This is a genomic window from Pseudomonas sp. GL-R-26, from assembly GCF_019947365.1.
Taxonomy (GTDB): domain Bacteria; phylum Pseudomonadota; class Gammaproteobacteria; order Pseudomonadales; family Pseudomonadaceae; genus Aquipseudomonas.
On the sequence record NZ_JAGYGI010000023.1, the window covers coordinates 57,341 to 98,384 of the forward strand.

At 60.0% G+C, this 41,044-nt stretch carries 36 protein-coding genes and 3 pseudogenes (1 of these 39 only partly in view); 23 read left to right on the forward strand and 16 right to left on the reverse strand.

Features of this window, described 5'->3' with window-relative positions; all coding sequences use genetic code 11:
* From KGA96_RS29955 to gap, 8 genes and pseudogenes are all read right to left on the reverse strand, one after another.
* Positions 1–212: pseudogene (locus KGA96_RS29955) on the reverse strand (chemotaxis protein); its annotated part reaches 1,021 nt to the left of the window's first position; the annotation flags it as partial.
* Positions 213–412: 200 nt separating this feature from the next.
* Positions 413–802 (reverse strand): YbaN family protein, encoded by a 390-nt coding sequence (locus KGA96_RS21875; protein WP_046042240.1) that lies wholly within the window; start codon positions 800–802, stop codon positions 413–415.
* Between the two features lie 161 nt (positions 803–963).
* The gene (locus tag KGA96_RS21880) at positions 964–1,572 is read right to left on the reverse strand and encodes a biliverdin-producing heme oxygenase (protein WP_223514930.1); all 609 of its coding nucleotides are present in this window, start codon (positions 1,570–1,572) and stop codon (positions 964–966) included.
* A gap of 114 nt (positions 1,573–1,686) precedes the next feature.
* Entirely contained in the window at positions 1,687–4,254 is a 2,568-nt protein-coding gene (locus KGA96_RS21885; RefSeq protein WP_223514933.1) for a TonB-dependent receptor, read from the reverse strand.
* 122 nt (positions 4,255–4,376) lie between these two features.
* Positions 4,377–5,342, reverse strand: a complete 966-nt coding sequence (locus tag KGA96_RS21890; RefSeq protein ID WP_046042243.1) for a FecR family protein — start codon at positions 5,340–5,342, stop codon at positions 4,377–4,379.
* Positions 5,343–5,462: 120 nt separating this feature from the next.
* On the reverse strand, positions 5,463–5,981 hold the full coding sequence (locus tag KGA96_RS21895) for an RNA polymerase sigma factor (protein ID WP_046042244.1): 519 nt from the start codon (positions 5,979–5,981) through the stop codon (positions 5,463–5,465).
* 77 nt (positions 5,982–6,058) lie between these two features.
* A complete protein-coding gene (locus KGA96_RS21900; RefSeq protein ID WP_223514935.1) occupies positions 6,059–6,523 on the reverse strand; it encodes a methylglyoxal synthase in 465 nt (154 codons plus the stop codon).
* 17 nt (positions 6,524–6,540) lie between these two features.
* Positions 6,541–7,542, reverse strand: a complete 1,002-nt coding sequence (gap, locus tag KGA96_RS21905) for a type I glyceraldehyde-3-phosphate dehydrogenase (RefSeq protein ID WP_046042246.1) — start codon at positions 7,540–7,542, stop codon at positions 6,541–6,543.
* Between the two features lie 220 nt (positions 7,543–7,762).
* Here gap and edd point away from each other — a divergent pair, with 220 nt between their 5' ends.
* The 11 genes from edd (at position 7,763) to KGA96_RS21960 (ending at position 21,449) form a co-directional block, all read left to right on the forward strand.
* Positions 7,763–9,589: a phosphogluconate dehydratase gene (gene edd, locus KGA96_RS21910; RefSeq protein ID WP_046042247.1), complete on the forward strand. Its 1,827-nt coding sequence runs from the start codon at positions 7,763–7,765 to the stop codon at positions 9,587–9,589.
* The gene (locus KGA96_RS21915) at positions 9,586–10,545 is read left to right on the forward strand and encodes a glucokinase (protein WP_223465486.1); all 960 of its coding nucleotides are present in this window, start codon (positions 9,586–9,588) and stop codon (positions 10,543–10,545) included. The genes edd and KGA96_RS21915 overlap by 4 nt, the downstream gene beginning before the upstream one ends.
* A gap of 177 nt (positions 10,546–10,722) precedes the next feature.
* Positions 10,723–11,454: a response regulator gene (locus KGA96_RS21920; RefSeq protein ID WP_008050538.1), complete on the forward strand. Its 732-nt coding sequence runs from the start codon at positions 10,723–10,725 to the stop codon at positions 11,452–11,454.
* A gap of 31 nt (positions 11,455–11,485) precedes the next feature.
* A complete protein-coding gene (locus tag KGA96_RS21925; protein WP_221174494.1) occupies positions 11,486–12,913 on the forward strand; it encodes an ATP-binding protein in 1,428 nt (475 codons plus the stop codon).
* 265 nt (positions 12,914–13,178) lie between these two features.
* Positions 13,179–14,438, forward strand: a complete 1,260-nt coding sequence (locus KGA96_RS21930) for an AGE family epimerase/isomerase (RefSeq protein WP_223514938.1) — start codon at positions 13,179–13,181, stop codon at positions 14,436–14,438.
* A gap of 117 nt (positions 14,439–14,555) precedes the next feature.
* A complete protein-coding gene (locus KGA96_RS21935) occupies positions 14,556–15,854 on the forward strand; it encodes an ABC transporter substrate-binding protein (RefSeq protein ID WP_223465488.1) in 1,299 nt (432 codons plus the stop codon).
* 104 nt (positions 15,855–15,958) lie between these two features.
* Positions 15,959–16,867 carry a carbohydrate ABC transporter permease gene (locus tag KGA96_RS21940; protein ID WP_008032969.1) on the forward strand — a complete coding sequence of 303 codons (909 nt, stop codon included), beginning with the start codon at positions 15,959–15,961 and terminating at the stop codon, positions 16,865–16,867.
* Positions 16,860–17,705 (forward strand): carbohydrate ABC transporter permease, encoded by an 846-nt coding sequence (locus tag KGA96_RS21945; protein ID WP_007995997.1) that lies wholly within the window; start codon positions 16,860–16,862, stop codon positions 17,703–17,705. The genes KGA96_RS21940 and KGA96_RS21945 overlap by 8 nt, the downstream gene beginning before the upstream one ends.
* Positions 17,706–17,709: 4 nt before the next feature.
* On the forward strand, positions 17,710–18,870 hold the full coding sequence (locus KGA96_RS21950; protein WP_046042253.1) for an ABC transporter ATP-binding protein: 1,161 nt from the start codon (positions 17,710–17,712) through the stop codon (positions 18,868–18,870).
* 264 nt (positions 18,871–19,134) lie between these two features.
* Positions 19,135–20,481 carry a carbohydrate porin gene (locus KGA96_RS21955; protein ID WP_223514940.1) on the forward strand — a complete coding sequence of 449 codons (1,347 nt, stop codon included), beginning with the start codon at positions 19,135–19,137 and terminating at the stop codon, positions 20,479–20,481.
* A gap of 113 nt (positions 20,482–20,594) precedes the next feature.
* Positions 20,595–21,449 carry a D-hexose-6-phosphate mutarotase gene (locus tag KGA96_RS21960; protein WP_223514943.1) on the forward strand — a complete coding sequence of 285 codons (855 nt, stop codon included), beginning with the start codon at positions 20,595–20,597 and terminating at the stop codon, positions 21,447–21,449.
* 80 nt (positions 21,450–21,529) lie between these two features.
* Here the strand turns inward: KGA96_RS21960 and KGA96_RS21965 are convergent, their stop codons facing one another.
* Positions 21,530–22,390, reverse strand: a complete 861-nt coding sequence (locus KGA96_RS21965; RefSeq protein WP_177408821.1) for a MurR/RpiR family transcriptional regulator — start codon at positions 22,388–22,390, stop codon at positions 21,530–21,532.
* A 228-nt stretch (positions 22,391–22,618) separates the two neighbouring features.
* Here KGA96_RS21965 and zwf point away from each other — a divergent pair, with 228 nt between their 5' ends.
* The 4 genes from zwf to KGA96_RS21985 all read left to right on the forward strand — a co-directional run bounded on the left by zwf (position 22,619) and on the right by KGA96_RS21985 (position 26,392).
* Entirely contained in the window at positions 22,619–24,088 is a 1,470-nt protein-coding gene (gene zwf / locus KGA96_RS21970; RefSeq protein ID WP_223465491.1) for a glucose-6-phosphate dehydrogenase, read from the forward strand.
* Positions 24,075–24,788, forward strand: coding sequence for a 6-phosphogluconolactonase (pgl, locus tag KGA96_RS21975; RefSeq protein ID WP_046042258.1), 714 nt, complete (start codon positions 24,075–24,077; stop codon positions 24,786–24,788). The genes zwf and pgl overlap by 14 nt, the downstream gene beginning before the upstream one ends.
* A 17-nt stretch (positions 24,789–24,805) precedes the next feature.
* On the forward strand, positions 24,806–25,471 hold the full coding sequence (locus KGA96_RS21980; protein ID WP_008050561.1) for a bifunctional 4-hydroxy-2-oxoglutarate aldolase/2-dehydro-3-deoxy-phosphogluconate aldolase: 666 nt from the start codon (positions 24,806–24,808) through the stop codon (positions 25,469–25,471).
* 195 nt (positions 25,472–25,666) lie between these two features.
* Positions 25,667–26,392 (forward strand): intradiol ring-cleavage dioxygenase, encoded by a 726-nt coding sequence (locus tag KGA96_RS21985; RefSeq protein WP_223514946.1) that lies wholly within the window; start codon positions 25,667–25,669, stop codon positions 26,390–26,392.
* 2 nt (positions 26,393–26,394) lie between these two features.
* On the opposite strand, the gene KGA96_RS21990 is transcribed toward KGA96_RS21985, so the two are convergent.
* The 4 genes from KGA96_RS21990 to KGA96_RS22005 form a co-directional block, all read right to left on the reverse strand.
* A complete protein-coding gene (locus tag KGA96_RS21990; RefSeq protein ID WP_046042261.1) occupies positions 26,395–27,576 on the reverse strand; it encodes an aminotransferase class V-fold PLP-dependent enzyme in 1,182 nt (393 codons plus the stop codon).
* Positions 27,577–27,595: 19 nt separating this feature from the next.
* Complete coding sequence (locus KGA96_RS21995; RefSeq protein WP_223514949.1) at positions 27,596–27,832, reverse strand: DUF3820 family protein; 237 nt, start codon at positions 27,830–27,832, stop codon at positions 27,596–27,598.
* A 336-nt stretch (positions 27,833–28,168) separates the two neighbouring features.
* A complete protein-coding gene (locus KGA96_RS22000; RefSeq protein ID WP_007995982.1) occupies positions 28,169–28,639 on the reverse strand; it encodes a MaoC family dehydratase in 471 nt (156 codons plus the stop codon).
* A gap of 42 nt (positions 28,640–28,681) precedes the next feature.
* A complete protein-coding gene (locus KGA96_RS22005) occupies positions 28,682–29,626 on the reverse strand; it encodes an alpha/beta hydrolase (protein ID WP_223514952.1) in 945 nt (314 codons plus the stop codon).
* Between the two features lie 245 nt (positions 29,627–29,871).
* Here KGA96_RS22005 and fadD2 point away from each other — a divergent pair, with 245 nt between their 5' ends.
* Both fadD2 and fadD1 read left to right on the forward strand, forming a co-directional pair.
* Positions 29,872–31,560, forward strand: a complete 1,689-nt coding sequence (gene fadD2, locus KGA96_RS22010; protein ID WP_046042264.1) for a long-chain-fatty-acid--CoA ligase FadD2 — start codon at positions 29,872–29,874, stop codon at positions 31,558–31,560.
* A gap of 384 nt (positions 31,561–31,944) precedes the next feature.
* A complete protein-coding gene (gene fadD1, locus KGA96_RS22015; protein ID WP_046042265.1) occupies positions 31,945–33,645 on the forward strand; it encodes a long-chain-fatty-acid--CoA ligase FadD1 in 1,701 nt (566 codons plus the stop codon).
* A 133-nt stretch (positions 33,646–33,778) separates the two neighbouring features.
* On the opposite strand, the gene KGA96_RS22020 is transcribed toward fadD1, so the two are convergent.
* A complete protein-coding gene (locus KGA96_RS22020; RefSeq protein WP_046042266.1) occupies positions 33,779–34,156 on the reverse strand; it encodes a hypothetical protein in 378 nt (125 codons plus the stop codon).
* Positions 34,157–34,509: 353 nt separating this feature from the next.
* Here KGA96_RS22020 and KGA96_RS22025 point away from each other — a divergent pair, with 353 nt between their 5' ends.
* Together KGA96_RS22025 and def are read left to right on the forward strand one after the other, a co-directional pair.
* Positions 34,510–35,466: a YihY/virulence factor BrkB family protein gene (locus KGA96_RS22025; protein WP_046042267.1), complete on the forward strand. Its 957-nt coding sequence runs from the start codon at positions 34,510–34,512 to the stop codon at positions 35,464–35,466.
* Positions 35,467–35,468: 2 nt separating this feature from the next.
* Complete coding sequence (gene def, locus KGA96_RS22030) at positions 35,469–36,008, forward strand: peptide deformylase (RefSeq protein ID WP_046042268.1); 540 nt, start codon at positions 35,469–35,471, stop codon at positions 36,006–36,008.
* Between the two features lie 47 nt (positions 36,009–36,055).
* On the opposite strand, the gene KGA96_RS22035 is transcribed toward def, so the two are convergent.
* Entirely contained in the window at positions 36,056–36,472 is a 417-nt protein-coding gene (locus KGA96_RS22035) for a GNAT family N-acetyltransferase (protein WP_223514955.1), read from the reverse strand.
* A 236-nt stretch (positions 36,473–36,708) separates the two neighbouring features.
* Here KGA96_RS22035 and KGA96_RS22040 point away from each other — a divergent pair, with 236 nt between their 5' ends.
* On the forward strand, positions 36,709–37,368 hold the full coding sequence (locus KGA96_RS22040; protein WP_411741596.1) for a fatty acid desaturase: 660 nt from the start codon (positions 36,709–36,711) through the stop codon (positions 37,366–37,368).
* A 129-nt stretch (positions 37,369–37,497) separates the two neighbouring features.
* Here KGA96_RS22040 and gstA read toward each other — a convergent pair whose 3' ends face one another.
* Positions 37,498–38,100, reverse strand: coding sequence for a glutathione transferase GstA (gene gstA / locus KGA96_RS22045; protein ID WP_046042270.1), 603 nt, complete (start codon positions 38,098–38,100; stop codon positions 37,498–37,500).
* A gap of 99 nt (positions 38,101–38,199) precedes the next feature.
* On the opposite strand from gstA, the gene KGA96_RS22050 reads away from it, so the two are divergent.
* The 3 genes and pseudogenes from KGA96_RS22050 to KGA96_RS29965 form a co-directional block, all read left to right on the forward strand.
* Positions 38,200–39,090 (forward strand): LysR family transcriptional regulator, encoded by an 891-nt coding sequence (locus tag KGA96_RS22050; RefSeq protein WP_223465507.1) that lies wholly within the window; start codon positions 38,200–38,202, stop codon positions 39,088–39,090.
* Between the two features lie 396 nt (positions 39,091–39,486).
* Positions 39,487–40,260, forward strand: a pseudogene (locus tag KGA96_RS29960) (PAS domain-containing protein); the annotation flags it as partial.
* Positions 40,261–40,398: 138 nt separating this feature from the next.
* Positions 40,399–40,806 (forward strand): annotated as a pseudogene (locus KGA96_RS29965) (methyl-accepting chemotaxis protein); the annotation flags it as partial.
* Between the last annotated feature and the right edge of the window lie 238 nt (positions 40,807–41,044).

Below are 41,044 nucleotides of genomic sequence, written 5' to 3' on the forward strand. Positions count from 1 at the left end.
GTCTTCTGCACCCGCACCGCTTGCTCGGCGGCCTTGGCCTGAAGCAGATCCTGCACACTGGAGGTGAGCATTCTGCTGCTGGAGTCGCTGACCAGGTCATCGTTCTGATTGGTCTGGTAGATGTTCATGCCCACTATCAAGGCGACTACGCCCAGCAGGCACAGACCGGACAGCAGGACGATTTTCAGGCGGATGGACAGTGAGTCGAACATAGGGCGAGCTCGCGAATGGATGAAGTGTTGGCTGTGGGCCGTTGCGGCTCACTCGCTAAATCCATTTAGCGCCGATCAATGCACATCGGCGTGGCGTTGAGGTTACATGAGGGGCAACCCGACGAACGGTAATGGTTGAACGTTTGCGCAGGAAAATGTGCCGAAAAGCGCTTTAAAACGAAGAAAAGTCGCGGAGTTGTTCAGGTGGGTTCCGGCAGTGATTCCGGTCGCGACCAGATCCACAGGTTGCCCAGCCCCATGCCGGCAATTGCCAGGTAAATCGGCCAGCCGTGATCGAGCATCACCAGCATCAGACCGGCACATAACAGCATGCTGACCGTGGCGCTGACTTTTGCCCTGCGCGCGATGATCTTGCCGTTGCGCCAGTTATGGAGGATGGGGCCGAACAGCCGGTGGTTTTCCAGCCAGGCACTCAGGCGCGGCGAGCTGCGGGTCGCGGCCCAGGCGGCCAGCAGGATGAACTCGGTGGTTGGCAGGCCGGGTATGACGATGGCGATCAGGCCGATGCCCAGGCTGACGTAGGCCAGCAGGCCGAAGAGAAGGCGGGAGAGTTTGGAAGAGGTGGGCATGGGCTCTGGGGTGGCGTGTGACGCTGAATGGAGATCTTACAGATTCACCCGGCCCTTTGTAGGAGTGAGCCTGCTCGCGATAGCGGAGTATCAGTCGACAATAATGCTGTCTGGAATACCGTCATCGCGAGCAGACTCGCTCCCACAGGGTCGGTGTTGTGTCAGGCGACTTCCGGTGTGCTGGCGTAAGCCTGCTCCAGCAACACGGTAAACCGGTTGAACGCGTCGATGGCGCCTTTTTCCACGTCGGCTTCTTCCTGGGCGCTGAATGCCAGGCCGTCCAGGGTCTTGACGAAGCTCTTCCAGCCTTCAGCGCGGCCACCGGCCGGTTCGCCGAGGTGGCGGGCGCCGAAGGTTTCGCTCAGGCCAAGGCCCACGGCACGCTTGATCAGGAACGCCGCGCCGAGCTTCGAGCCTTCCGAAACAAAGATCCAGCCCAGGGCTTCGGCCTTGGTCGGGTTCTTCAGTGCACCGGCGACAGGTGCCGGCACGTCGGTGTCCAGGTCCGCGAGGTCGGCCTTGGCGGCATCGGCACGGCAGCGGGCCGGCAGGTCCGGGACGATGGCGGTCAGTTCGGTATCGTTGTACAGCGACATCAGCTCCGACTGGAACAGGTACTGCGCCACCACGAAGCGGGCGAAATTGGCCGGGGTTTCAAACGGAGCATGGGCCTTGACCAGGGCATCGAGCTTGCTGTGCGGCTCGTTGGTGATCTGGTTCAAACGCTGCGAACGCAGGTTGGAGCGTTGTTCGGTGGCCTGGGTAGTCATGGCAATTCCTTGGAGAAAGAGGAGGCGCTTGGTAACGAGACGAAGAGCAAGGCGCCTGACAGTAAAAAATCCTCACCGGACGGCTTGATGTAACCGCCCGACGAGATGAGCGGATCAGATATCCCAGATCAGGTTGACCGCAAAATTGCGACCCGGCTGGGTCAGGCGATCGAGGTTGGCCGGTTGGGTCACGGAGGCTTCGCCGACGCTGTCGTAGCCGCGCACGTCATCCCACAGCCAGTACTTCTTGTCGGTGAGGTTGTAGACGCCGCCGCTGACGGTCACGTCGTCGGTCACCTTGTAGAACGCGCTCAGGTCCAGAATGCCGAAACCGGGCGTCTTGAACTGGGTGCTGGTGCCGTCCGGGGTTTTGAAACTGGTGCTGTCGACGCGGTCCTTTTTCTTCACCAGCGTCCAGCTGAGCAAGCCACCGTAGGTGTCCTGGTCGTAGCCGAGGCCGAATACGCCGGTCAGCGGGTTGACGCTGTTGAGCGGCTCGCCGTTGTCGTCGTTGCGACCGTAGGCATAGGCCACCGAGCCCTGGGTGTAGAGACCTTGCGGCGCGCCGAAGGCATCGAGGTTCAGGCGGCCCTTGACCTCGGCACCCTTGATGGTGGCGTGCTTGATGTTGTTGCTCTTGAAAATGGTCTCGCTATAGCCGGGCGTGATGGCGTTCTCGTTGATGAAGTCGCGGTACTTGTTGTAGAACACCGCCACGTCAAACGAGCCCTGCTCGAAGTTGCCGCGCAAACCCGTCTCGTAGCTTTTGCTCTTTTCCGGTTCCAGGTCCGGATTAGGCGCGACCCGATAGCCGCCGGCGATGTTTTCGAAACGGCCATACAACGCCTTGGCGGTCGGGGTGCGGAAGCCTTCGGCGTATTGGCCGAACCAGGTGTAGTGGTCGTTGAAGCTGTAGGTGGTGCCGAACTTCGGCGACAGGCGATGCCAGGTCTTGGTCTCGTCGCTCACCACGCCGTTGCCGCTCTGGTCGGCGGTGGCCAGGAACTCTTCGGTGATGTGCGGCTTGAGTTCGGTGTAGTCGTAGCGTGCACCGGGCAGGAAGGTCCAGTTGCCCCAACTGATCTGATCCTGGGCGAACAGGCTGTAGCTATTGATGGTCGGGTCCGGGAAGTCACTGGCGGGTTTCAGCGTGTCGAGGGCGCTCGGGGCGCCAATGACACGGCAGGCACCGGCCACGGTCAGGCAGGTGCCGGTACCGGTACGCAGGCCGGTAACTTTGTCCTGCTTGATGGTGGTGCCATAGGTGACGAAGTGATCGGTATCGGCGATGGCAAAGGACTTGTCAGCCTGGGCGTCGAATACCCATTGGCGATCCTTGAAGTTGGTATCACGGTTACGCAACACGGTCCGTGACGGCGGCGCGTAGATCTCTTCGGTGCTCTGGTCGGTCTTGGCGATCTGGTAGTTCAGCGTCCACTTGATGTTGTCAGCCAGTGCGCTGTCCAGACCGAAGCTGTGTTCCAGGCCAAAGCGTTCGCGAGTGATCGTGTCGTTACCGGTACGGGACTTGTAGAAGCCCATACCGCGTCCGGCATTGAACGGGCCGCCCACCGCGCTCAGTTGATTGGTGTCGCGGTCGTCCTTGTAATGCTCGTAGGTCAGGCCCAGGCGCGCGTCGTCAGCGTAATCCCAGCCCAGTTTAGCCAGCACGCTGGTGGTGCGCACGTCCTGGGGGTTGGCTTCAGTGCGGTTCAGGCCAGTGCCGCCGGTTTCGCCAAAGGACTCTGTTTCATGACCGTTGCGTTGACTGAGATGCAGCAGGCCGTCGAACTCGCCGGTACGGCCGGCGACGGTGCCGGACGTCAGCCAGCTGTCGTCGGCGGAGCTGTAGCCGGTTTTCAGACGTGCGCCGACATCCTTGCCCGGTTTGATGATGTCGTCCGGGTCCAGCGTGTAGTAACTGACCGCACCGCCAATGGCGCTGCTGCCATACAGCACCGACGCCGGGCCCCGGAGGATTTCCACACGCTTGACGATTTCCGGGTCGACATAGTTGCGGTTGGTCTGGGCATACGGGCCGTTGAAGAAACCGTCGGGTACCTGCACCCCGTCGACCTGGGTCAGTACACGGTCGCCATCGATGCCGCGAATGTTGTAGCCCGTGATGCCGGCGCGTTGGCCTGCGCCGCCTACCGAAACACCGGGTTCATAGCGCACCAGTTCCTTGATGGTATTGACGTTGTTGCGGTCCAGATCTTCGCGGGTGTAGACAGAGACCGTGCTCGGTACGCTCTTCACATCCTGCTCGTTACGGGTGGCGCTGATGGTGACCTGATCCAGATTGAGGGCACTGCTACCACTGCGCTTTTCCAGAACGATGCTGTTGTTGCCCAGTTTGCGATAGCCCAGGTTGGTCCCCACCAACAGGCGATCCAGGGCTTTCTCCGGCGACAGCGAACCACGGACTCCCGGCGAGGCCACACCCTGCACCAGCTCCGACGACACGCCGACCTGCCAGCCCGTCACGGCGGTAAAGGCATTGAGTGCCGACACCAGTGATTGCTGGGGAATGGCGAACGCGTAGTCGCCCATTTTGCGGGTCGATTGCTCGGTGGCGGTGGTGGCCATGAGCGGTGCGGTACCGGCCATCAGGATGGCAGCGGTCAGCAGCGACAGCACGCGGGAAGGTGTAGGGGCTTGGCGGGTAAGGCGAGGGGACATCGATAGCGCTCCGTGTCGCACGAATCTTTATAGGTGCTGATTGGCATGGTGAGATGCGAATCAATTGCATTGGCTATAACGAGACGTACGGGGTTTGGCTATCGAGTAAAAATAATTCTCATTCAGTTCAAGATGACCAGCGCCGGGAATTCCTGGAGCCGGGCCGAGGTGATGTGGGCCAGGGAGCGAACCACGTCCAGGGGCTGATCGAGGCGGTAGTTACCCGTTACGGTGACATCGGCCAACTGTTCGTTGTTGTTGATGATCCAGCCCGGGTAGTAGCGGCGAAGTTCTGCCAGCACCTGGTTCAACGGGCAGTTTTCGAACACCAGCCGTCCCTGGACCCACGCCAGGTCGGTGGCGGCATCCAGCTTGGCCGGATGGTCGAAGCCGTTGGGGCCGATGCGAATGCTTTCCCCGGCGGACAAGCGCACCCGCGCGTCATCCCGGGTGGCGCGCAAGTCGACATCCCCGCGTTGCACCCGCACCTGCGCCACGCCGTCGAGGTAACGCACGGCAAATGCGGTATCGCGAACGCTGGCCGTGACCGGGCCGGCGTCGATTTCCAGTGGTTGGCCGCGATTGGCCTGCACTTCGAAAAACGCTTCGCCCTGATACAGGCGGGCAACACGTTGTTGGTCGTTGATGGTGCTTGAGAACGCCGAATTGGTATTGAGCAGGACCTTGGACCCGTCCTCCAGTTGCAGGCGCTGGCGCTCGCCGACCACGGTCAGGTGATCGGCCTGCAGGTGCATTGGCAAACTGCTGAAACTGAACAGCCCGAGCAGCAGCACGGCGGCGGTGGCCAGTGGTTTCCAGTGCGGACGCAGACGGGCGAGGACAGTGACTTTCGCCGGACGGGCGGCCAGGCTTTGCGCGCATTGCGCCACTTGCGGGCCTTCCCAGATCGCCTGGGCCTTGGCGAACGCCTGGGCATTCAGCGGATCGGCGTCGAGCCATGCATGGAATTGGCGGGCCTGCTCCTCGTCGGGACTGCCGAGCACGATCAGCCAGTCCAGGGCCTGGTCCATCGCGCTTGCGTGGTCCTGCGCCGATGAAGGCTCTGGGGAGCGGTGGTTGTCCGTCACGGTGTTTCCTCGGCAGTGTCTGTGCACGGCTGTTTTTTTAGTGAAGCGTAAAAGTGGGCCAAGGGTAGCAAAGCCCGATGATCAGCGCAGTCGGTCCAGGTGTGCGCAGGGCCTTGGCGCTCAGTTGGCGCTCAAGCGATCGGCAACCCCGATGCAGATCGACATGATCAACTTGAGTTCTTTCTGCACGGTGCTGAGGGACACGTTTAGCTCGTCGGCGATTTCCTGGTAGCTGTGCCCGTGCAGGCGGCTGAGGATGAAAATCCGCTGTTGGCGGGCACTGAGTTGACTGAGGCTCACGTTCAGGCGCTCCAGCAATTGTTCGGCGTGTGCGGCATCTTCGGCGCTGCTGGTGGGGGCGGCGATGCTGTGCATCACCTCCTGCGGCACGTCGTCGACCATGGTGCGCGAATGGATGCGCCGCGCGCGCAAATGGTCCAGCGCCAGGTTGCGCGCCGTCTGGAAGACGAAGGGCTCAAGATGATCGATGGCCCGTTCGCTCAATGCACGGGTCACCCGCAGGTAGGTTTCCTGCAGGAGGTCTTCAGCGGTGCTGTGATTGTTGACCATCCGTTCCAGCGTGCGCAGCAGGGAGGTGCGCTGGGTGAGGAAAACGTGGTTGAAGCGTGACTGACTCACGGGAGAACCTGATCCATTTCGAGTAGATGATAATGCTTATCATCTACTCGAGTGGTCAAGTACTGATTTGTGAAGCTTTACGCGCGACCCTGCAAATAGGTGGCGTAATCGGGAATCCGATGGAGGTGCGCCTGATCCATCAGCGGACTGCTGAGCAGGTAGTCGGCGCTGCATTCGTTGCACGCCACCGGGATGTTCCACACCGCCGCGACCCGCAGCAACGCCTTGATGTCCGGGTCGTGGGGCTGGGGTTCGAACGGGGCCCAGAAAAACACCAGCATGTCGACCCGCTGCTCGGCGATTTGCGCACCGAGCTGTTGGTCGCCGCCCAGTGGCCCGCTGATCATGCTTTGCACCGGCAAATCGAGGCGTTGTTGCAACAACAAACCCGTGGTGCCGGTGGCGACCAGATCATGCCGGGCCAGTCTGTCTTTTTGCCGTTCGGCCCAGTCCAGCAAGAACACCTTGCAGTGGTCATGGGCGACCAGGGCGATACGCTTGCGCGCCGCCATGGTCTTTTGCGTAAAGCTGATGCCGATCATCGATGGTTGCTCCGGGCTTATTCGGCGTTGCACAGCGCCAGGCAGTTATCGAGCATGCGGTTGGAGAAGCCCCATTCGTTGTCATACCACGCCAGCACCTTGAGCAGCTTTCCGCTGGACTTGGTGTGGTTGGCATCGAAAATCGACGACAGCGGGTTGTGGTTGAAGTCGCTGGAGACCAGAGGCAGGGTGTTGTAGCCAAGTATCTTCGAGTGCTGGCTGGCTTCTTTCATCAGCGCATTGACTTCCTCTGCGCTGGCTTCTTTTTTCAGATGCACCGTCAGGTCCACCAGCGACACGTTGATCACCGGTACGCGCACCGACATGCCGGTCAATTTGCCCGCCAGTTCCGGCAGCACCAGGCCGACGGCTTCGGCAGCACCGGTCTTGCTCGGGATCATGTTCTGGGTGGCCGAACGGGCGCGGTACGGATCGACGTGATAGACGTCGGTCAGGTGCTGATCGTTGGTGTAGGCGTGGATGGTGGTCATCAGGCCGCTTTCGATGCCCAGTTCGCGATGCAGCACCTGGGCCACCGGGGCCAAGCAGTTGGTGGTGCACGACGCATTGGAAATGATCTGATGCGACTGGCGCAGAATGTCGTGGTTCACCCCGTAAACGACGGTGGCGTCGGCGCCTTTGGCCGGAGCGGAGATAATCACTTTGCGCGCGCCCGCCGTAATATGCGCGGCGGCCTTGGCCCGGTCGGTGAACAGACCGGTGCATTCGAACACCACATCAATTTTTTCCGCGGCCCAGGGCAGGTCGGCCGGGTTGCGGATGGCGCTGACCGAAATGCGGTCGCCGTTGACCGTCAGGCTCTCCTGGTCGTGCTGGACATCGGCATCGAACGTGCCGTGAACGGTGTCGTACTTGAGCAGATGAGCATTGATCGCGCTGTCGCCAAGGTCGTTGATGGCGACGATCTGCAGATCCTGACGGTAGCCCTGGGTATAGAGTGCTCGCAGGACATTACGGCCGATGCGGCCAAAACCATTGATTGCGATTCGAAGAGTCATAGTGCGGCGCTACCGTCGTTTTGTTGTTGGAATTACAAGATTATTCGCAAAAAAATAGAAAACAAGCCTTTTTAATGGCAATATTTTGTTCAATCTACAACGAGTGACCTGAATCAACTGGTCCAACCGATCAAGAAAACCGTCTGTCATCCCATCGACACCGGCCTTTGATCAGCATAGACAATCAGGTCGCCACATCCGTTAGCCTGGAGTTCTACACATGCATCCCCGCGTCCTTGAGGTCACCGAACGGCTTATCGCCCGCAGCCGCGCCACGCGTGAGGCTTACCTTGCATTGATTCGCGGTGCAGCCAGCGACGGTCCGATGCGCGGCAAGCTGCAATGCGCCAACTTCGCCCATGGCGTGGCCGGTTGCGGCAGCGACGACAAGCACAGCCTGCGGATGATGAACTCCGCCAACATCGCGATAGTTTCGTCATATAACGACATGCTCTCGGCGCACCAGCCGTACGAAGTCTTTCCGGAGATGATCAAAAAGGCCCTGCGCGAGATCGGCTCCGTCGGCCAGTTCGCCGGTGGCACCCCGGCCATGTGCGATGGCGTGACCCAGGGCGAGCCGGGTATGGAGCTGAGCCTGCCGAGCCGCGAAGTGATCGCTTTGTCCACGGCCGTGGCGCTGTCCCACAACATGTTCGACGGCGCACTGATGCTCGGCATCTGCGACAAGATCGTGCCGGGCCTGATGATGGGCGCGCTGCGCTTCGGCCATTTGCCGATGATCTTCGTGCCGGGCGGGCCGATGGTGTCGGGCATTTCCAACAAGCAGAAAGCCGACGTACGCCAGAAGTACGCCGAAGGCAAGGCGACCCGCGAAGAGCTGCTGGAATCGGAAATGAAGTCCTACCACAGCCCTGGCACCTGCACCTTCTATGGCACCGCCAACACCAACCAGTTGCTGATGGAAGTCATGGGCCTGCACCTGCCGGGCGCGTCCTTTGTCAACCCGAACACGCCGTTGCGCGATGCCTTGACCCGCGAAGCCGCGCACCAGGTCACACGTTTGACCAAGCAGAACGGCAACTACATCCCGATCGGCGAAATCGTCGACGAGCGTTCGCTGGTCAACTCGATTGTCGCGCTGCACGCCACGGGCGGCTCGACCAACCACACTCTGCACATGCCGGCCATCGCCATGGCGGCGGGCATTCAATTGACCTGGCAGGACATGGCCGACCTCTCCGAAGTCGTGCCGACCCTGAGCCACGTCTACCCGAACGGCAAGGCCGACATCAACCATTTCCAGGCCGCGGGCGGTATGTCGTTCCTGATTCGTGAACTGCTGGAAGCCGGGTTGCTCCACGAAAACGTCAACACCGTGATGGGCCACGGCCTGAGCCGCTACACCCAGGAGCCGTTCCTCGACAATGGCCAGTTGGTCTGGCGCGAAGGCGTGACCGACAGCCTCGATGAAAGCATCCTGCGTCCGGTCGCCCGCGCGTTCTCGGCGGAAGGTGGCCTGCGGGTGATGGAAGGCAACCTCGGTCGTGGCGTGATGAAAGTCTCCGCCGTTGCCGTGGAAAACCAGATCGTCGAAGCGCCGGCCATGGTGTTCCAGGATCAGCAGGACCTGGCCGATGCGTTCAAGGCCGGTTTGCTGGAAAAGGATTTTGTCGCGGTGATGCGCTTCCAGGGCCCACGCTCCAACGGCATGCCGGAGTTGCACAAGATGACGCCGTTCCTGGGCGTGCTGCAGGATCGCGGCTTCAAGGTGGCATTGGTCACTGACGGACGCATGTCCGGCGCGTCGGGGAAAATCCCGGCGGCCATTCATGTCAGTCCCGAAGCATATGTCGGCGGCGCTTTGGCGCGGGTCCAAGAGGGCGATATCATCCGCGTCGATGGCGTCAAAGGCACCCTGGAGCTTAAGGTGGACGCCGAAGAATTCGCAGCGCGCACTCCGGCCAAAGGCCTGTTGGGCAACAACATCGGCACCGGTCGCGAGCTGTTCGGTTTCATGCGCATGGCCTTCAGCTCGGCGGAGCAGGGCGCCAGCGCCTTCACTTCTGCCCTGGAGACGCTTAATTGAAACTGGCTTTGGTCGGTGACATCGGTGGGACCAACGCACGTTTCGCGTTGTGGAAAAACCAGCAACTGGAATCGGTCCAGGTGCTGGCAACGGCAGATTTCCCCAGCCCTATCGATGCGATCAGCCTCTACTTGAGCGGCCTGGGGTTGGCGCCGGGGGCAATCGGTTCGGTGTGCCTGTCGGTGGCAGGCCCGGTGAGTGGTGATGAATTCAAGTTCACCAACAATCACTGGCGCCTGAGCCGCAAGGGCTTTTGCCAGACCTTGCAGGTGGATCAGCTGTTGCTGGTCAACGACTTCTCGGCCATGGCCCTGGGCATGACCCGTTTGCAGCCCGGCGAATTCCGCGTGGTTTGCGAGGGCACGCCGGAGGCGCTGCGCCCGGCCGTGGTGATTGGCCCGGGCACCGGCCTGGGCGTCGGCACCTTGCTCAATCTGGGCGAGGGCCGTTTCGCCGCGTTGCCGGGGGAGGGCGGTCACGTCGACCTGCCATTGAGCAGTCCGCGTGAAACCCAACTCTGGCAGCACATCTTCAACGAAATTGGTCATGTCAGTGCAGAAACAGCCCTGAGCGGCGGCGGTTTGCCCCGCGTCTATCGGGCGATCTGTGCGGTGGACGGGCACACGCCGGTGCTCGACACACCGGAAGCGATTACCGCTGCCGGGCTGGCGGGCGACCCGATTGCTGTGGAAGTGCTTGAGCAGTTCTGCTGCTGGCTCGGTCGCGTGGCCGGCAATAACGTGCTGACCACCGGTGGACGCGGTGGCGTGTACATCGTTGGTGGGGTGATTCCGCGGTTTGCCGATTTCTTCCTCGAAAGCGGTTTCGCCAGGTGTTTCGCCGACAAGGGCTGCATGAGCGATTACTTCAAAGGGATTCCGGTGTGGCTGGTGACGGCGCCGTATTCGGGATTGATGGGTGCGGGTGTGGCGCTGGAGCAATCAATCCCCGCTTGAAATGCAATCAAAATGTAGGAGTGAGCCTGCTCGCGATGACGGTGTGTCAGTCGACAGAAATGTTGAATGTGAAATCGTCATCGCGAGCAGGCTCACTCCTACAGTGGTTTTGTGGTGTTTGTAAAATCGGTGCATAAGGCATAATCCGCCCAATTCAAACAACAAGGACGCCGCCCCGTGAGCTCAGTCAACAAGTCGATTTTGTTGGTCGATGACGATCAAGAGATACGCGAGTTGCTGGATACCTACCTGACCCGCGCCGGTTTCCAGGTACGTACCACGCCCGACGGTGCCGGCTTTCGCCAGGCGCTGAACGAGGCGCCGAGCGATCTGGTGATCCTTGATGTGATGCTGCCCGACGAAGACGGCTTCAGCCTGTGCCGCTGGATTCGCCAGCATCCGCGCCAGGCGCAGGTGCCGATCATCATGCTCACCGCCAGTTCAGACGAAGCCGATCGCGTCATCGGCCTGGAACTGGGCGCCGACGATTACCTCGGCAAGCCCTTCAGCCCACGGGAATTGCAGGCACGAATCAAGGCGTTGCTGCGCCGCGCGCAGTTCGGTCAGGAGCGAAGTGGCGGTGAGGTGCTGGCCTTCGATGACTGGCGGCTGGACATGGTCAGCCATCGGCTGTTTCACATCGATGGCGAAGAGGTGATTCTCTCGGGCGCCGACTTTGCGCTGCTGAAGCTGTTCCTCGATCACCCGCAGGAAATCCTCGACCGCGACACCATCGGCAACGCCACCCGTGGCCGTGAACTGATGCCTCTGGATCGCATCGTCGACATGGCGGTCAGTCGGTTGCGCCAGCGCCTGCGTGACACCGAAAAACCGCCTCGGCTGATCCGCACCGTGCGCGGCAGCGGCTACCAACTGGCAGCCAACGTGGTTGCCAGCAATGGTCACTGAGACTTTGCGCAAGCTCGCCGCCAAGGTGCCGATGCCGCGTTCGCTGCTTGGGCGGATGTTGTTGCTGACCTTGCTGGCGGTGTTGTTCGCCCAGACGTTGTCGAGCGTGATCTGGGTGTCGCAACTGCGCGCCACGCAGCTCGAGGGCCTGGTCACCAGCGCCCGCAGCCTGGCCCATTCAATGACCGCCAGCGTCAGCTATTTCCGTTCGTTGCCGGTGGCGTTTCGGCCCTTGGTGCTCGACCAGTTGCGCAGCATGGGCGGCACCCGGTTCGTGGTGACGTTAAACGACAAACCCCTGGGCATGGAAGTACTGCCCATCACCCCGCGCAAAGAGGCGGTGCTCAAGGCGGTGGACGAAGTGCTGCGCCAGTCCCTCGGCCAGGACACGGACATCTCGGTGACTTTCGTCAGCCCGGAAGACCTGCGCATCTTCAATGGCGGCCTGAAGCTCGATGAGTTGCCACGCTCCTGGGCGCACTACGCGCTGACCCTGGAGCCAGTGAATCCGCCGGTGCTGGTCACGCAGATCCAGATGGCGCCGGGCGAATGGCTGTACATCGCCTCGCTGTTGCCCGAGCCTTACACCAGTCTTGAAGAGCAGGGCCTGCCGGCACAGCAGGTGTGGTTTATTGTCCTGACCAGCAGCTTTTTGCTGTTGTTCATCGGCCTGCTGGTGCACTGGCAGAGTCGTCCGCTCAAGCGCCTGGCGCGGGCGGCGCGGGATCTGTCGCTGGGGGCTGATGTTGAACCGGTCGCCGAAGGCGGGGGCAGCGAAGTGGTCGAGGTCGGCCGCGCCTTCAACACCATGCGCGAGCGCATCAGCCGTTACCTGACCGAGCGCAGCCAGTTGTTCAGCGCCATTTCCCACGACCTGCGCACGCCGATCACCCGCCTGCGCCTGCGGGTTGAATTGCTCGAAGACGAAACACTGCAAGCCAAGTTCGGGCGCGATCTGGACGAGCTCGAATTGCTGGTCAAGGGCGCGCTGCAATGCGTCAAAGACACCGACATCCACGAGAACATCGAGCCAGTGGACCTCAACCATGTGCTCGACTGTCTGGTGGAACCCTATCTCGCGCCGAACGGCAACGGTCGCGTAACCCAGCAGGGGCGGGCGCTGGCGGCGTACCCGGGCAAACCGCTGGCGCTCAAGCGCTGCATCGGCAACCTTATCGACAATGCATTGAAGTACGGGCAGAACGCGCACCTGCACATCGATGACGACGAAAGCGCGTTCATCCTGCATGTCGATGATGAAGGGCCGGGCGTGCCGGAGCAGCGTCTGGAGCAGGTGTTCGAACCGCACTTCCGCCTGGCCGGGCAACAGCAGGGCTATGGCTTGGGGCTGGGGATTGCCCGCAACATTGCCCATAGCCATGGTGGTGAGGTCAGCTTGCAGAATTTGCGTGAGGGCGGGTTGCGGGTGACCCTGCAGTTGCCCCGCTCAATGGATTGACACCGACCCAGTGGCGAGGGAGCTTGCTCCCGCTGGACCGCGCAGCGGTCCCAAAACCATCACCCACGGACTGTCTGTAAAAATCAGGTTGCTGATTTTACGACTGCTGCGCAGCCGAACGGGGGCAAGCCCCCTCGCCACAAGTGTTCACTCAGTGCCTGCTTATTGTCACAGCCTGGTGACATAACCCACCCCCTTCGTTACATGCCTACCTTCCCCCGTTGTTTATGCTGCCCCACAGTCATAACAACAAAAAAGGTACGCCATGGACACCTTCCAACCGGCCTTCAGCAGTTGGCTGAACGCACCTGCCCATCAGCAATGGCTCGCCACCGAAGGCGTGCGCCTGCTGGCCTTCGCCAAGGCTTCGAAACTGCCTGAAGGCTTCGGCAACCTCGATGAAACAGGCCGCCTCGCGGCTGATGCGCAAGCCCAAACCATGAACACCGCGCGCATGACCCACAGCTTCGCCATGGCCCACATTCAGGGTTTACCGGGTTTTGCCGAACTGGTCGATCACGGCGTTGCCGCCCTGCGCGGGCCGTTGCGCGACGCGCTGCATGGCGGCTGGTTCGCGGCCGCCGAACATCGCGACGGCAATACCGGCAAGAACGCCTACCTGCATGCCTTCGTTGCGCTGGCTGCGAGCTCCGCGGTGGTCGCGCAGCGCCCCGGTGCGCAAGCCTTGCTCGATGATGCCATCGATATCATCGACACTTACTTCTGGAGCGAAGAAGAAGGCGCGATGCGCGAATCCTTCAATCGCGACTGGAGCGAAGAGGAGGCGTATCGGGGTGCCAACAGCAACATGCACGCCACCGAAGCCTTCCTCGCCCTGGCCGATGTCACCGATGACAACCGCTGGCTGAGTCGCGCGCAACGGATTGTCGAGCGCGTAATCCATGGTCACGCCGCCGCCAACGATTATCTGGTGATCGAGCATTTCGACCGCGGCTGGCAACCGCTGCGCGAGTACAACCGCGAAAATCCAGCCGACGGCTTCCGCCCCTACGGCACCACTCCGGGCCATGGTTTCGAGTGGGCGCGGCTGTTGCTGCACCTCGAAGCTTCGCGGGTGAAGGCCGGGATGCTCACGCCGGGCTGGCTGTTCACCGATGCGCAAAAACTGTTCGAGCACAATTGCCTCCACGGCTGGGACGTCGATGGGGCGCCGGGCATTGTCTACACCCTGGACTGGGACAACAAAGCGGTGGTCCGCCATCGCCTGCACTGGACCCATTGCGAAGCCAGCGCCGCCGCCAGTGCCTTGCTCAAGCGGACCGGGGAAGTGCAATACGAACACTGGTACCGACTATTCTGGGAGTTCTGTGACAGTCATTTCATCGACCGTTGCGATGGTAGTTGGCATCACGAACTCGACCCGCTGAACCGCCCGAGTGCCGATATCTGGCCTGGCAAACCGGATCTTTACCACGCCTGGCAAGCCGTGCTGATTCCGCGCCTGGCGCTGGCGCCGAGCATGGCCACGGCGCTGGCGCGGTTGTCCCAGAGCGGTTCTATGTAACCATGCGGTGACATTCGCGCATCCCTTCGTTACCTGCGAGGGGATATCCCCTGTTTAGAATCCTATGCAGCGCAAGCAACAGACTTGCATGCATAACAACAAGAAAGGTGCTCCTAGATGAATGCGATTTCTCGCCTCGCTACTGTCATTTCTCTCGCTTCCCTGTCTGCACTCCCTCTCAGTGTCCTGGCCGCCGAATCCAAAGGTTCCGTTGAAGTCGTTCACTGGTGGACTTCCGGTGGTGAAAAAGCAGCGGTCGATGTCCTGAAGGCTCAAGTCGAAAAAGACGGCTTCACCTGGAAGGATGGCGCAGTCGCCGGCGGTGGCGGTTCCACGGCCATGACCGTACTCAAGAGTCGCGCCGTGGCCGGCAACCCGCCGGGCGTTGCACAGATCAAGGGTCCGGACATCCAGGAGTGGGGCAGCACTGGCCTGCTCAGCACCGACGCGTTGAAAGAAGTATCCAAGTCCGAAAACTGGGATGGCCTGCTGTCGAAGAAAGTCTCCGACACCGTGAAGTACGAAGGTGACTACGTCGCCGTGCCGGTGAACATCCACCGCGTCAACTGGCTGTGGATCAACCCGCAAGTGTTCAAGAAAGCCGGGATCGAAAAAGCCCCGACTACCCTCGAAGAATTCTATGCCGCCGGCGACAAGCTCAAGGCCGCAGGCTTCATCGCGCTCGCCCACGGCGGTCAGCCTTGGCAGGACAGCACCGTGTTCGAAGACGTAGTGCTCTCGGTCATGGGCGCTGACGGTTACAAGAAAGCCCTGGTCGACCTGGACCAGAAAACCCTGTCCGGCCCGGAGATGACCCAGTCGTTCGCCGAGCTGAAAAAGATCACCGGCTACATGGACCCGAACCGCGCCGGTCGTGACTGGAACATCGCCGCCGCCGACGTCATCAATGGCAAGGCCGGCATGCAGATGATGGGCGACTGGGCAAAAAGCGAGTGGACGGCGGCGAAGAAGGTCGCGGGCAAGGACTACCAGTGCGTAGCATTCCCAGGCACTGAAAAAGCCTTTACCTACAACATCGACTCCCTGGCGGTGTTCAAGCTCAAGGCCGATCGCAAGGGCGACATCGCTGCCCAGCAAGACCTGGCCAAGGTCGCCTTGGGTACCGATTTCCAGAAAGTCTTCAGCATGAACAAGGGTTCGATCCCGGTGCGTAACGACATGCTGAACGAAATGGACAAGCTCGGCTTCGACGAGTGCGCCCAGAAGTCGGCGAAGGACTTCATCGCGGACGACAAGACCGGCGGCCTGCAACCGAGCATGGCGCACAACATGGCCACTTCCCTGGCGGTGCAAGGCGCGATCTTCGACGTGGTCACCAACTTCATGAACGACAAGGATGCTGACCCGGCCAAGGCCAGCGCCCAACTGGCCTCGGCTGTCAAAGCGGCCCAGTAATCCCTTGGCATTTACCTGAGTGAGTTCCCCCTTGTAGTCGCGAGCAGGCTCGCTCCTACAAGGGATCGCACTCCGATCCTTACATCTAAACCTGGATTATCCCGATGAGCTCTGTGGCGGTTTTCAGCAAAGCCTCACCGTTCGATGCGCTGCAACGCTGGCTACCCAAGTTGGTACTCGCGCCGAGCATGCTGATCGTGTTGGTTGGTTTCTACGGTTACATCATCTGGACGTTCATTCTGTCCTTCACCAACTCCAGCTTCATGCCGAGCTACAAGTGGGTCGGCCTGCAGCAATACATGCGCCTGATGGACAACGACCGCTGGTGGGTCGCGAGCAAGAACCTCGCGCTGTTCGGCGGCATGTTCATCGGCATCAGCCTGGTGCTGGGCGTGTTCCTCGCCGTGCTGCTGGATCAGCGCATTCGCAAGGAAGGCTTCATCCGCACCGTCTACCTGTACCCGATGGCGCTGTCGATGATCGTCACCGGTACCGCGTGGAAATGGTTGCTCAACCCGGGCCTGGGCCTGGACAAGATGCTGCGTGACTGGGGCTGGGAAGGCTTCCGTCTCGACTGGCTGGTGGATCAGGATCGCGTGGTGTACTGCCTGGTGATCGCCGCCGTGTGGCAAGCCTCAGGGTTTGTTATGGCAATGTTCCTCGCCGGTCTGCGCGGCGTCGATCAATCGATCATCCGTGCCGCGCAAGTCGACGGGGCGAGCCTGCCGACCATCTACCTGAAGATCGTCCTGCCAAGCCTGCGCCCGGTGTTCTTCAGTGCCTTCATGATCCTGGCGCACATTGCGATCAAGAGCTTCGACCTGGTCGCGGCGATGACCGCGGGCGGTCCGGGTTACTCCTCCGACCTGCCGGCGATGTTCATGTATTCCTTCACCTTCAGCCGTGGCCAGATGGGCATCGGTTCGGCCAGCGCCATGCTGATGCTCGGCGCCGTTCTGACCATCCTCGTGCCGTACCTGTACTCCGAGCTGCGAGGCAAACGCCATGACTAATCAACTCGGCAAACCAGCCTTGAGCTTCAGCCGCATCGCTATCTACGCAACTCTGTTGCTGGCGGCAGCGGTGTACCTGATCCCGCTGGTGGTGATGCTGCTGACCAGTTTCAAATCCCCGGAAGACATCCGTACCGGCAACCTGTTGAGCTGGCCGACCGTGATTGACGGCATTGGCTGGATCAAGGCCTGGGACGTGGTCGGCGGCTACTTCTGGAACTCGGTGAAAATCACCGTGCCGGCGGTGCTGATTTCCACGTTTATTGGTGCGATGAACGGCTACGTGCTGTCGATGTGGCGCTTCCGTGGTTCGCAACTGTTCTTCGGCCTGCTGCTGTTCGGCTGCTTCCTGCCGTTCCAGACCGTGCTGTTGCCTGCCTCGTTCACCCTCGGCAAGTTCGGCCTGGCCAACACCACCACCGGCCTGGTGCTGGTGCACGTGGTCTACGGCCTGGCGTTCACCACGCTGTTCTTCCGCAACTACTACGTGAGCATTCCGGATGCGCTGGTCAAGGCCGCAAGGCTTGATGGCGCGGGCTTCTTCACGATCTTCCTGAAGATCCTGCTGCCGATGTCGATCCCGATCGTGATGGTCTGCCTGATCTGGCAGTTCACCCAGATCTGGAACGACTTCCTGTTCGGCGTGGTGTTCGCCAGTGGCGACGCCCAGCCAATTACCGTGGCCCTGAATAACCTGGTCAACACCAGCACCGGGGCCAAGGAATACAACGTTGATATGGCCGCCGCGATGATCGCCGGGCTGCCGACACTGCTGGTCTACATATTCGCTGGCAAGTATTTCCTGCGTGGGCTGACGTCCGGCGCGGTCAAGGGGTAGAAACATGGCAACTCTCGAATTACGCAACGTCAACAAGACCTACGGCCCCGGCTTGCCGGACACCCTGAAAAACATCGAACTGAAGATCGATGACGGTGAGTTCCTGATCCTGGTCGGCCCGTCGGGCTGCGGCAAGTCGACCTTGATGAACTGCATCGCCGGCCTGGAAACCATCAGCGGCGGCGCGATCCTGGTGGACGACGCCGACATCAGCGGCATGAGCCCCAAGGATCGTGACATCGCCATGGTGTTCCAGTCCTACGCGCTGTACCCGACCATGAGCGTGCGCGACAACATCGCGTTCGGCCTTAAGATCCGCAAAATGCCGACCGCCGAAATCGACGAGGAAGTCGCTCGGGTGTCCAAACTGTTGCAGATCGAACACCTGCTCAGCCGCAAACCCGGCCAGCTCTCCGGTGGCCAGCAACAGCGCGTGGCGATGGGCCGTGCCTTGGCGCGGCGGCCGAAGATTTATCTGTTCGACGAACCGCTGTCCAACCTCGACGCCAAGCTGCGGGTCGAGATGCGCACCGAAATGAAACTGATGCACCAGCGCCTGAAAACCACCACGGTCTATGTAACCCACGACCAGATCGAAGCCATGACCCTGGGCGACAAAGTGGCGGTGATGAAGGACGGGATCATCCAGCAGTTCGGTACGCCGAAGGACATCTACAACAACCCGGCCAACCTGTTCGTGGCGAGCTTTATCGGTTCGCCGCCGATGAACTTCATCCCGCTGCGCCTGCAGCGCAAGGATGGTCGTTTGCTGGCGCTGCTCGACAGCGGCCAGGCCCGTTGCGAGTTGCCGCTGGGCATGCAGGACGCCGGTCTCGAAGATCGCGAAGTGATCCTCGGCATGCGCCCTGAGCAGATCATCCTGGCCAACGGCGAAGCGAACGGTTTGCCAACCATTCGTGCCGAAGTCCAGGTCACCGAACCGACCGGGCCCGACACCCTGGTCTTCGTCAACCTCAACGACACCAAGGTCTGCTGCCGCCTGGCACCGGACGTGGCGCCAGCGGTGGGCGAGACCCTGACCCTGCAATTCGACCCGGCGAAAGTACTGCTGTTCGATGCCAAGAGTGGGGAGCGTTTGGGCGTTGCTGGCGTGCCGAAAGCCGAGGCGCATGCTGACAACGTGGCCCAATTCAAAGGCCGCTGAAGAACAAATGTGGGCGCGAGCTTTTGTGACGAGGGGGCTTGCCCCGTTGGGGTGCGAAGCGCCCCTGAAACCTGTCACTGCGATTCCGAGTCGGAAAATGGTGATTGTTTTTTACGACTGCTTCGCAGTCGAACGGGGGCAAGCCCCCTCGCCACAAAAGCCACTCCCACAGGGGGATCAGTGATGCGCGGCCTGTCGCGTGTCGCAACCGTTGTAACCGCGTTAAAGAAGAAAAGTTAATAACAATAAAACGAGGAAGTAGGGATGAAGATGAAGAACAAGGCCCGGTTGATCTGCCAGGTTTCAGCAGCGGCAGCACTGGTACTGGCCGGCAATGCGATGGCCGATGAAGCGTTCAGCTCGGACTCCAAGTGGATGACGGGCGACTGGGGTGGCGAGCGTACCAAGCTGATCGAGCAAGGCATCGACATCAAGATGGACTACGTCGGTGAAGTCGGCGGCAACCTGCATGGCGGGTTCAACGATGACAAGACTGCGCGCTACGCAGACCAGTTTGGCCTGGGCACGGCGCTGGACCTGGAGAAACTGTTCGGCTGGGATAACACCCAGGCCAAGATCCAGCTAACCAACCGTAACGGTGAGAACATCTCCAACGACCGTATCGGCGACCCGCGTGCCGGCACCTTGAGTTCCTCCCAGGAAGTCTTCGGTCGTGGACACATGGTCCGTCTGACCCAGTTGTGGATTCAGCATCAGTTCCTCGACAACAAACTGGACGTCAAAGCCGGTTACTTCGGTGAAGGTGAAGACTTCAACACCTTCCCGTGCGAATTCCAGAACCTGGCGTTCTGCGGATCCCAGGTGGGTAACTGGGCCACCAACATCTGGTACAACTGGCCGGTCAGCCAGGCGGCGATCCGCGTGAAGTACAACATCAATGACGAGCTCTACGCTCAGATTGGCGCGTACAACCAGAACACGTCGCAACTGGAGCACGGTAACGGCTTCAAGCTCAGCGGCAGTGGCACCAATGGCACCGTCCTGCCAGTCGAGCTGGTCTGGTCGCCGAAGGTCAACAGCCTGCCGGGCGAATACCGTGTCGGTTACTACAAAAGTACCGCCCCTGCCGACGACGTTCTCGAGGACGACAACGGCCAGAACGCTGCGACCACCGGCAACCCTTATCGCGTCCACGATAGCAAGCACGGCTACTGGTTCGTCGCGCAGCAACAACTGACCAGCCACAATGGCGACGCTTCCCGTGGTCTGAACATCGCGGCCAACGCTACGTTCCACGACAAGGACACCAACTTCATCGACAACTACCAGTCGCTGATGTTTGTGTACAAGGGCCCGTTCGACGCGCGTCCGAAGGATGACGTGGGCATCGGTTTCGCCCGTATCCATGTCAACGATGACGTGAAGAAAAACGCCGAGCTGACCAACGCGGCCAATGGTGTTTCGGAATACGAAAATCCGCTGTTCTCGCCGATTCGTGAAACCGAATACAACTACGAGATCAACTACGGCTTCCACGTGACCAACTGGCTGACCGTACGCCCCAACCTGCAATACGTCACGCACCCGGGTGGTGTGGATGAAGTCGACAACGCGCTGGTGGCCGGCCTGAAAATTCAGTCGGTGTTCTAACGCGTCTGCGATAAGCTTCTCTCCATGTGCGCATATTTGCGGACAGCCATGGCTGTCCGCTTTTTTTTGCGGGCCGCGCACCCCGGTGACAGTTGATTTCAGGACCGTGGCACATGCTTGAGCATCCGCTACAACGCTTCTTCAAATCCTTGCGCGAGCGATCCGTGTTTGCGTGGGAGCGCTATCAGATGCGCGACGTGCTGGTGATCGACCATCCGCTGTGTCAGGCGGTGTTCAGTCGTCAGGGCGCGCAGTTGTTGCACTTCCAGCCCAAGGGCCAGAAACCCTGGCTGTGGTGCGCGGCGAAGTGGCCGCAGGTCGGCGCCATTCGTGGCGGCGTGCCGGTGTGTTGGCCCTGGTATGGCCGGCATCCGAGCGAAAACGCCTGGCCGTCCCATGGCTGGGCGCGGTTGCTCGACTGGAAGCTGCTCGACAGCAACAGTGACGACGATGGCGTGCGATTGCATTGGCAACTGAAGTTGTGCGACTGGCAGGTGGACCTGCATGCGCACCTGGGTGAACGCATGGAACTGCGCCTGAGCACCGAGCATCAGGACGACATGCCGTGCCAGTTGAGCCAGGCTTTGCATGCTTACTGGCGTATTGGCGATGTCAGTGAGGTAGCGCTGTCTGGGCTCGAGGGCGCGCAGGGTTACGACCAGTTGAGCCGGCAGGTTTGTCAGCAGGAAGGCGAATTGCGCGTGGACGGCGGATGCCAGCGTGTGTTCCAGCACGACGGCGAATTGCAGTTGAACGACCATGCCTGGGACCGGGCGTTGTGCATTGATACCGGGGATACGGCAGACACGGTGGTGTGGCATCCCGGTTCACGTCCGTTGCTCGGCGTGACCTGGAACGAGATATCCGAATTTGTCTGTGTGGAAGCGGCGAGCGGCGGTACCGACAGCCTGTGCCTTGCGCCTGGGGAGCGGGCGCATTTGAGTTTGCAGGCGCGGGTGGGGGCTTAGTTCAAGGGCGGCTGTGCCTGGACTGCCGCCATCGCGAGCAAGCTCGCGATGAGGCCAGGACGGTCAGCGCAAATGTTGGATCAGTTGAACTCATCCCCAACCGGATACCGGCTGGCATTCAAGCTCTCCTTGATCTTGCGCAAATGCGGCTGGAAATCCACGCCCCGGCGCAAGGTCATGCCGGTGGCGAGCACATCCAGCACGGTCAGCTGGATGATCCGCGACGTCATCGGCATGTAGATGTCGGTGTCTTCCGGCAGCGGGATGTTCAGGCTCAGGGTGCTGGCCTTGGCCAGTGGCGAGTTCTCGGCGGTCAGGCCAAGCACCGAGGCGCCGTTTTCCCGGGCGATGCGCGCCACTTCCACCAGTTCGCGGGTGCGACCGGTGTAGGAAATGATCACGAACAACTCGCCTGTATGGGCCACCGAGGCAATCATGCGCTGCATCAGCACATCCGCGTGGGCCGTGACGGCTAGGTTGAAACGGAAGAACTTGTGCTGCGCATCCAGTGCCACCGGGGCCGAGGCGCCGAGGCCGAAGAAGTGGATCTGCCGCGCCTGAATCAGCAGGTCGACGGCGCGGCTGATCAGGTTCGGGTCCAGTGCCTGGCAGGCGCTGTCCAGCGAGGCGATGGCGCTGCCGAAGATTTTCTGGGTGTAGGCCTCCGGATTGTCGTCGGCTTCCACCGCGCGGCTGACATAGGCGGCACCACTGGCCAGGCTCTGGGCCAGTTGCAGCTTGAGCTCGGGGTAGCCGCTGACGCCGAACGAACGGCAGAAACGGTTGACCGTCGGTTCGCTGACCGAGGCGGCCTGGGCGAGGGCGGCGATGCTGAAGCGGGTGGCCTGCTGCGGGTTGAGCAGGATCACCTCGGCGACTTTGCGTTCGGCCTTGTTCAGGTCTTCAAGGCGATTCTGGATTTGCTCCAGTAAATTTCGCACGCGGTCCATATAAGTTTCCTTGATTCACCGGCACCGATAAGCGCGCGGCTAATGCAAAAAGGGCCTTTGGTGAGGCCCGTAACGGTGGCCTATCCTACTGATGGCTCCGACCGACCACCACTCGGAATCTGTATTTTGCGAAAATGTTGTGGTTATTACTACATTTTCCCTTGAGTGATGCCTTGAAAAAAGGTATTTGTAGCTTAACTTGATAAAAGAACAAACATCATGCTCTCGATTACGGTTGAACCGTGCACCTTTGCCTTGTTCGGCGCCCTTGGCGACCTGGCCTTGCGCAAGCTGTTTCCTGCCCTTTATCAACTCGACGGCGCCGGCCTGTTGCACGAGGACACGCGGATCATCGCGCTGGCTCGTGAGCCGGGCAGCGAGCAGGAACACCTGGCGTTCATCACCTCCGAGCTGCGCCGCTATGTCGGTGCCAAAGAGCTGGACGAAGCCGTGGTCGAGCGCTTTCTGGCGCGCCTGAGCTACCTGCACGTCGACTTCCTCAACGCCGAAGATTATGTGGCCCTTGCCGAATCCGCCGGCAGTTCGCAGCGTGTCATCGCCTACTTTGCGACCCCGGCCGCCGTGTATGGCGCGATTTGCGAGAACCTGGCCAAGGTCGGCCTGGCACAAAACACCCGTGTGGTGCTGGAAAAGCCCATCGGTTCGGACCTGGAGTCCTCGCGCAAGGTCAACGACGCCGTGGCGCAGTTCTTCCCGGAGAACCGCACCTACCGCATCGACCACTATCTGGGCAAAGAGACCGTCCAGAACCTGATCGCCCTGCGTTTCGCCAACAGCCTGTTCGAAACCCAGTGGAACCAGAACTACATCTCCCACGTGGAAATCACCGTGGCCGAGAAGGTCGGTATCGAAGGCCGCTGGGGTTACTTCGACAAGGCCGGCCAGCTGCGGGACATGATCCAGAATCACCTGCTGCAACTGCTCTGCCTGATCGCCATGGACCCGCCGGCCGACTTGTCCGCCGACAGCATCCGCGACGAGAAGGTCAAAGTGCTCAAGGCCCTGGCGCCGATCAGCCCGGAAGGCCTGACCACTCAAGTGGTGCGCGGCCAGTACATCGCCGGCTACAGCGAAGGCAAAGCGGTACCGGGGTACCTGGAAGAACCCAATTCCAACACCCAGAGCGACACCGAAACCTTTGTCGCCCTGCGTGCCGACATCCGCAACTGGCGCTGGGCCGGCGTGCCGTTTTACCTGCGTACCGGCAAGCGCATGCCGCAGAAGCTGTCGCAGATCGTCATCCACTTCAAGGAACCGTCGCACTACATCTTCGCTCCCGAGCAGCGCCTGCAAATCAGCAACAAACTGATTATCCGCCTGCAGCCGGACGAAGGCATTTCCTTGCGTGTCATGACCAAAGATCAAGGCCTGGACAAGGGCATGCAACTGCGTAGCGGTCCGTTGCAACTGAATTTTTCCGACACCTGGAGCAGCGCACGGATTCCCGATGCCTACGAGCGGTTGTTGCTGGAAGTGATGCGCGGCAATCAGAACCTGTTTGTCCGTAAAGATGAAATCGAAGCCGCGTGGAAGTGGTGTGACCAGTTGATCGCCGGGTGGAAAAAATCCGGTGATGCGCCCAAGCCGTACGCGGCTGGGTCCTGGGGGCCGATGAGCTCCATTGCTCTGATCACGCGGGACGGGAGGTCGTGGTATGGCGATATCTGATTTGAAACTGCCGCAGGGCGTCAGCGCCCATGCATACAAGAGCCCAGTGCTGCTGGCTGAAAGCCTGGCACTGAACGTGGCGAAACAACTGAGCGACGCGATCGACGCCCAGGGCACTGCGACCCTGGTGGTTTCCGGTGGCCGCAGCCCGGTGGCATTTTTCCAGCACCTGGCCAAGCAGACGCTGGACTGGTCGAACGTGGTGATCAGCCTGGCCGACGAGCGCTGGGTGCCGGTCGAACACGCCGACAGCAACGCCGGCCTGATCAAGCGTTACCTGCTGCAAGGCCCGGCGGCCAAGGCGCAGTTCCTCAGCCTGTACAGCGCCAGTGCCAACCTGGAGCAGGCGGCCGAGCAGGCCGACCGTTTGCTGTCGGAGTTGCCGGTGATCGACATGCTGATCCTCGGCATGGGCGATGACGGCCACACCGCGTCGCTGTTCCCCAACAGCCCGAACCTTGCCGAGGCATTGCAGGCCGATGGCGTTCGTCGCTGCTGGCCGATGCTGGCGCCGACCGTGCCGCATCAGCGCCTGACCATGAGCCGCGCGCTGCTGGCCTCGGCCAAACACAAGGTTCTATCGATTTCCGGTCAGTCCAAGCTGACCACCCTGAGTACCGCACTGGCCGGCGACGATGTCGCCGCAATGCCGATTCGCGCGTTTCTGCAACCCACGTTAGAGATTTACTGGTGCCCATGAGCCAAGGAACAGCCGCTATGACAAACCCATCCCCGACCGTTTCCATGGCGGACAAAGTTGCCCTGATCGACAGCATCTGCGCGAAAGCGCGGATCCTGCCGGTGATCACCATCGCCCGCGAGCAAGACGTTTTGCCGCTGGCCGACGCCCTTGCGGCCGGTGGCCTGACAGCCCTGGAAGTGACCCTGCGTTCGCAATTCGGCCTCAAGGCCATTCAGATTCTGCGCGAGCAGCGTCCGGAACTGGTGACCGGCGCCGGCACCGTGCTGGATCGCCACATGTTGGCGGCGGCGGAAGCGGCGGGCTCGCAATTCATCGTCACCCCGGGTATCACCCGCGACCTGCTGGAAGCCAGCGTCGCCAGCCCGATTCCACTGTTGCCGGGCATCAGCAATGCCTCGGGCATCATGGAAGGCTACGGCCTGGGTTATCGCCGCTTCAAGCTGTTCCCGGCTGAAGTCAGCGGCGGCGTCGCGGCCATCAAGGCTTTGGGCGGTCCGTTCGGCGAAGTGAAATTCTGCCCGACCGGCGGCGTGGGACCTGCCAACATCAAGAGCTACATGGCGTTGAAAAACGTTATGTGCGTGGGCGGTAGCTGGATGCTTGATCCGGAGTGGATCAAGAACGGCGACTGGGCCCGCATTCAGGAATGCACCGCCGAGGCTTTGGCGCTGCTGGACTGATCGCTTCACCCTACACCTCGTTGTGTGTTCTACGGCTTTACGGTGCGCTTGGTCGGTGCACCGTTTTTTTTTGCCCGGAACAAACAGGTACGACTCGAAACCTGTGGGAGCGGGGACATCATGCGATACATAGTTACCACATGACGAAAATCGACCGGTGCTAGCCTGCGTTCATCTTATGGAAGAGAGAACGTCATGGACGCTACCACCTCAGTTGCACCCCCGGCACCGCTTTACCTGCTATCCCCCGAACAAATCGCCGGCCCGTATTTCCGCAACCCCAAACTGATCCGCAGAAACATCAGCGAAGGCGCCGAAGGCGTTCCGTTGGTGTTGCGGTTGACCATTGTCGATGCCATGACCGGCGAGCCGGTCCCCGATGCACTGGTGGACATCTGGCACTGCAATGCCCGCGGTGCCTATTCGGGCTGGAGCAAGATCAACCCGGACGTCGAGGTCGATACCGGAGATATCGGCGCCGTCCCGCGCACCGATGACGATACCTACCTGCGCGGCGGGCAGTTCACCGACAAGTCGGGCACCGTGCGTTTCACCACGATCTACCCGGGATTTTACGCCGGCCGCGCCTTGCACATTCACGTCGCGGTGCGCATCACGGCCGGCAACAACTATCTGCAAGAGCGGCATGTCGCCTGGGTCGGGCAGCTTTACCTGCCTGAAGTGGCCTCGCGCTCGGTACTTGGCAGCCGCCCGTACAGCGGCCGAACCGTGCCGGTCCTGACCAATGATCAGGACTTTTTCTATACAACCATGGGCGGTGAAGAATCGACCTTGAACGTGCACACCCTGGGGCGGGATTCGGCTGAAGACGGCTACTTCGGGCAGATGACCATCGGCATCGACACGTTCGCCGTGTCGACACAGATCAAGCCCGAGGACTTTGACAAGTACACCGTCTGAGGTCAGCCCAGTTCGGTCAGTGCCCTGGCCAGCACATCCATGTCGGCCGCCGTTGTGGTTAGCCCCGGTGTAATGCGGATGCACGGACCACACGCCGCGCCGCTGCGGGTCACGGTGAACAGGTTGTACTCATTGAGCAGGCGCTCGACCATGGCTTGCTGGTCGGCATGCCGGGTAAAGCGCAACGAGGTGATTCCGCAATACAGGCGCGGGTCATCCGGGGTCAGGACTTCTACGCCCGGCAACGGCCGCGCCGCACTGACCCAGCGGTTGCGCAGATAATTGAGCCGCGCGCCTTTGGCCGCGGCTCCCCCCATCGCCCAATGTTCTTCGAGCACCAGCGGCAGAGTCAGCAGCGCCGGGATGTTGGGGGTGCTGTACGGGGTACGGGCGCGAATGTCAGTGGGTGGAAAATGCATTTCACCCATGTCCGGATCGATGTCGGCCAGGCGTTCGGGGGCGATGTAGATAAAGCCGAGGGTCAGCGGTGCACCGATCCACTTGTGCAGATTGAAGCCGGCGAAAGCGATACCGAGTTCGGTCAGGTCAAATTCGAGTTGGCCGAGGGCATGGGCGCCGTCGAGGATGACATCGATGCCATGTTCCTTCGCAGCCGCCGCAATCGCCTGCACCGGCATCACCAGGCCCGTGCGATGGGTGACGTGGGTCAGGGCCATCAGCTTCAGCCGCGGATGTCGCGCGAAGGCTTCCCGATAGGTATTGAGCAGGCCGTCGAAGGTTGCCGGGTGTGCGTGTTCGATCTCGATCACTTCGACACCACGATTACGCGCCAGCCAGCGCATGGCGCCCTTGACCGTGTCGTATTCCAGATCGCAAATCAGTACCTGATCACCGGGCTGCAACCGGTTGTAGTTGCGGATCAGCGACTGCAAACCTTCCGAGGCGTTACGGGTCAGGGCGATGCTTTCAGCGGGTACGCCAATCAACCTGGCCAGTTGCGCGCGGATCTTCAGGCTGTCGCCCTGTTCGAAACGCTGGCGCACGTACACCGAATTGCTGCGGTTGATCAGTTCGATGTTGCGCTGGTATTCCTCGACCACCGTGCGCGACATGCGTCCGAAGTAACCGTTCTCCAGGTTGAGCGGGCCGGGTTCGACATCGTAGCGGTCGGCAAAGGTTTGCCAGAAGGCTTCATCACGGGCGCGGCGGGTGTTGTCGGGCATGGGGGACTCGTCAGGTGATTCAGTGGCGCGGGGCAGGTTTACCGTGTTTGGCGCGCAGCGGTTCGAGCAAGTCCGACAAACCGTTGTGGTCGATTTCCTGCATCAGGGCCAGCAGGCGACCCAACTCGCCATGGGGGAAACCCTCCCGGGCGAACCAGTTCAGGTAAGGGCCGGGCAGGTCGGCAATGATTCGACCCTTGTACTTGCCGAAGGGCATTTCGCGGGTGATCAACAGTTCGAGCTTTTCAGGGTTCATCAATCGGTCGTCTTGATTCAGTCAGTCTGGAAAATACAGGCATTCTGCATGCAGGCCAAATGACAGATCATGCAAATAAAACGGATACAGATTTTTCAAGAATAGTTAACTGATTGAAAGGTAACGAATAAGTAAACAGTTCCAGGCTGGTATGCAGGGTGCACTACTCATTGCACCTTTCATCAACCGCGAGGAATTGAAAAATGACCGACATGAATAATGCCAGCTAGCCTGGCGTTTTTTATGCGAGCAGGAATTGCAAGAGACTGCAGTATTTGAGGTACTACGGGGACTGTGGCGAGGGGGCTTGTCGGAATGCCCCCTCGTCACAGAGGGTTAGCCGATGCTGATCGCCGGCAGCGTGGTCAAGGTCACGCTCTGTTGCTTGCGTGGCGCGAGGATTTCCGCCTCACCGTCCACCACCAGTTCATCGCGCTGGTTGAACACGCGAGTGGCAATGCGCACGCGAAACTTCGGCAGTTTTTCCAGGATTTCCAGGCGCACGGTCAGGGTGTCGCCGATCTTCACCGGTTTCTGAAAGCTCATTTGCTGGCCGATGTAGATAGTCCCCGGGCCAGGCAATTCGCAGGCGACCGCTGCGCTGATCAACGCGCCGCTGAACATGCCGTGGGCGATGCGCTCCTTGAACATGGTGCTGGCGGCGTATTCGGCATCCAGGTGTACCGGGTTGTGGTCGCCGGACATCGCAGCGAACAACTGGATGTCGCGCTCTTCGACCGTCTTGCTGAAACTGGCGGTCTGGCCGACTTCGAGGGCTTCGTAAGGGGTGTTGGTAACCTGGGTCATCTGTCTCAATTCCTGTGACGAATTAAAAAATTCACAAAAAAACTATTCGGACCGGTGCGGCCGAGGAGCGCTCAAGGCCTGTGCGATCCAGTTCAGCACATCGGCGATGATTTCATCGCGGTTGCTCTCATTGAACAGTTCGTGCCGCGCCTGCGGGTAAACGGTCAGTTGCAGGTGCCGGCTGCCGGCCGCTCGCAGCGCGTCGGCCAGATCGTTGAGACGCTTGCCTTCGCTCACCGGATCACATTCGCCGCCAATCACCAGCAGCGGCAGGCCCGGGTCGATCTGGGCGAGATTGGACGCTTTGCTGATTTGCTGCAAGCCGCCGAGCAAATCGATCCACAGTTGATTGGTGCAACGAAAACCGCAGAGCGGGTCGTTGACGTACAGATCGACCTGCGCCGGATCACGGCTGAGCCAGTCGAACGGTGTGCGTGCCGGTTTGAATTTGTTGTTGAACGAGCCGAACGACAGCCATTCGATCAAAGCGCTGCGTCCTTTGCCGCCCTGGCGCAGGCGTTCGAAACGGGCGATTTGCCGTGCCGCGCGATAAAGCGCCACAGGCTGGAAGTTCGAGCCGCTGAGGATTGCCCCGTGCAGGCTGGCACTGTGGTGCAGCAGATAGGCCTGGGCGATGTAACTGCCCATGCTGTGACCGAGCAGTACGATCGGGATACCAGGGTGCTGCTGGCCGATGTGCTGGTTGAGGCTGGCCAGGTCGCTGACGACCTTGCACCAGCCATCGTCATCGGCGAAATGTCCGAGTGTCCCGTTTTCGGCAGTTTTGCCATGTCCACGCAGGTCCGGCGCGCATACGCCATAGCCCTGGTCACAGAGTTTTTCCGCCAGGGGGCCATAGCGGCCGCTGTGTTCGGCCATGCCGTGGGCCAGCAGAATCATTGCCTTGAGGCTGCCGTCGGGGAGCCACTGATTGACGAAGAGGCGGCTGTGGTCGCTCGTGGTCAGCCAGAAAGTGTCATGGATCATGGCGGTTCCTTTGCATGAGGCTGCCTGGTTGGAAACAGCTCGTTGCAGTTTATAGCGCATCCTTGGCTGGGCGTCTGATCAGCCTACGCCACGGCGAGTAGATTCATACGGTCAATGACGGCCGTGGGCATATTTGCCTGCTACGTCATAACTGCTAGTGTCCGTGAAGCTCCGCTTTTTGCATTTTTTTTGAAAAGTGACAGAAAAGTGGCCCCGGATAGATTCAGGTAAAGAGGACAACAACAATGCAACCTGATTTCTGGAATGACAAACGCCCGGCCGGCGTCCCGCTGGATATCGATCTGGGAGCCTACAAGTCGGTGATCGAGGTGTTCGAGCGTTCCTGCAAGAAGTTTGCTGACCGCCCTGCGTTCAGCAACATGGGCGTGACCCTGACCTACGCCGAACTGGAACGCCAGAGCGCTGCCTTCGCCGGCTACCTGCAAGCCCACACCGACCTGGTGCCGGGTGACCGCATTGCGGTGCAGATGCCCAACGTCCTGCATTACCCGATTGCCGTGTTCGGTGCCTTGCGCGCCGGATTGATCGTGGTCAACACCAACCCGTTGTACACCGCGCGGGAAATGCGCCACCAGTTCAAGGACTCCGGTGCCCGGGCGCTGGTGTACCTGAACATGTTCGGCCAGAAAGTCCAGGAAGTGCTGCCCGACACCGATATCCAGTACCTGATCGAAGCGAAGATGGGCGACCTGATGCCCACCGCCAAGGGGTGGCTGGTCAACACGGTGGTGAGCAAGGTCAAGAAAATGGTTCCGGACTACTCCTTGCCCCAGGCCGTTTCCTTCAAGAGTGCGCTGCGCATGGGCCGGGGCCTGGGTATCAAGCCACTGAAGGTCGGCCTCGACGACATCGCCGTGCTGCAATACACCGGCGGCACCACCGGTCTGGCCAAGGGCGCGATGCTGACCCACGGCAACCTGGTGGCGAACATGCAACAGGCACGGGCCTGCCTCAGCCAGTCGGCCAGCGACGGTCAGCCGCTGCTGCGCGAAGGTCAGGAGGTGATGATCGCGCCGCTGCCGCTGTACCACATCTATGCCTTCACAGCGAACTGCATGTGCATGATGGTGACGGGCAATCACAACGTCTTGATCACCAATCCACGGGACATCGCCGGCTTCATCAAGGAACTGAAGAACTGGCGGTTCTCGGCGCTGCTGGGGCTGAACACGCTGTTCGTCGCGCTGATGGATCACCCGGACTTCAAGACCCTGGACTTCTCCAGCCTCAAGCTCACCAACTCCGGCGGCACCGCGCTGGTCAAGGCCACCGCCGAGCGTTGGGAACAACTGACCGGTTGCCGCATCACCGAAGGTTACGGCCTGACCGAAACTTCGCCGGTGGCCTGCACCAACCCCTACGGCGATCAATCGCGGATCGGTACGGTCGGCATGCCGGTACCGGGCACCACGCTGAAAGTCATCAGCGATGACGGCGTCGAACAACCTTTGGGTGAGCGCGGCGAGCTATGCATCAAGGGCCCGCAGATCATGAAGGGCTACTGGCAGAAACCTGATGCCACGGCCGAGGTGCTGGATGCCGAGGGCTGGTTCAAGTCCGGTGACATTGCGGTGATCGACCCGGACGGTTTCGTGCGCATCGTTGACCGCAAGAAGGACATGATCATTGTCTCGGGTTTCAACGTGTACCCGAACGAGATCGAAGACATCGTGATGGCTCACCCTAAAGTCGCCAACTGTGCGGTCATCGGTGTGCCAGATGAGCGGTCGGGAGAGGCGGTGAAGTTGTTCGTGGTGGCCCGAGAAGCGGGCGTCAGCCTTGAAGAGCTGAAGGCTTACTGCAAGGAGAACTTCACGGCGTACAAAGTACCGAAGCACATCGTACTGCGCGAATCATTGCCGATGACGCCGGTGGGCAAGATTTTGCGGCGGGAGTTGCGTGATATCGCCTGATCGGTGAATGGCCGCGCCTGGCGCGGATCGCGGGCAAGCCACGCTCCCACAGGTTCACTGTTGTGCACATACTATGTGTACGACGCGAATCTTGTGGGAGCGGGCTTGCCCGCGATGCTTTTCGGCGTACGCTAAAGCCCCGGTTTCTGCGGGCTACAGGTCTTTATAGGTTTTTTGCTCTAAAATGACTGCCTTAAGGTCGTGAGTCACAAATGTGACCGTAGAGGCCGCTTTTGGCTCTAGTCGACCCTTGGCAAAGCTGCTACTCTCGGCGCGCTTTGTGACTTCTCGGCCTTCTATCAGCCAGATTCACCAATGACCAAACACCAATAATAATCGCATCAAATGCGGTGCTGAATTCGCGTTGCTGAGGAGTGGGCTTCCATGATCGAAGACTTTTGGAAGGATAAGTACCCAGCTGGGATTGCTGCCGACATCAATCCAGACGAGTATCCGAATATTCAGGCAGTGTTGAAGCAATCCTGCCAACGCTTCGCCAACAAGCCGGCATTCAGCAACCTGGGCAAGACACTCACCTACGGTGAACTGTACGAATTGTCCGGTGCGTTTGCCGCTTACCTGCAACAGCATACCGATTTGCAGCCCGGCGATCGAATCGCTGTGCAACTGCCCAATGTGCTGCAGTACCCGGTTGCCGTCTTCGGCGCCATCCGCGCCGGGCTGATCGTGGTCAACACCAACCCGCTGTACACCGCACGGGAAATGGAACACCAATTCAACGACTCCGGTGCCAAGGCCCTGGTCTGCCTGGCCAACATGGCGCACCTGGCGGAAACCGTGGTGCCGAAAACCGGCGTCAAGCACGTGATTGTCACCGAAGTCGCCGACCTGCTGCCGCCGCTCAAGCGTCTGCTGATCAACAGCGTCATCAAGTACGTGAAGAAGATGGTGCCGGCCTACCACTTGCCCAAGGCCGTCAAGTTCAACGACGTGCTGAGCAAAGGCCTGGGCCAGCCAGTGGCCGAAGCCAACCCGGCCAGCGGTGATGTCGCGGTGCTGCAATACACCGGCGGCACCACGGGCGTGGCCAAGGGCGCGATGCTGACCCACCGTAACCTGGTGGCGAACATGCTGCAGTGCAAGGCGCTGATGGGTTCCAACCTCAATGAAGGTTGCGAGATCCTGATCACGCCGCTGCCGCTGTACCACATCTATGCGTTCACCTTTCATTGCATGGCGATGATGCTGGCGGGCAACCACAACATCCTGATCAGCAACCCGCGCGACCTGCCGGCGATGGTCAAGGAACTGTCGAAGTGGAAGTTCAGCGGCTTCGTCGGCCTGAACACGCTGTTCGTGGCCCTGTGCAACAACGAAGGCTTCCGCAAGCTGGATTTCTCCGCGCTGAAAGTCACCTTGTCGGGCGGCATGGCCCTGCAACTGGCCGCGGCCGAACGCTGGAAAGCGGTGACCGGTTGCGCCATCTGCGAAGGCTACGGCATGACCGAAACCAGCCCGGTGGCGACGGTGAACCCGATCCAGCACATCCAGATCGGCACCATCGGCATTCCGGTGCCGTCGACCCTGTGCAAAGTCATCAACGATGCCGGTGTCGAGCAGCCATTGGGCGAAATCGGCGAGTTGTGCGTGAAGGGTCCGCAAGTCATGAAGGGTTACTGGCAGCGCCAGGAAGCCACCGATGAAATTCTCGACAGCGAAGGCTGGTTGAAGACCGGTGACATCGCGCTGATCCAGCCCGATGGCTACATGCGCATTGTCGATCGCAAGAAAGACATGATCCTGGTGTCCGGTTTCAACGTGTACCCGAACGAGCTCGAAGACGTGCTGGCCACCCTGCCAGGCGTGCTGCAATGCGCGGCCATCGGAATACCGGACGAGAAGTCGGGCGAGGCGATCAAGATTTTCATCGTCGCCAAGCCGGGCGTGACCCTGACCAAGGAACAGGTGATGGAGCATATGCGCGCCAACGTCACTGGGTACAAGGTCCCGCGCTCCGTGGAGTTCCGCGATGCACTGCCGACCACCAACGTCGGCAAGATCCTGCGTCGTGAATTGCGCGATGAAGAGCTGAAGAAGATCAACGCGAAGAAAGCCACCGCGTAATCAACAAAAAGCCCCGCAGATGCGGGGCTTTTTGCATCTGTAGGAGCGAGCTTGCTCGCGATGGTCGTTAACGATAACGCGTGTTTACTGGTTAAACGCAGCGCTCTTGAATCCATCGCGAGCAAGCTCGCTCCTACAAGCGAAACGGCGCGAAGTTGACGTTGGTGCCCGCCGGGCGCATGTCTTGCAGGAAGGAGTCCTTGTCGGCGCTCAACTCCAGGCTCAATGCCGCCTTGCGCTTGCCTTCATTACGCACCACCAGGCCTTCGAGCTTCTCGCGCAGGAACACGGTCGGCACTTTCAGGTGCAGCAACTCATCGGTGTCCGGCGTGTGCATCAGCAGGTGAATCCACTCGTACTGACCGATTGCAAGGCGCGTCACCGGGAGGTCGAACCACCAGATGTTGCGGTTACGGTTCAGTTCGGCGAAGTGGCAGTTGTTGACGCCAAGCACAGCACCGCCGAGTTCCTGGTTTCTGCGGGCAATGGCCTGCTTTTTATCGAGTTTCATAACGTTCCTACGGGATTGGATCTTCAGCGCCAAGGCCTGAATGTGATGCGCATTCTCAAGGGTTGGCCCGCAAACATAAAGCGCAACCTGCACTGAACGATGAAATGTCGTGGTGAAACAAATGAAACTCCCTGCAAAAGCCCCTGGTCAACCTTGTGTAACGACTTTCCTGCATTGAAATGTCTTTAATGAAAAGAAGACGCGGCCATCTTCAGATGGCCGTTTTTGTGTCAGCCTGAACTTGCACGCTGAATTTGTTTCAAAGTCGCCAACTGGGCTACCTTGATGAAAGAAAACAGCCCCTGAGTCGTCACGACTTCAACCCAATCCGTATGCGGCGAATGGAGACGCGAATGATTTTCCCGGACATGAGAGGCTTGCCCCTGCACCGTGTGATGATGCGCACGGTCACCGAGTTCATCGCCGACGAGATGTCGACCTATGCCTCGGCGCTGGCCTATCAAATGCTCTTTTCGCTGTTTCCGTTCATTCTGTTTCTGATCGCACTGATCGGCTTCCTGCATCTGCCCGACTTCTTCTCCTGGCTGCGCCTGCAATCGGAACTCGTATTGCCGCCCCAGGCGCTGGAGCAGGTCAACCCGGTGATCGACCAGCTTCAGCAGTCCAAGGGGGGGCTGCTGTCAGTGGGTATCGTGATTGCGCTGTATACCGCCTCCGCCGGTGTGCGGCTGATGATGAGCGCGATGAACGCAGCCTACGACGTAGTTGAAGGGCGCCCGCTGTGGAAACGCTTTCCGTTGTCGATCATCTACACCGTCGGCATTGCCGGCATGCTGCTGATCGCCGCGGCACTGATGGTGCTCGGGCCGCAGGTGATGAGCTGGATCGCTGCGCAGGTCGGCCTTGAGTACTTCATCGTCACGCTCTGGACCATCGCACGCTGGCCGGTGATCGTGATTTTGCTGATGGTCGCGGTGGCGTTGATCTACTACGTCATGCCCGACGTCAAACAGGAATTCCGCTTCATCACCCCGGGCTCAGTGCTGGCGGTGGTGGTATGGATCATCGCGTCCCTGGGCTTCGGTTTGTACGTCAAGGAGTTCGCCAACTACAACGCCATGTATGGCAGTATCGGTGCGATCATCGTGTTGTTGCTGTACTTCTACATTTCCGCCGCGGTGCTGCTGCTGGGCGCGGAAATGAATGCCGTGATCGAGCACATGTCGCGAGAGGGCAAGGACCCTGGTGAAAAAGTGGCTGGCGAGCATGGTCCCGTCCATGAGGAAAAACACCACGTGTCGGGCCTGGGCCGCGATCACTCACACAAACCGACCATTGATGAAACCTGATCATGATTCGTGAAATTCTGAAAATGGGCGATGAGCGCCTGCTGCGCATTGCCCCGCCAGTGCCGGTCGAGATGTTCGACAGCCCCGAACTGTGGCAACTGATCGATGACATGTTCCAGACCATGGAAAGTGTGGGGGGCGTTGGCCTGGCCGCTCCGCAGATCGGCGTCGACCTGCAACTGGTGATCTTCGGTTTCGAGCACAGCGAGCGTTATCCGGATGCCGAGGCCGTGCCGCAGACGATCCTGATCAACCCGTTGATCACACCGCTGAGCCCGACCCTGGAAGAGGGCTTCGAAGGCTGTCTGTCCGTGCCTGGCCTGCGTGGTGCGGTGCAGCGTTACCAGCAGATTCGCTACGAAGGCGTCGACCCCAAGGGTGAACCCATCGTGCGTTTTGCCTCGGGGTTTCATGCGCGGGTGGTGCAGCATGAGTGTGACCACCTGATCGGCCGCCTGTACCCGTCGCGCATTACCGACTTCAGCAAGTTTGGCTTCACCGAAGTGATGTTCCCGGACCTGGATCCCAACGCGGACGAATAGATCACCGCAAAACCCTGTGGGAGCGAGCTCCAACTGGCTTGAGTAAGTTAAACGGTTGGTTCCAACCCCATCGCAATCATCGGCTTGCTGCGCGCATAGCGGCTCAACCGTTCAACCATCGCGTAAGGCATCGGCGGATCGAACGTAAACCCGCGTCGCTCATAAAACCCTCGCAAGTCCGGATGACAGAACAACCACACCGGCTGTTCGCATTCCTTCACCGCGGCCGCAATCAACCCGGCGGCAAGCCCTTGTTCGCGACACCCCGGATCGACAAATAACCCGGTCAGCCAATGTCCACCGGACACCGGCCGTAAACACAGCACGGCAACGATCTGCTCACGCCGGGCCACCCACAGCTGCGCATCGCGCACGGCTTTCATCGACGATTGGTGAGCGCGGTAGAACTTGTTCATCAATGGCCATAACGGCTCGTCGAGCAGGGTGAATTGGGTATCGGGCATGGTCTCGGACTGTCGGTGTGCAAAGCGGGCGATTATAAAAGAACGCGCGCGCCGGGATAGGTGTATACCTGATCTCACATCCCCATGAGTGGAGTACGCATCATGTCCAAAGGTATGGATTCAAAGAAAGCGGCGAAAAAGAAACCGGTGAAAACCGCCATTGAAAAGCGCGCGGACAAGAAAGCCAAGAAGGTCGGGGTGTTCGGTCACTGATTCAGCGTTGATTGATCGCTCCCATGCAACATGGGAGCGATCCTCCAGAAAATAATCTGCAAGATTTCCCAAGGCCAATGCACAGAAGGGGACTGGTCCCCGATCTGAGCAACGCCATGCCCCATTACTTTGATAGCGCCCACCAAGAAGAAATCGAAACCCTGCGCCGACGCTTCACCGCGCGCACCGAATGGCCGACCTGGTTGCTGTTGATCGGTGTATACAGTGGCTGGTTTGGTATCGTGTTGAACAGCCATCGATTGGGTTTGTGGTGGAGCACGCTGTTGCTGATTCCTTTGCTGGTGCTGTGGTTATCCGTGCAACACGAACTGCTGCACGGCCATCCCACGCGCTGGCCAACCCTGAACAAAATCCTTGGCTACGCGCCGTTTGCCGTCTGGTATCCGTACACCTTGTACCGCGATAGCCATTTGCTGCATCACCGCGACGAGGATCTGGCCATCGGCGTATCGGCACTGTTCAAGGCGCAATACCCGGACCTGGTGACGTTCTTTGAAAAGGTCGATCTGCCGATCGATCTGTTGAACCAGACCCTGGGTCAGATGAGTGAAAAACGACAGAAACCCCGTGAGGTCGTCGAAGCGTTTTTGCGTGAGCAGCCGCAGGTGTGGAAGGGCTGGGTGCCGGGGGAGGTGGTTAGCAAGGTGAGTGCAAGCTTGTAGTTTTGTGCTGTCTGGAAGGTAGCCATCGCGAGCAGGCTCGCTCCCACATTAGGTCTGTATTGCCCACACATCCCGTGGTCAACCAAGATCCCCTGTAGGAGCGAGCCTGCTCGCGATTGATCTCAAGTCTTACGCCAATTCGGCGGCCAACGCCGCTTTCACCGCCGGCCGCTGATCCACCCTGGCTTGAAACCTTGCCAACGCCGGCCACTCATTCAATTCAATATCGAACAACCGAGCCCAACGCAGCACCGTAAACAAATACGCATCAGCAATGCTGAACCCGCCCGCCATCAAGTAATCCTGCCGCTCCAGCGTCTGGTTCAACACGGCAAAACGCTTGAACAATTTCTCCTTGATCAGCGCTTTCATCTCTTCGGGAAATCGAGCGTTGAACAGCCAACCGAGCCCGCCATGAATCTCCGTCGAGATGAAGTTCAGGCATTCCTGTAACCGTACCCGCTCGAATGTCTCCTGCGCTGCGGCCAGTTTCGCTTGCGGCCGCAGATCAGCCAGGAATTGCAGAATTGCCGGCCCTTCGGTCAGCACTTCGCCGTTATCCAGTTGCAAGGCTGCGACGTAACCCTTGGGGTTGATGGCGAGAAAGTCGTCGCCGTCGGCCGTGGTTTTGCTGATGTTGTCGACGCGGATCAATTGGAAAGGCAGTTCCAATTCGCGCAACACAATGTGTGGCGCCAGCGAGCAGGCTTCGGGGGCGTAATACAGCTTCATGGGGCGGGCTCTGGTTGTGGATTTACGCCAGTGTCATAGTGCGCGGTGCCACCGATAAAATTAATCTTTCAGAAAACTGCCATAAGGAAAGCTACTGCCATGATGAACCTGATGCACTGGCGAATGGTGGTGGCTGTGGCGGATACCGGCAACATCACCCGGGCCGCCGACCGGGTCGGTATGACCCAGTCAGGGGCCAGCCAGGCCCTGGCCTTGATCGAGGAAAACCTCGGTGTTCAATTGTTCACCCGGGAAAACCGCCAAACCTTGCCGACAGCCATCGGCCTGGCGGTCATCGAGCAGGCGCGGACCATGCTCGGTGCGCTGCAAGCCATTCGGAGCACCGTCGAGGCCGCAAAAGGTGTTGAACGCGGGACGATTCGCCTGGCCAGTTTTCCCATGGTCCTGGCGACCTTTCTCCCGCCTTTGCTGCGTCAGTTCAATCGGCTTTACCCCGGCATTGAGGTGGTTGCCCTGGAAGTCAGCGATGACGAAGTGGAAACCCTGCTCGACGCGGGACTGGTGGATGTCGGCGTGGTCCTCAATCCGTCTGCCGAGCGCAAGGCCAGTCCTTTGGGACGCGATGCCTGGATGGCGGTATTGCCCGGCGGCCATCTGCTGGCGCGGCGTTCCCATGAAGAAGGCGTCTGCCTCGAAGAGTTGGTGACGCAACCTTTTGTACTGGCCACGGGCGGTTGTTCGACCAATGCGCGAAGCCTGGCTGCCGATGCGGGGCTGCAACTGCAGGATGTGCGCGTCGAGGTTCGCGAATGGAGCAGTGCGTTCACCCTGGTGCGGGAAAACATCGGCGTGAGCCTGGTGCCGGAGATGACGCTGCCGGGTAATCGGCAGGGTTTGCGCGTGGTGCCGGTGTTGCCGCGGATCGACCGTGAGTTTGCTTTGGTGGTCGCGACAAACAAACCACCGTCGGCGGCGGTGCAAGCCCTGCTAGGTATGCTCGACAGACGGCAACCCCCAACAAGCAGCTGAATCGTTTTTGTCCTCAATGGTGGCCGACTAGTGGCCTTGCAAGCCCAAGGTTGCTGTCTATGATCAGTTGTAACTAACCATGTCGGCCGTGATGGGGCGGTCGATGTCTTGGCGAAAGAGTGCGCAATCGAAGGCACCAACACGTGATGACAAGGAGCTGTCCGCTAAATGGAATTTGTTGTGAACCTGTTAGGGTTGGCCCGCATGCGGGCTATCAAGAGAAGGATGTCTTGATGAGCGTGTCGCTATAAGGACCCTCCGATTGATCATCAATTATCACCTGACTAGTCCTTCTTTTTGGAGGGATGCGTGTGCCTGTTCCATGGAACGTAGTGGTGGATGTGAAAGACCTGCAACTTTCATCAATCAAAAAACCGCGCTGAAGGTGATGCAACAATGTTCAACCTACATCACAAGGCTGACCTGCTGGAAATCGAACGATTCAGCTGTGCGCTGACTGAGGCTAATGCCAAGTTGGCGGCGATCAGTCGTTCGATGGCGATGATTGAATTCACTCCGGACGGCATTGTCATCGATGCCAACGAAAACTTTTGCAATGCCATGGGCTACAGCGCCGACGAAGTGCGCGGCAAGCATCACCGGGTCTTTTGCGAAGAGCAGTATTACCGCAGCGATGAGTACACCAAGTTATGGCGCGACCTCGCGCGGGGCGAACCGCTGAGCGGGACCTTTTTGCGCTTGCACAAGAGTGGTCGGGAGATCTGGCTCGAAGCCAGCTACATGCCGGTGCTGGGCCCCGACCGGCAGGTGAAAAGCGTGATCAAGGTCGCCACCGACATCACCTCACGGGTCAACAAGGAACACGAAAACGAAAGCAGGCTCGCTGCGATAGGCCGTTCAATGGCCGTGATCGAGTTCACGCCCGAAGGCAAGGTCATCACCGCCAACGAGAACTTCCTGAAAACCATGCAGTACTCGCTCAACGAAGTGGTGGGGCAACATCACAGCCTGTTCTGCCACCGTGCCGAAGCCGAGTCCCAGGGTTACCGGAATTTCTGGGCTTCGCTCAACCGCGGCGAATATCACTCCCATCGTTTCGAGCGCAGGAACAAGCAGGGTCAGACAATATTCCTGGAAGCCTCCTACAACCCGTTGTTCGACGCCAAGGGGCGGTTGTACAAAGTGGTCAAGTTCGCCAGCGATATCACCCACCAGATGACCACCCTGCAAACCGCCGCTGAATCGGCCCACAGCACCTCGGTGCAAAACGACGTCTGTGCGCGCAAGGGTTCCGAGGTGGTGCAGCAGACGGTGCAGATCATCCAGGACATTTCCCGGGACTTGAACGAGGCGGCATTGAGCATCGACGCCGTGAGCAAACAGTCCGACATCATCGGCACCATCGTGCAGACCATTCGTGGCATTGCCGATCAGACCAACTTGCTTGCGCTAAACGCGGCGATCGAAGCGGCCCGCGCCGGTGAGCACGGGCGCGGGTTTGCGGTGGTGGCCGATGAAGTGCGCAGCCTTGCTGCGCGCACCAGTCAGGCGACGCTGGAGATTGTCGAGGTGGTGCGCAAGAACCACGATTTGTCGTTGAGTGCGGTGTCGAGCATGCAATCGAGTCTGAGTCGAACCGGGCTCGGCGTTGAATTGGCGAACGAGGCAGGGGAGGTGATTCTGGAAATCCAGCAGGGTTCGCGGCATGTGGTGGATGCGATCAGTCAGTTCAATTCGACGTTGCAATTGAACTAGCCGCGGCAAATGAAAAAGGGTCCCGGTAGAGGGTAATGCCGATCAGTTAAGCCTCATTGCTTGACCTTTGGCCGCAAGAAATCAAAATCCGATGCCTGAATAGGCATCGGATTTTTTATGCGTCTGGCTCGGGCACTGGAACTGACCCACAACTTCGTCTCGACTCCCAATTCCCTCGAGGGATTGGACTCGTTGCTTGATCCATCGCTGGTCGAACAGGCCTTGGAACAAGCCGGTG

Bases quoted from the DNA above. Each gene is read 5' to 3' on its own strand.
- KGA96_RS21875 (WP_046042240.1), bottom strand. From the start codon at position 802: ATGCCCACCTCTTCCAAACTCTCCCGCCTTCTCTTCGGCCTGCTGGCC.
- KGA96_RS21880 (WP_223514930.1), bottom strand. From the start codon at position 1,572: ATGACTACCCAGGCCACCGAACAACGCTCCAACCTGCGTTCGCAGCGT.
- KGA96_RS21885 (WP_223514933.1), bottom strand. From the start codon at position 4,254: ATGTCCCCTCGCCTTACCCGCCAAGCCCCTACACCTTCCCGCGTGCTG.
- KGA96_RS21900 (WP_223514935.1), bottom strand. From the start codon at position 6,523: ATGATCGGCATCAGCTTTACGCAAAAGACCATGGCGGCGCGCAAGCGT.
- gap (WP_046042246.1), bottom strand. From the start codon at position 7,542: ATGACTCTTCGAATCGCAATCAATGGTTTTGGCCGCATCGGCCGTAAT.
- edd (WP_046042247.1), top strand. From the start codon at position 7,763: ATGCATCCCCGCGTCCTTGAGGTCACCGAACGGCTTATCGCCCGCAGC.
- KGA96_RS21925 (WP_221174494.1), top strand. From the start codon at position 11,486: ATGCCGCGTTCGCTGCTTGGGCGGATGTTGTTGCTGACCTTGCTGGCG.
- KGA96_RS21930 (WP_223514938.1), top strand. From the start codon at position 13,179: ATGGACACCTTCCAACCGGCCTTCAGCAGTTGGCTGAACGCACCTGCC.
- KGA96_RS21935 (WP_223465488.1), top strand. From the start codon at position 14,556: ATGAATGCGATTTCTCGCCTCGCTACTGTCATTTCTCTCGCTTCCCTG.
- KGA96_RS21940 (WP_008032969.1), top strand. From the start codon at position 15,959: ATGAGCTCTGTGGCGGTTTTCAGCAAAGCCTCACCGTTCGATGCGCTG.
- KGA96_RS21945 (WP_007995997.1), top strand. From the start codon at position 16,860: ATGACTAATCAACTCGGCAAACCAGCCTTGAGCTTCAGCCGCATCGCT.
- KGA96_RS21950 (WP_046042253.1), top strand. From the start codon at position 17,710: ATGGCAACTCTCGAATTACGCAACGTCAACAAGACCTACGGCCCCGGC.
- KGA96_RS21955 (WP_223514940.1), top strand. From the start codon at position 19,135: ATGAAGATGAAGAACAAGGCCCGGTTGATCTGCCAGGTTTCAGCAGCG.
- KGA96_RS21960 (WP_223514943.1), top strand. From the start codon at position 20,595: ATGCTTGAGCATCCGCTACAACGCTTCTTCAAATCCTTGCGCGAGCGA.
- zwf (WP_223465491.1), top strand. From the start codon at position 22,619: ATGCTCTCGATTACGGTTGAACCGTGCACCTTTGCCTTGTTCGGCGCC.
- pgl (WP_046042258.1), top strand. From the start codon at position 24,075: ATGGCGATATCTGATTTGAAACTGCCGCAGGGCGTCAGCGCCCATGCA.
- KGA96_RS21980 (WP_008050561.1), top strand. From the start codon at position 24,806: ATGACAAACCCATCCCCGACCGTTTCCATGGCGGACAAAGTTGCCCTG.
- KGA96_RS21985 (WP_223514946.1), top strand. From the start codon at position 25,667: ATGGACGCTACCACCTCAGTTGCACCCCCGGCACCGCTTTACCTGCTA.
- KGA96_RS21990 (WP_046042261.1), bottom strand. From the start codon at position 27,576: ATGCCCGACAACACCCGCCGCGCCCGTGATGAAGCCTTCTGGCAAACC.
- KGA96_RS21995 (WP_223514949.1), bottom strand. From the start codon at position 27,832: ATGAACCCTGAAAAGCTCGAACTGTTGATCACCCGCGAAATGCCCTTC.
- KGA96_RS22000 (WP_007995982.1), bottom strand. From the start codon at position 28,639: ATGACCCAGGTTACCAACACCCCTTACGAAGCCCTCGAAGTCGGCCAG.
- KGA96_RS22005 (WP_223514952.1), bottom strand. From the start codon at position 29,626: ATGATCCATGACACTTTCTGGCTGACCACGAGCGACCACAGCCGCCTC.
- fadD2 (WP_046042264.1), top strand. From the start codon at position 29,872: ATGCAACCTGATTTCTGGAATGACAAACGCCCGGCCGGCGTCCCGCTG.
- fadD1 (WP_046042265.1), top strand. From the start codon at position 31,945: ATGATCGAAGACTTTTGGAAGGATAAGTACCCAGCTGGGATTGCTGCC.
- KGA96_RS22020 (WP_046042266.1), bottom strand. From the start codon at position 34,156: ATGAAACTCGATAAAAAGCAGGCCATTGCCCGCAGAAACCAGGAACTC.
- KGA96_RS22025 (WP_046042267.1), top strand. From the start codon at position 34,510: ATGATTTTCCCGGACATGAGAGGCTTGCCCCTGCACCGTGTGATGATG.
- def (WP_046042268.1), top strand. From the start codon at position 35,469: ATGATTCGTGAAATTCTGAAAATGGGCGATGAGCGCCTGCTGCGCATT.
- KGA96_RS22035 (WP_223514955.1), bottom strand. From the start codon at position 36,472: ATGCCCGATACCCAATTCACCCTGCTCGACGAGCCGTTATGGCCATTG.
- KGA96_RS22040 (WP_411741596.1), top strand. From the start codon at position 36,709: ATGCAACATGGGAGCGATCCTCCAGAAAATAATCTGCAAGATTTCCCA.
- gstA (WP_046042270.1), bottom strand. From the start codon at position 38,100: ATGAAGCTGTATTACGCCCCCGAAGCCTGCTCGCTGGCGCCACACATT.
- KGA96_RS22050 (WP_223465507.1), top strand. From the start codon at position 38,200: ATGATGAACCTGATGCACTGGCGAATGGTGGTGGCTGTGGCGGATACC.